We start from the raw sequence: 53,062 nt of genomic DNA on the forward strand, positions 1-53,062 counted from the left end.
CAGGAACCGATCAGGTAGGTGAGGCGGTAGTTGCTGAATTCGATGCCGCCGGGGCCGTCGCTGCCGGCCAGCATGCCGACCACCAGGAAGACGAGCAATAGCGGCGTGCCGAAGCGCGAGGCCAGAAGGCTCGAAAGGATACCGAGGAGGATCAGCGTCGCGCCCAGGGCCAAAACAAGGTTGGCGACCGCGATCTGATGCATTCGAGCCTCTGACGGTTTGGGACTCCCGTGGCGCGAACTCGACATTCGGATCCCGGCCGGCATCGGCTCCAGATCAAATGTCAAATTCAAAGTTCCACTGGGAACAATGGATTGCCAGTGATTTACGACTCCGATACTTGCTCCGGGCTGGTATCGGGCGGATGACAGATGCCGGAGTCGAACCACTGGTCCGACATGCTTCCACATTGAGGCGACTTTGGGAACCGATTCATGGAGATCTTGTAATTTTTGATGAAGCGGGCCCCGTCCGTTGGCAAGGCGCGGGATGGTTGCGCAACTGTGATGCCCAGACGTGTCTTTCCGTGATAAGAGGCGCGCGTATCTCTCGGCAGAGAGTTTCTTCGGCGCGGATTTCGGTGCATGGACGAGCAGAGCGACAAGCAGGCCCGGGCAGAGGGGGAGCCGATATCCGGCAAAGCGCCGGGCCGCCCGTGGCCGCATCTCGTCAACCTTCTCGTCCTGACCCTCGTCGCCTTCGCGCTTTTCGCGCCGGGCATCTCGTCGCTGCCGCTCACCGACCGTGACGAGGCGCTCTACGTCCAGGCCTCCCACCAGATGCTGGAAACCGGCGACTGGGTGGATATCCGCTTTCAGGACGAGCCGCGTTACAAGAAGCCGGCGGGCATCTACTGGATACAGGCCGCCGCGGCCGAATTGTCCGGTTATGGCAAGGATGCGCCCCTCTGGATCTATCGCCTGCCGTCGCTGGCGGGGGCGGTGCTGATGGTCCTGTTCACCTACGGCATCGGTGCGACGCTCGGCACGGCGCGGGCGGGGCTGATCGCCGGCCTCCTCGCCGCCTCCACCATGCTGATCGGCTTCGAGGCGCGTATCGCCAAGACCGACGCCATGCTGTGCGCCACGGTGCTGGCCGCCGAGTTTGCCCTGGCCCGGGCCTATGTCGATCCGGCAAGGGCGAGATCGCTGCCGCGCAATGCACTGTTCTGGACGGCGATGGGCGTCGGCATCCTGATCAAGGGACCGATCACGCCGCTGATCGCCGGCCTCACGCTGGTCGTCGTGTCGGCTAGGGAACGGTCGGCGGCGCTCTGGCGGTCGCTGTCGCCGCTGAAGGGCATCGCCTTCATGCTCCTTCTGGTGCTGCCCTGGCTCATCGCCATCGGCTGGATCTCGGGCGGCGCGTTCTTCAGCAAGGCGGTCGGCCAGGACATGCTCGGCAAGGTGGCCTCCGGCCAGGAGTCGCACGGGGCGCCGCCCGGCATGCATCTCCTGGTGGCGCTCGGCACCTTCTGGCCGCTGTCGGTGCTGGCGCCGTTGGCGATCGTTCAGGTCTGGAAGGCGCGACGCGAGCCGGCGATCTTCTTCCTGATCGCCTGGGTCGTGCCGGGCTGGCTGATATTCGAGGCGGTGGCCACCAAGCTGCCCAACTATGTCCTGCCCTTCATGCCGGCGCTGGCGGTGCTGGTGGCGCTGTCGCTCGACAGCGGCGCGCTCGGCGCGGCGCGGCGCGGCTGGCGGATTTCGGTCGCCTTCATCGCGGTCGGCGCGGTGCTGGTCGGCTTCGGGCTCAACATCGCTTTCCTGATCTATCAGGGCCATGCGAGCTGGCAGGGCCTCGTCGGCGCGGTCATCGTCGCCGGCCTTGGCGTCGCGGCGAGCCGCTTTCTCGCTTCCGGGCGGCTGCGCTCCGGGCTGGCCGCCACGGTGGCCGCCGCCGGCGGCCTGATGCTGCTGGGCTATGCCATCCTGCTGCCGGCGGCGAGGCAGCTCTGGCTCAGCGACGATCTCGCCGAAGCCGTCGCCTCCGTCCGCCGGTGCGACGCGCCGGCCGTCTCGGTGGTCGGCTATGGCGAGCCGAGCACCGTCTTCCGTCTCGGCACCGGCACGCTGCGGACGACCGCGCCGGCTGCCGCCGAAGCCTTCCGGATGAACGACTGCGCCATCGCCATCGTCTCGGCCAATAACCGGGAGGCGTTCGTTACGGCGCTCGGCGAGGCGGACAAGGCGCCGGAACCGGTCGCCACCGTGTCCGGCCGCAACCTCAACGGCATGAAGCTGCGCACCATGCTGCTGTTCGTAAAGCCGTGAGGGGCCGTCGATGCTGATCAACAGGCGGCCGGCTCGCTGGCGCGATCCCGACGTCATCAAGACCGTCTTGTGGCTGGCCGGCGTCCTGACGGTTCTCGCCATCGTCGTGTCGGGCCGGTTCGATGAAGAGGCGCGCGCCTGGGTGATGGCCGGCGGGCGGCCGGCGCCGATCTGGCGGTTCCTGTCGCGGCTGGGCCAATCGGACTGGATGCTGATCCCCTCCGGTGTCGTGCTGATCGTGATGTACTGTCTCAGGCGGCCGAGGTTCGGCGGTCCGGCGAGGTTCGAGACCCTCCACGACATGGTGCTGTTCTTTTTTACCGCCATCGCCGCCACCGGCATCGCGGTTCTCATCGTCAAATATTCGTTGGGCTTTTCCCGTCCGTCGGTCGAAGGCGCGCGGGTGATGCGCGTCTTCGCCTTCCATCCATCCTATGCTTCCTTCCCGTCGGGACATTCGACGACGGCGGCGGCCTTCGCGCTGTCGCTGACGCTTCTGTGGCGGCCGCTGGCCGTCGTGGTCTGGCCGCTCGCCATCGCCATCGGCGCGTCGCGGGTCATGGTCAACGCCCACCGGATTTCCGACGTGGTGGCCGGCCTTTCCTTCGGCGCCTGGGGCACGCTGTTCGTCGCGACCTGGTTCGCGCGGCGGGGCCGGCTGTTCCGCCTGTCGGAAAGCGGGCTGCCGCTGCCGCTCCGCCATCGGTTCGACACACTCTCCGGCGAGGGCAGAGCCTTGTTGACGCGGCTCCGGCTTGTCATAAGCAGGCGGATCGGCGTCCCCGATTTTCATCTCTCAGGGGTAGGGCAGCCGGACGCCGCGAAAAACGCGCATCCGGCCGGAGTGACCAGCATGATCATACCGAAACCATCCGAGACGGGCTTTGTCTCGGTCGTCATTCCCGCCCGCAACGAGGCGGACAATCTCGCGGTCATCGTGCCGGAGATTCTCGTGGCCATGGCCGGCCGCGCCTTCGAGGTGATCGTCGTCGACGATGGCTCGACCGACGGGACCGGCGCCGCCGTCGCCGCCTGGAAGGCCGAGGGCAGGCCGGTCCGCCACATCCGCCATGTCGAGGCCTGCGGCCAGTCGGCGGCCGTGCGTTCCGGCGTGCTGGCGGCGCGTGGCGAGATCGTCGCCACCATCGACGGCGACGGCCAGAATGACCCCGCCTATATCCCGAGACTGGTCGATGCGCTCATCGCCGCCGGTCCGTCGGTGGGGATCGCCGCCGGCCAGCGCCTGAAGCGGACCGACGGCCTGGCCAAGCGCTATGCCTCGCGCTTCGCCAACTGGCTGCGCAACGTCATCCTGAAGGACGCGACGCGCGACACCGGTTGCGGCCTCAAGGCGGTGCGGCGCGACATCTTCCTGCTGCTGCCGTTCTTCCACGGCTGGCACCGCTATCTGCCGGCGCTGGTGCTCAGGGAGGGCTACGGCGTCACCCATCTCGATGTCGTCGACCGCTCGCGCATGCACGGCGCTTCCAACTACGGCATCTTCGACCGCGGATTGCAGGGCATCCTCGACCTCTTCGGCGTCTGGTGGCTGAAGCGGCGCATCAAGCGTCTTCCCGTGGTCTCGGAAATTGGTGGCGACAATGGCTGATCTCTTCGCGCAGTTCGCCGGCTGGCTTCACGACGTATTCGTCAAGCAACTCGATTTCTGGGTGATCCTCGGCTTCATCGCCCAGGCCATGTTCACCATGCGCTTCGTCGTGCAGTGGCTCGCCTCCGAGAAGGCCAAGGCTTCGGTGATCCCGGTGGCCTTCTGGCTGTTCTCGCTGGGCGGCGGCTTCCTGCTGCTGGTCTATTCCATCGCCCGGCAGGATCCGGTGTTCATCGCCGGCCAGGGGCTCGGCCTGCTCATCTATATCCGCAACCTGATGCTGATCAGGAAGTCGACCAAGCGCGCCGACGGGCCTGAGTGAGATCAGAGGCGTCGCGGATCGTCGGCGCGCGCGGCGAGATGCAGGCGGTCCAGGAAGCCTTGCAGGATGAAGCTCGCCGCCAGCTTGTCGACCACCTCGTCGCGCCGCCGGCGCGAGGCGTCCGCCTCGAGGAGCGTGCGGGTGACCGCCGCCGTCGACAGCCGCTCGTCCCAGAAGAAGATCGGCCGGCCGTCGAGGGGCGTGAGGTTGCGGGCGAAGGCGCGCGTCGACTGGGCGCGCGGCCCCTCGCTGCCGTCCATGTTGATCGGCAGGCCGAGCACGTAGCCGCCGACGTTATGCCGGTCGGCGAGTTCGATCAGCGCGGCGGCGTCCTTGCCGAACTTGACGCGGGACAGGGTCACGAGCGGCGTGGCGATCAGGAAGCGTTCGTCGGACAGGGCGACGCCGATCGTCTTGGTGCCGAGGTCGAGGCCGAACAGGCGGCGTTCCGCCGGCAGGGCCGCCACGAAGGCGATGGGATCTCCGGCTTCGGTCATCGGTTCTGCCTTTTCACGCGGGAAGGGCACTCCCTAGCACGCCGTGCATTCCGGCCCAAGCCTTGGCGCGGAAGTCAGGAGACGATTTCCGGTGAGGTCGCCGATACCCGGTCGCGGCCGGTGTTCTTGGCCTGGTAGAGCGCCGAGTCGGCGCGCCGATAGAGGTCGTTGACCGTGTCTCCCGGCCTGAATTCGGCGACGCCGAAGCTGGCGGTCAGCCGGATGGTGCTGTCGCCGCGCTCGATCGCCAGCGCGTTGATCTGGCCGCGCAGGTAGTCGGCAACCGAAATGCCGCCATCGACGGGGATGCATGGCAGGATCACCGCGAACTCCTCGCCGCCGATGCGGGAGAAATGCGAGTCGGACGGCACGCGCAGTGTTCCGACGTTGCGGATCACTTCGTCGCCGGCGTCGTGGCCGTAGATGTCGTTGATATGCTTGAAGTGGTCGATGTCGAACAGGATGAGCGAGAAGGTGCCGCCAAACTCGGCGGCGGTGATTTCCGCATCGAACCGCTGGCGGAAGGCGCCGCGGTTGAAAAGGCCGGACAACGGGTCGACGGTCGCCATTTCGATCAGCCGGCGCTGCATGATCAGCGTTCGCTCGGCCACCCGCAGCCGGGCATTGAGCTCGTCCTGGCGCGGCGGCTTGGACATGAAGTCGTCGGCGCCGGCGTCGAGCACGCCGATGGAATGCTGAGCGTCGTTGGACGCCGACATGCCGATGACGTAAAGCGGCCGGCCGGCGTCGGCGAGCAGGCGCGCCTCCCAGCACAGTTCGGTGCCGGAAACGCCGCCGATCTCGAAGCTGGTGATCAGCACCTCGGCCTGCGGTGCCGTCTGGATATACTGAAGCGCCTCGCGACCGTCGGTGAAATAAGCGACGTCGTCACCACGAGGTTCAAGCATCCTCTGCAGGATCATCAGTCCGGTTCGACTGCCGTCGACGAGCACGATGTGCATGATACGCTTGGTATAGCTGAAAAGCGGCCGGGCCACCCCTGGAAAGTGCTGAACTCATAGACTGTTTCTGTCGAATTCATCAATGAAAAAACAACGGATTCCAGCCAATCGCGGTTCAGAAAGCAGAACTTTACAAAGACGATTTCCTACGAAAATACAGCCGTTATGCCGACGGATTAAAATATTCGGATAGATCAATGTGTTAAGCGATCGACGCCATATAGCCACCGTCGCACGGGGTTGCTAGGCGCTTCGGCGAAGTCCTTCGTTATGCCCCTCCCGGTTGTCACTCTTGAGGGTTGCAGGGCGTCGGCGGTCGCGACTCAGCGGCTGCCCGGCGCCAAATTCCCCGCCATGACAACGGGAGCATGAGGAAGCGGGTGGCTCCGGGCCGCGACCGGTGCTATACGCGGGACATTCCAGTCTGTTCGAGGGAATCTACATGTCCGTGGATACGGCAACTGTGCGCCGCGTTGCGCGTCTCGCCAGGATCAAGGTCACCGATGACGAGGCGGAGCGCATGACCAATGAGCTCAATTCCATCCTCGGATTCGTCGAGCAACTGAACGAGGTCGACGTGGCCGGCGTCGAGCCGATGACCTCGGTGGTGTCCGTGAAGATGCGCCGCCGGCAGGACGTCGTCACCGACGGCGAGGATGCCGTGGCGGTCACCGTCAATGCGCCGGTCTCCGAGGATCATTTCTTCCTGGTGCCCAAGGTGGTCGAGTAACTCCCGCCAGACGCCTGCTTCTCACGATTTTTCGGGATTTCCGCCGTGACCGATCTCACTGCACTCACCCTTGCCGAGGCGCGCGACGCGCTGAAGGCCAAGACCTTCACCGCCGTCGAGCTGACCGACGCCTATATCGCCGCCATGGAAAAGGCGCGCGTGCTCAACGCCTATGTCGCGGAAACGCCGGACAAGGCCTGCGACATGGCCAAGGCGTCCGACGCGCGCATCGCCGCCGGCAAGGCCGGCGCCCTCGAAGGCCTGCCGCTCGGCATCAAGGACCTCTATGCGACCAAGGGCGTCCACACCCAGGCGTGCAGCCATATTCTCGATGGCTTCAAGCCGACTTACGAGAGCACGGTGTCGGCCAACCTCTGGGCCGATGGCGCCGTGATGCTCGGCAAGCTCAACATGGACGAGTTCGCCATGGGCTCGTCCAACGAGACCAGCCACTACGGCGCGGTGATCAATCCGTGGCGGCGCAACGGCTCCGACGTCAACCTGGTGCCGGGCGGTTCGTCCGGCGGCTCGGCGGCGGCCGTCGCCGCCCGCCTCTGCCTCGGGGCGACCGCCACCGACACCGGCGGCTCGATCCGCCAGCCGGCCGCCTTCACCGGCACCACCGGCATCAAGCCGACCTATGGCCGCTGCTCGCGCTGGGGCCTCGTCGCCTTCGCCTCGTCGCTCGACCAGGCCGGCCCGATCGCCCGCGACGTGCGCGACGCGGCGATCCTGCTCAAATCGATGGCGTCGGTCGATCTCAAGGACACCACCTCGGTCGACATGCCCGTTCCCGACTACGAAGCAGCCATCGGCAAGTCGGTGAAGGGGCTCAGGATCGGCATTCCCAAGGAATACCGGCTCGACGGCATGCCGGCCGAGATCGACGCGCTCTGGCAGAAGGGCATCGACATCCTGCGCGAGGCCGGCGCCGAGATCGTCAATATCTCGCTGCCGCATACCAAATACGCCCTGCCGGCCTATTATATCGTGGCGCCGGCCGAGGCGTCGTCGAACCTCGCCCGCTACGACGGCGTCCGCTACGGGTTGCGCGTGCCGGGCTCGGACATCGTCGACATGTACGAGAACACCCGGGCGGCCGGCTTCGGCGCCGAGGTGAAGCGCCGCATCCTGATCGGCACCTACGTGCTGTCGGCGGGCTATTACGACGCCTATTACCTGCGCGCCCAGAAGGTGCGCACGCTGATCAAGCGCGACTTCGAGACGGTCTACGCCGAGGGCGTCGATGCCATCCTGACGCCGGCCACGCCGTCGGCCGCCTTCGGCATCGGCGAGAAGGCCGACGCCGATCCGGTCGAGATGTATTTGAACGACGTGTTCACGGTGACCGTCAACATGGCCGGCCTGCCGGGCCTTGCCGTGCCGGCCGGCCTCTCCGCCGAGGGCCTGCCGCTCGGCCTGCAACTGATCGGCCGGCCGTTCGACGAGGAGACGCTGTTCACCCTCGGCGCGGCGATCGAAAAGGCCGTCGGCACCTTCAGCCCGGCGAAGTGGTGGTAAGGGGAGAGAAGAACATGAACATGGCAGTCCGCACCCCCGACCCCAAGAAGATGATCAAGGGCGCCACCGGCGACTGGGAAGTGATCATCGGCCTCGAGGTGCATGCGCAGGTCACCTCCAACGCCAAGCTGTTCTCCGGCGCGTCGGCCGTGTTCGGCGCTGAGCCGAACATGCACGTCTCGCTGGTCGACGCGGCGATGCCGGGCATGCTGCCGGTGATCAACGAGGAATGCGTGGCGCAGGCCATCCGCACCGGCCTCGGCCTCAAGGCGGCGATCAACCTCTATTCGGTGTTCGACCGCAAGAACTACTTCTACCCCGACCTGCCGCAGGGCTACCAGATCAGCCAGTACAAGCAGCCGATCGTCGGCGAGGGCAAGGTGCTGCTCGACATGCCGGAGGGCGTGGTCGAGATCGGCATCGAGCGGCTGCACCTCGAGCAGGACGCCGGCAAGTCGATCCACGATCAGCACCCGACCATGTCCTTCGTCGACCTCAACCGGTCGGGCGTGGCGCTGATGGAGATCGTCTCCAAGCCGGACCTTCGTTCGTCGGAGGAGGTGAAGGCCTATCTCGCCAAGCTCAGGACCATCCTGCGCTATCTCGGCACCTGCGACGGCAACATGGAAGAAGGCTCCATGCGCGCCGACATCAACGTCTCCGTGCGCAAGCCCGGCGAGCCGCTCGGCACCCGCTGCGAGATCAAGAACGTCAACTCGATGCGCTTCGCCGCCCAGGCGGTGGAATACGAGGCACGCCGGCAGATCGGCATCATCGAGGACGGCGGCGAGATCGACCAGGAGACGCGGCTCTACGACCCCGGCAAGGGCGAGACGCGCTCGATGCGTTCCAAGGAAGAAGCGCACGACTATCGCTACTTCCCCGATCCCGACCTTCTGCCGCTGGAGCTCGATCCGGCCTGGGTCAAGAGCCTGGAAGCCGATCTCCCCGAGCTGCCGGACGAGAAGAAGGCCCGCTTCGTCGCCGACTATGGCATCACGCCCTACGACGCCATGGTGCTGACGCTCGAACGCGCCTCGGCCGACTATTACGAGCAGGTGGCCAAGAGCCGCGACGGCAAGGCCGTCGCCAACTTCATGATCAACGAACTGTTCGGCCGCCTCAACAAGGACGGCAAGGGCATCGAGACGTCGCCGGTTTCCCCCGCCCAGCTCGGCGCCATCGTCGACCTGATCGGCGACGGCACGATCTCCGGCAAGATCGCCAAGGATCTGTTCGAGATCGTCTACACCGAAGGCGGCGATCCGAAGGCGCTGGTCGAGGAACGCGGCCTCAAGCAGGTCACCGACACCGGCGCCATCGAGAAGGCCGTCGACGAGGTGATCGCCGCCAATCCCGACAAGGCCGAGCAGGCCAAGGCGAAGCCGACGCTGAGCGGCTGGTTCGTCGGACAGGTGATGAAGGCGACCGGCGGCAAGGCCAATCCGCAGGCGGTCAACGACCTCGTCAAGCGGAAGCTCGGCATCGAGTAAGGGCGGCACAAGCTGCCGTTCTGCCAAAGCAATTTGCGCGAGGGCGGCCTTTGGGTCGCCCTTTTGCTATGCTGCGGAAGGTTTGGTTAACCCTGTTCGTTAAGCCTACCTTATCCCCGTCATCCCTAATGTCGGGGGGCTGGGGTTCCGCGGTGCAGGCCGCCTTGTGTGTCTCATTCCCCCCGGCCTCAGGCGACTGATGGACATTGCAACCCTTCTAGGCGTTTTCGGCGGCTTCGCTGTGCTTTACCTGGCCGTCGTGCTGGAAGGTTCGAACATCACGATGTTCATGAACCTTCTGGCGACCAATGTCGTGGTCGTCGGCGCACTGGTCGCCATGCTTGGCCGCTACACGCTGAAAACCTTCCCGGTGGCCGTGTTCGGCGGCTTCAAGGAAGCGATCATGTACAAGACGCATGATACCTTCCACCTGCTGGACCAGTTGACCGAGATCGCCGAGGTTGCGCGCAAGCAGGGGCCGCTCGGCCTCGAGAAGCTCGAGATCGACGAGCCCTTCCTCCAGAAGGCGATCCAGATGATCGCCGACGGCTATTCGGGCGAAACCATCCAGCACGTGCTGGAGCGCGAGCGCGACCTGCAGCACGAGCGCCTGCACATGGGGCACACCGCCTGGGCCAAGATCGCCGAGGCGGCGCCCGGCATGGGCATGGTCGGCACCATCATCGGCCTGGTGTCGCTGTTCGCCCACATGTCCGACCCCAAGCAGATCGGGCCTTCGATGTCGATCGCCCTGCTGACCACGCTCTATGGAGCGATCGTTGCCAACGTCGTGGCGGCGCCGGTGGCCGACAAGCTCGCCAACCGCGCCAACCATGAAGCGGAAGTGCAGTCGATGATCATCGACGCCGTATTGCTGATCCGCGAGAACAAGAGCCCCAAGCAGGTGCACGAGGAGCTCCTCTCCTACCTGCCGCTCAAGCATCGCGCCAAGGCCGAGGCCGAGAAGGAAGCGGCCTGACGGCCGGATCGAGCAGAAAACGAAAGGGCGGCGGGATGAGCGGCAGGAAGAAGGGCGGCGGCGGTGGCGGGCATGGCGGTGCGCCGTGGGTCATCACCTTCGCCGATCTCATGGCTCTCCTGATGGCGCTCTTCGTGATGATCGTTTCCTTCTCGAACCAGGACGAGCAGAAGCTGAATGACGCCGCCGGCTCGATGCGCGACGCTTTCGGCTACCAGTCGGTGCAACGGCCGGCCGGCATGATCGAGCAGAGTGGCCTGCCGGAGCGCAAATTCCTGCGCAACGTGCAGCCGATGTCTTTGTCCGAAGCGGTCGAATTCGCCACCGATTTCAACGATCAATACGAAAAGCAGGGGCCGGAGGTGAATACCAACCGGTTCGAGAAGGCCGCCGAGAGCAAGCCGCGCGAGTATCTCACCGCTTCCGAATCGTTGCGCCAGGCGCTGCAGGATCTGCCCGACTACGCCGAACTCTCCAAGCAGATCATTCTCGACGTCGCCAACGACGGCCTGCACATCTCGATCATCGACCAGGATGGCCGGCCGATGTTCGGCTCGCAGTCGAGCGAGCCGACCGACCGCATGAAGATCCTGCTGTCGCGCATTGCGCCGGTCATTCAGCAGATGCCGGGCCGGTTGCAGATCATCGGACACACCGAATCGACCGGCGACATGGCCGTTCCCGGCGGCGCCGCCTGGGCGCTGTCGGCCAAGCGGGCGCTGACCACGGCGGAAATCCTCGGCAGCTTCGGCCTCGGCGCCGGCAGCCTGGCGCAGGTGGTCGGCGTGGCCGACAAGGACCCGATGTTCCCCGACGATCCCTTCCTGTCGGGCAACCGGCGCATCGAGCTGGTGCTGCTCAAGGAAGCACCGGCGATGCCGAGCGACAGCCCGTTCTAACGGGCACGGACACCGCCGGGCCGGAGCAAGGCCGGGGCAAGGAACCGGGCGCAGATTCTGCCGGATATCCTCCGACAAGGCCCAGCCATGACCGATCCTACCCAGCCGGACGCCGGCAATCGCCGCCGGGAAGACCGCCACAGAACGCGGCTCAGGCCCGGCATCCTGCGCAGCCGTGACGGCCGGCGGCTCGCCGAGTGCCTGATCCGCGATCGTTCGGCGGGCGGAGCGAAGCTCGTGCTCATCGAGGAACGGCTGCTGCCGCTCGAGCTGGAACTCGAGGACGAGGCCGATCATCGTTGCTACGACATCCGCATCGTCCGTCGCAACGGCCTGGAGGTCGGCGTCGTCGTGGAGCGGGAGAAGGGCGCTCTTTCGGCCTGAATCCGCGATTGCCCGCATGAACACGCCGAGTTCATCGCGCGCCCCTTTTCGCCGCCGCGGCGGACCAATATGCTGTCATGCCGTTAGCGCACGAACGCCTTCATTCGAGCCGTGTCCGGATCGGTCCGCAACGAATGAAGGCGTCAGGCGTGCGGTATTGGTTTTTAATTCCCGCGCGGCCGGCGACGCCGGCAGGTATTTGCTCATTGATCGCGAACGTGGATCGAGCGCCGGTGCCACCGCACGGGCCGCTTCCGGAGAAGGCGAGGAGAAGCCGATGACTGCGACCCAGACCAAGCCGATCGACCTCTACTACTGGCCGACGCCCAACGGCCACAAGATCACCATCATGCTCGAGGAGCTCGGCGTTCCCTACGACCTGCATTTCATCAATATCGGCAAGGGCGATCAGTTCCAGCCCGATTTCCTGGCGATTTCGCCCAACAACAAGATGCCGGCCATCGTCGACCCGGAAGGGCCGGACGGCAAGCCGATCTCGATATTCGAGTCGGGCGCCATCCTGCTCTATCTCGGCCGCAAGTTCGGCAAGTTCTACCCTGAGGACGAGCGCGGCCGCGTCGAGGTGGAGCAATGGCTGATGTGGCAGATGGCCGGCTTCGGGCCGATGCTCGGCCAGAATCACCATTTCGCGCTCTACGCGCCGGAGAAGCTTCCCTACGCCATCAAGCGCTACCAGGATGAGACGCACCGCCTCTACGGCGTGCTCGAAAAGCAGCTCGCCGGCAAGGAGTATGTCTGCGGCGACTATTCGATCGTCGACATCGCCTGCGTCGGCTGGGCGCGCGGCTGGGAGCGGCAGGCGATCGAGGCGGCCGAGTTCCCCAATGTGATGGCCTGGATCGACCGTGTGTCGAACCGGCCGGCCGTGGCGAAGGCGCTCGCCATCACCGCGCCGACGCCGCCGAGCAATCTCGCCGACGACAAGGAAGCGCAGAAGGTGCTGTTCAACCAGCGCGCCCGCTGACGGCGGCACCGCCGGGCCGGCGCGAAAGCCGGCCCTGTCGATGGCCGATACGATGGGCGTTTGCATGGCCCCGGCGTCGCCAGGACGCCGGGGCTTTTTTGTCGAAGCATGAATTCGTCATGCATTCAGCCCGATAGGCTGCGTTCGTTCCACTTTGATATATCTTTTGGTTTCTCCCTGAATAATTGATTTGTCGGTGTGTGCTTGCCTTGCGGCAGTCGTGACGGAGTTCGCGCATGGCAATGTCGCCGGCCTCGCCAGAAATGCTGGAGGTCATTAGAAATCTTCGCACGCCGAAGATTCGGGTTGGTGACGGACGAAAATATAAACGCGTGAAGTGTTTCTTGCTCGCCACTTTGCAGCATGGAAAATATACTTGTGAATGTATCGTCGAGGATATGAGTGTTGGCGGTTGCAGGGTCAACAACACCGACGGTCTGCTCGCGGTCGGCGAGATGGTGGTCATCGACATTCCCGAACAGAAGATGTCGCTGAACGGCATGGTGATGTGGGTTCGCGGCAAGGCGGCCGGGCTGCGTTTCAACCTGACGGGCCGCTGATCTTCCCTTGTGGTTTCCATTTGGTTTCGCGTCGGCGTCGGTCCGCCCCGGCGGGTGAGGGCAATTTCCCCGAAAACGGCGGATTCGATGGTTGACGGGCGTTAAACGTAACCGTCGCTTAGGAAATTGTTGGCCTCTTGTTAAGTCTGCAATTTAATCTGCTTTTTAATCAATTGGCTCAGCATGATCACATCTTCGGAAAACGGAGAGGCGAGGCAAAAGACCTCGGACAATACGTAAACAGGGAATGTCATCATGGCTCGTCTTGAACTGAATTCGTCCGATCAGATGGCCGGCGGCGCCGGCGCCACCAGCGATATCCTTTACGAACTCGGCGTGATGTACGCGGTCGGCCGCGAGGTCGAGCAGAACCTCATCGAAGCCCACAAGTGGTTCAACATCGCCGCTTTCCGCGGATCGGAGAGCGCCGCCCGCTATCGTCGCGAGCTCGCCGGCGAGATGTCGTCGGCCGAGATCGCCGCGGCCCAGCGCGAAGCCCGCGAGTGGATTTCGCTGCATTGATCGACGCGGCCGGCCCCGGAACGGGCCTTGCGGCAAGAAACGGAAAACATGTGCCCGGGCGTGCGGGCGACTGACGGCGGTTCTCCCCGAGCGAAGAGCCGCCGTTTTCTATGGAGGACCGGCGAAGGGCGGGACAGGGCCGGCAAGCTGTGCTATGGCCGGGCAAATCAGCCAGAGGACCCGTCCATGGACAAGTCGTTCATCGCCCGCGAGACCGCCCGCCTTCTGCTGGAGGTCGAGGCCATCCAGTTCAATCCGGAAAAGCCGTATATCTTCACCTCCGGCTGGGCGAGCCCGGTCTATACCGACTGCCGCAAGCTCATTTCCTTCCCGCGCCTCCGCAAGCGGCTGATGGCCTTCGCCGAGGAGATCATCCTGTCCGAGATCGGCGCCGAGTCGCTCGATGCGGTGGCCGGCGGCGAGACGGCGGGCATTCCCTTCGCCGCCTGGCTGTCCGACCGGCTGGAACTGCCGATGCTCTACGTGCGCAAGAAGCCCAAGGGCTTCGGCCGCAACGCCCAGATCGAGGGCGACGTCAAGGAAGGCGCCCGCGCCATCCTGGTCGAGGACCTCGCCTCCGACGGCCGCTCCAAGCTCATCTTCACCAAGGCGATGCGCGATGCCGGCCTCAAGGTGAGCCACGCCTTCGTCGTCTTCCACTACGGCATCTTCCCGTCGTCGACCGAGGTGCTGGCCGCCGACGGCATCACGCTGCACGCCCTCGCCACCTGGTGGGACGTGCTCGCCGAGGCCAAGGCGTCGAACCGCTTCCCGGCGGCGATGCTGTCCGAGGTGGAAAAGTTCCTGCACGCGCCGGCCGAGTGGTCGGCGGCGCACGGGGGCAGGGCGTCCTTCGAGGGGTGAAAGTTTAGATCGTCGTGCGTCCTAACGGACGCACGACGATCTAGTTTTTTGTTATCGCATCGGATTTTCCGAAAACCGGATTCCACTTTTCGGTCCGATGCTCTAGACGGCCCGCTTGCCCTCGGCGTCGATGACCAGTTCGCCGTCCTCCTTGGCGAAGGGGCCGGGCGGCCAGCGGTCGAGAAGGTCGAGCACCGTCTCGCTCGGCCGGCAGAGGGCGGTGCCCTTGGCCGTCACCACGATCGGCCGCTCGACGAGGATGGGATGGGCGATCATCGCCTCGACGATATCCTCGTCGGCCACCGAGGGATCGGTGAGGCCGAGTTCGACAGCCGGCGACTTCTTGACGCGCAGCGCATCGCGCGGGCTGAGGCCGGCGTCGGCCAGGAGCGCCAGGAGCTGCGGCTTGGTCCAGCCGGTCTTGAGATACTCGACCACCGTCGGCGCATAGCCTGCCGCCTCGACGATGCGGACGACGTTGCGCGACGTGCCGCAGTCGGGATTGTGAAAGATGACGATGTCGGTGACGGGCATGTCGGACCTCCCTGGGTGTGCCTCGTTATAGCCCGCGCTGTCGCCAACCGAAACGATTTGCCGCCCTTCGCGCGCTTTTGAACCCGGCTGTCCCTCGTCTTTTCGAGACTTTTGGCTTATGGGAGCGGGAACTCCCGCGACAAGGACCCGATGAGCCACTACGCCGCCCCCGTTTTCGCCATTGCACCGATGCTCGATTGGACGGACCGCCATTGCCGGCTGTTCCATCGGCAACTGAGTGCGCGCGCGCTGCTCTATACGGAGATGGTGACGACGGCGGCGATCCGGTTCGGCGATCGCGAGCGGCTCTTGGGTTTTTATCCCGAGGAACATCCGGTCGCCCTGCAGCTCGGCGGCTCCGATCCGGCCGAGCTGGCGTTTGCCGCCAGGGTGGGCGAGGACTGGGGCTATGACGAGATCAATCTCAACGTCGGCTGTCCGTCGGATCGCGTGCAGTCCGGCCGGTTCGGCGCCTGCCTGATGCTGGAGCCGGCGCTGGTCGCCGACTGCGTCGCGGCGATGCGGGCGGCGGTGAAGGTACCGGTCACCGTCAAGTGCCGCATCGGCATCGACGAGCAGGATCCGGAAGAGGCGCTCGACCGGCTCGCCGACGCGGTGATCGCCGCCGGCGTCTCCGCTCTCTGGGTGCACGCCCGCAAGGCGTGGCTGAAGGGGTTGAGCCCCAGGGAAAACCGCGACATTCCGCCGCTCGACTACGATCGCGTCCGCCGCCTCAAGGTGCGCCATCCGGAGGTGTTCATCGGCATCAACGGCGGCATCGCCGACCTCGATGCAGCCCTCGACCTCCTGAAGACGCTCGACGGCGTCATGCTGGGGCGCACCGCCTACCAGGAGCCGGCGCTGCTCGGTTCGGTCGACCGGCTCGTCTACGGCGCGGCCACCGAGGATGCCGACCCGTTCGCCGTGGTGGAGCGGATGCGGCCGCACATCGCCGCCCATCTTGCCGCCGGCGGCCGCCTCTCCGCCTTCACCCGCCATATGCTCGGTTTGTTCCACAAGGTCCCCGGCGCCCGCGCCTGGCGCCGCATCCTGACCGAGGGGGGTGTCAGGGAAGGCGCCGGCCTCGAGGTCATCGACGCGGCGCTCGACGTGCTCCAGCGCCGCAAGGCCGCCTGATACCCGAAAGTTCGCCCGCCGTGTCCCTCCGCCTGCCCAAATTCGATTACTTCCTGGTCGGCCTCGTCCTGATGGTGGCGCTGGCGCTCATCTGGCCGACGCCCGGCATGAGCGGCGGGCCGCTGCACTTCGAATATGTCACCACCTACGGCGTCTCGGTGGTGTTCTTCCTCTACGGGCTGATGCTGTCGCCGGAGCGGATGAAGGCGGGCGTGCTGCACTGGCGCCTGCACATCTGCGTGCAGTTCGCCACCTTCGTGCTGTTTCCGGTCCTGCTGCTCGCCGCCCGGGCACTGATGCCGGGCCTGTTCTCCGACGACCTGTGGCTCGGCTTCTTCTACGTGGCGGCGCTGCCGTCCACCGTGTCCTCGTCGGTGGCGATGACCAACATCGCCCGCGGCAACGTGCCGGCCGCCGTGTTCAACGCCTCGCTGTCGAGCCTGCTCGGCGTGTTCGTCACGCCGCTCCTGATGAGCTGGTACATGCACAGCAACGGCATCGACATGCCGCTCCTGCCGGTGATCCTCAAGGTGGTGATGCTGGTGCTGGTGCCGATCGCCCTCGGCCAGATCGCCCGCCGCTGGCTCGGCGGCTGGGCGCACCGCAACGCCTTCTGGGTGAAGCTCGCCGACCGCTCCACCATTCTCGCCATCGTCTACAATTCCTTTTGCGATTCCGTGGCGGCCGGCGTCTGGAGCGCCGGCGACCTCTCGGTGGTGCTGGAGATCGCCGTCGCCTCGGTGGTGCTGTTCCTGGTGGTCTATCTTGTCATGAACGGCGTCTGCGCCGTCATGGGCTTCAATATCCGCGACCGCATCGCCTGCCAGTTCTGCGGCTCGAAGAAGTCGCTGGCGACCGGCGTGCCGCTGGCGCCGGTGATGTTCGGCCAGAACGCCGCCATTGGCCTGATCGTGGCGCCGATCATGGTGTTCCATTTCCTGCAACTGGTCATCGTCAGCGTGCTGGCGGCGCGCTTTGCCAAACGGGCGACCGATTGATCATACCAAGAGGCATTGGAAATGCCCCTTGGTATTCCGTTTGCCGATTTCTCATGCCTCTGATGCACATGAGAAATCGGCAATGCTTTCAATGAGCGGATGCGTCGGCATCTTCGCGAATTGGGATCAAATCGCCGTCGAGCGGGCGTTGCCGCTCGGCACCACTACCGTCGGCTCCTGGTGGAACCAGCGGTAGCCGGCGGCGAGCGCCAGGAACACGGCGAGCCAGACCGCGATGTGCCACAGCCGGGCGTCGACGCGGTGGCGGCCGATGGCGAGCGAGGCGCCGATCAGCAGCGCGAAGATCGACAAATAGGCGGCGTTGGCGAACTGGGCCGGGGCGAGGCCGGCGATGCTGCCGGATCCGCCGAAGAGCAGGAGGATGCCGGTGGCGATGACGAGGATCGCCACGGCGATGTAAAGCACGGGTTGCCGCATCGGCTCAGGCCTTCGATCGGGATATGCTGTCCTGAATGTCGGCTTGCCTGAGCCGCTCCGCAAGTCCGCCCATGATCGCCCGCCGCTCTTCCGGGCTCATCGACGTCCAGCGGGCGATCTCGTCGAGCGTGCGGCCGCAACCGCGGCAGAGGTTGCCGCCTTCGAGGATCCGACAGACCTTGACGCAAGGCGTCTCCACCATCGTTGTCACCTGCCGATCAGGAGGCCGATCAGGAAGGCCGCCTCCGCCAGCACCTGCGTGGCGCCGAGGATGTCGCCGGTCTGCCCGCCGATCTTCTCGCGGGCGAAGGCGCCGAAGGCGAGGGCGGCAAAGCCGGCAAGGGCGATGCCGAGCAGCGTGGACGGCGCGCCGACGAGCGCTGGCAGCGGCGACAACAGCAGCACCGTCAATCCGGCGCCGATGGCAAGGGCGCGGCGGTCCGGCCGGCCGAGCCGCGCCGCGAGGCCGTCCGGCCGGGCATTGGGCAGCGCCGCCCAGAGGGCGGCCATGGCGAGGCGGCTCATGGCGCCGCCGCCCAGCACGGCGAAGACGCCGGCCGCCGGCTGGGCGAACAGCGCGCCATAGGCGCTCGCCCGGATCAATGTCGAAAGGATCAGCGCCAGGCCGGCGAAGGTGCCGATGCGACTGTCCTTCATGATGGCGAGCCGCTTTTCGGCCGTGGCGCCGCCGACGAGGCCGTCGGCGCTGTCGGCGAGGCCGTCCTCGTGCAGCGCGCCGGTCGGCGCCACCAGGATCGCCACGACAAGCAGGCCGACCAGGAGATCCGGCAGGCCCGCCGCGTTGGCCGCGAGCCCGACGAGCGCCGCCGGCAGGGCGATCAGGAAGCCGGCGAGCGGGATCATGGCCGCCGCCCGCGGCAGCTCCGGCAGGGCGCCGGTATCGTCCCGCCGTCCGAGCTGCGGCACCGGCAGGCGCGAGAAGAAGCGGAGCGAAGCGCCGAGATCGGCTAGACGGTGGAGGAGTTCATCGCGGAGCATTCTTCGTTTGTAGGCCGCGGAGCGAGTCATGTATAGCGTTGAGCCCGCTAAATGTTGTGTCATTTCGTGGTATTGCAGCGGTTCCGGCACAAAATCCAGAGCCGCCGTTTCCAGTTCAATCAGGAAGACGAAGCTATGATTCCCTCGATGTCCGGCCTGCCGTTCGACGATTTTCGCGAGCTGATCCGTTCGATGCCGGGACCGGACGAGGCTTCGGTCGATGCCGTCCGCGCCCGCAACGCCCAACTGACCAAGCCGCTCGGCTCGTTGGGCCGGCTCGAGGAACTCGCCGAATGGCTGGCCGCCTGGCAGCGGGTGGAACGGCCGGCGGTGCGCCATCCGATGGTGTCGATCTTCGCGGCCAGCCACGGCGTGGCGGCCAAGGGCGTGTCGGCCTTTCCGGTCGAGGTGAACTTCCAGATGGTGGCCAACTTCACGGCCGGCGGCGCCGCCATCAACCAGCTCTGCAAGAGCTACAATTACGGGCTCAAGGTGTTCGAGCTGGCGCTCGAGGTGCCGACGCCCGACATCACCGAGCAGGATGCCTTCGACGAGGCCGGTTGCGCCGCCACCATGGCCTTCGGCATGGAATCGGTGGCCGGCGGCACCGACCTGCTGATGCTCGGCGAGATGGGCATCGGCAACACCACGGTGGCCGCCGCCATCTATCACGCGCTCTATGGCGGCGCAGCGGCGGACTGGATCGGCCGCGGCACCGGCGTCGACGACGCCGGCCTGACGCGCAAGCGCGACGCGGTGGCCGCCGCCGTGGCGCGCCTCGGCAGGGGCGAGCGCGACGGCCTGGAGGTGCTGCGCCGGGTCGGCGGCCGGGAGATCGCCGCCATGGCCGGCGCCATCATCGCCGCCCGCCACCAGAATATCCCTGTGGTCGTCGACGGCTATGTCGTCACCGCCGCCGCGGCGGTGCTGCACGCCGTCGATCCGCATTCGATCGACCACGTCCAGATCGCCCATGCCTCGGTGGAGGGCGCCCATCGCGACGTCATCGCCCGACTCGGCAAGGAACCGATCGTCGACCTGCGCCTGCGCCTCGGCGAGGGCACCGGCGCCGCCATCGCCGGTTCGATCATCCGCGCGGCGGCCGACGTCCACGGCGGCATGGCGACCTTTGCCGAAGCCGGCGTTGCCAACAAGGATTGAGTCATAAAAATAGCCCGGCCAAACGGTTGGCCGGGCTATTTCATCCGATTTCCGAGGACGTCAGCTGACGCGGCTGACGCAGAAATGCACCACGTCCTCCAGCGCCGCCCGGTAGGGGCCTTCCTCCAGCACGCCGAGGGCGGCGATCGCCTTGTCGCCATAGGCGCGGGCGCGCTCGACGGTGGCGGCGATGGCCTGGTGCTTGCCGAGCAGCGCGATGGCATGGTCGAGGTCGGCGTCCTCGATCTCGCCGCGCTCGATGGTGCGCTCCCAGAACGCTCGGTCGGCGTCGCCGCCACGGGCGGCGGCGATCAGGATCGGCAGCGTCACCTTGCCCTCGCGGAAGTCGTCGCCGACCTTCTTGCCGAGCGTCATCGACGAGCCGCCGTAGTCGAGCGCGTCGTCGACCAGCTGGAAGGCGAGGCCGAGCTGGGTGCCGTATTCGGCGAGCCCGGCGCGCACGCCCGCGGAACTGCCGGCGATGATCGGGCCGACCTCGGTGGCCGCCGAGAACAGCGCCGCCGTCTTGGCGTTGATCACCTGAAGATATTGCACTTCGCTGGTCGTCAGGTGCTTGGCGGCGACGAGTTGCAGCACCTCGCCCTCGGCGATCACCGCGGCGGCGCGCGACAGCACGGCCAGCGCATCGAGCGAGCCGACCTCGACCATGGTGCGGAAGGCCTGGCCGAGCAGATAGTCGCCGACCAGCACGCTCGCCTGGTTGCCCCAGACCATGCGGGCCGACGGCTTGCCGCGCCGGAGCTCGCTCTCGTCGACCACGTCGTCGTGCAGCAGCGTCGCCGTGTGCATGAACTCGACGGTGGCGGCCAGCTTGACGTGGCCGTCGCCCCGGTAGCCGCAGGCCAGCGCGGCGGCTAGCGTCAGCATCGGCCGCAGGCGCTTGCCGCCGGAATCGATCAGGTGGCGGGCGATCTCGGGAATCATCTCGGCATTGGCGGCGGCCATGTCGAGGATCATCTGGTTGACCCGCTGCATGTCGGCGTCGACGAGCTGCATCAGGGGCGCGATCGACTTCTCGCGCGGTGCTGCCGGAGCGTTGCTGTGCTGAGGTGCGACCGAGCTCAAACCTTCCACTCCCGAAACCGTCCGTCCGGCTTGCCGCCGGTTGTATCCACAACGCTTCCCGACACGAGTCGGTGCCCGCGCCCCGGAAAGATTAAGTGGGTGACCATTAGGCCGCCAAGCGGATAATGTCGAATCTCATCGGGGATAGCCATCGGCAATTCCGGAGGTCTCATGGAAGAATTGATCCGAACCAACGATCTGGTGACCATCTCCTTCGTCGAGGCGCTGCTGAAGGACGCCGATATCGGCTACATCGTCGCCGATCAGGCGATGAGCGCCCTCGAGGGCATGGTCGGCGCCTTTCCCCGCCGTATCCTGGTCGACGCCGACGAGGCCGACTGCGCCCGCCGCCTGCTGACCGATGCCGGTCTCGGCGCCGAACTCCGTCCCAGGGCGAAGACGGAACCGGGATGGTGACGACGCCGGACGCCGTGAGCCGCGACGGCTTTCTCGGCAATCAGCTCCTGATCGACCAGCCGCGGGCCGGTGCGCACCGGGCCGGCCTCGACGCCGTGCTGCTCGCCGCCGCCTTGCCGGACGGCACCGCCGGCCACGTGGTCGACCTCGGCGCCGGCGTCGGCGTCGCCGGCCTTGCCGCGGCGCATCGGTTGGCCGAAACGCGCGTCACGCTGGTGGAGATCGATGCGGACCTGGCGCGGCTCGCCGAGGGCAACGCCGCTCTGAACGCCACCACGGCCGGCCGGGTCCGCGTCGTCGTCGCCGACCTGCTGGCGCCGGCCGCCGAGCGCCGGACCGCTGGGCTCGCGGACGACATGGCCGACCACGTCGTCATGAATCCGCCGTTCCACCCCGCCGATCGCGGCCGGTCGTCACCGGCGCCGGCACGGGCGCGGGCGCATGCGCTGGCGGCCGACGCCATCGACGGCTGGGTCCGCGCCGCCGCCGCCATACTGAAGCCATCCGGCACCCTGACGGTGATCTTCCGCGCCGACGAATTGCCGCGGCTTTTCTCGGCGATCGGCAGCCGCTTCGGTTCGCTCGCGCTGTTGCCGATCCATGCGCATGCCGGCGAACCGGCCCACCGGCTGATCCTGCGTGGCCGGCCGCAGGGGCGGGCACCGCTTCGGATATTGCCGGGCCTCGTGCTGCATGCACCGGGTGGCGGCTTCCGTCCGGATGTCGAGGCGGTGCTGCGCGGCGGCGCGCTGCCGGCCGCCTGGTGGTAGGTCAGGGCAGGCGCAGGTCGGCGATCACCGGCAAGTGGTCGGAGCCGATGTCGGGACCGACCTCGAAGCGCTTCACCTCGATATTTGGCGAGACCAGGATGTGGTCGACCGGCGAGCCGACATAGAAGCGTTTGACCAACCAGCGCTTTGAGAAACGGGTGGTGGACGGCCAGCCGGTGCCGGCGGCGTCGACCAGTCCGGATGTCTTCAGGAACGACTGAAAGAACGGCGACCAGGTCGGCGTATTGAAATCGCCCATGGCGACGATGGGCGTTCCCGGCGCCTCGGCGGCGATCGACCGGGCGATAGCGTCGAGATAGGCGTTGCGGCTTTGCCATTGGTCGAAACTGCGCGGCGTGGTGGGGTGCAGCACGTAGACAACGAGGGCCGGCGCGTCTGGAGATGCGGCGTTCGTCGTGTCGGGCGGGGCGAGCTCCAGCCTGAGCGGGCTGCCGCCCCAGCCCAGACCCGGTACGACCGGAATGTTGCGGACGTGCTCGGCCTTGAGGATTTTCCAGCCGGACCAGGCCATCACCTCCGGGTGGCGGCCCAGGAGCTCGGCCGGCGGCGTCGACGGAAAATGGCTGCGTAGCGCGTCGAAATGCCGCAGCACATAGCCGCTGACTTCCTGCTGGCCGAGCAGGTCGATGCCGGACCGGGTGCTCCAGGCAACGAGATCGTCGTAGTCGCTGCGGCCGCCCAGCACGTTGCTGGTGGCGACGCGCAGCTCGCGTCCGCCGGCCGAGGCGGCGGCGCGCTCGACCGGCGTGAAGAGCGGCAGGCCGTTGAGCACGGCGAGGACGAGGGCGATGGCTGCCAGGATCCGGTGGCCGGCGACGAGCGCCACGAGCGCGGCGGCGACGGAAACGCCGAACAGGGCGGGCAGGAAGAAGGTCAGAAGATCGCCGTAGTAGAAGCTGTCGGCGTTGAACCGGGCCAGTGTCGCCGCCGCAACCGCCGCGACGAGGGCAATCGTGACGGAGCCGGAGAATTTGCGCCGGACCGGAGCCGCACTGAATTCGAATGCCGTCATCTGACTTCCCAAAACCTCGGCGAACCGGCCCGACATCGATGGTCGGGAAATTCTGCGGCAATCTTGTGAACGCTGACGCCAGACTTGCCCACCGGGACGGGAAAAGCAAGGAGTGGGCCAGGGAGGCTAAAACAGGCTGCCCTGAAGGTCGCCGGGGCCGCCGCCCTGCTCATGCGCCAGCAGCCAGCGCTTGGTATCGATGCCGCCGCCGAAGCCGGTGAGGGCGCCGGAGGCGCCGATCACCCGGTGGCAGGGTACGATGATCGGGATGGGATTGGCGCCGTTGGCGGCGCCGACGGCGCGGCTCGCCGCCGGGCGGCCGATGCGGGCGGCGAGCTCGCCGTAGGAGATGGTCGCGCCATAGGGAATGGCGGTCAGGGCCCGCCAGACGGCGAGCTGGAAGGGCGTGCCCACCGGCATCAGCTCGAGGTCGAAGTCGCGCAGCTCGCCGGCGAAATAGGCCGACAGTTGGGCGCGCGCCTCGACGAACCGGCCGTCGTCGCGCCGCCACTCGTCATGCGGGGCGACCCGGCCCTTGCCGGTGGGAAAACCGACTTTCGACAGGCGCACGCCATCGCCGGCCAGGAGCAGCGGACCGATGGGGCTTTCGAGATAGGTGTAGACGACGTCGAACATGGGCGCCTCACGTGGCGGGGGCTCGCCGCAGCATGGCGAAGATGCGGCCGTCGATCGACAGGAGACCGAGGGCGATCAGCGCCATCCCCAGGAAATGGCTCGATGACAGCCGCTCGCCGAGCACGAGGCTGCCGAGCAGGATGGCCGAGACGGGGATCAGCAGCGTCACCAGCGACGAGTTGATGGCGCCGCCGACCGACAGGATATGGAAGAAGATGATGTAGGCGAGGGCCGTCGAGATCAGCGCCAGGGCGAGAAGCGCGCCGATGGTGACGAGATGCGGCGCGGCGAGACCCCAGGGCGCGTCGACCAGAGCGACGAGCGGCAGCATCATCACCGTGGTGGCCGCCGTCTGGCCGAAGGCGCCGACGGCCGGCGCGATGCCCATGCGGCGGAACCGGCGGCCGAAGGTGCCGGCGAAGCCGTAGGAAAGGGCGGCGCCGAGGCAGGCGACCAGCGCCCAGAGGGGCGGACCGTTGCCGGCAAAGGCGCTGCCGCTCATCAGCACGACGACGCCGACGACGCCGAGCAGCACGCCGGCGATCTTCTGCGGCGTCATTTTCTCGTCGGCCGTCAGGAGGTGGGCGACCAGGATGGAGAAGATCGGCGTCGTGGCGTTGAGGATGGAGGCAAGGCCGGAGGCGATCGCCGTCTGTCCCCAGAAGATCAGGCTGAAGGGGATGAGATTGTTGAGAAGGCCCATGCCGAAGAAGGCGCGCCAGACGTCGCCGCTCCCCGGGATCGTCCGGCCGGTCGCCCGCAGGTAGACGTAAAGCGCCGCCGCGGCGATCGCCACGCGGCCGAGCACGACGGTGAACGGCGGCAGCTCGGCGAGCGCCACCTTCGAGAAGAAGAACGATCCGCCCCAGAGGACGGAGAGGAGAAGAAGCAGGCCCCATTCGAGGAGGCCCATCTGCGGCGCTTTGGTCAAGGAAGCCTCCTGGCTGACGAGCGGATAATCGTCTGCCGAGCCGCGGATCGCTCGCCGGATTCGGACTCGGTTCGTCGACCTTGCGCAGAGCGGGTGTACAATTCCTGTCATGAGCCTCGACATCACCCTTTGCGAAGCGGCCTGGATGGCCCGCGACCCGGCCTATGACGGCGCGTTCTTCGTCTGCGTGCGGACGACCGGCATCTATTGCCGCTGCGTCTGCCCGGTGAAGCCGCCGCTCCGGCGCAACGTCGAATTCCTGCCGAGCGCCACCGCCGCCGAGCTTGCCGGCTACCGGCCGTGCCTGCGCTGCCGGCCGGAGACGGCGCCCTTCTGCCCGGCGTGGAAGGGCACGCTCGCCATCGTCGAGAAGGCGGCGCGGCTGATCAAGGACGAGGGAGCGCTCGATGGCGATGGCGGCAACGTCGAGGCGCTGGCGGCGCGCGTCGGTGTCGGCGGCCGGCACCTGACGCGCCTTTTCCGCCGCCATCTCGGCGCCAGCCCGATCGAGGTGGCGAAGACGGCGCGGGTGCAGCGGGCCAAGCGCCTGATCACCGACACCGATCTGCCGATGACCGATATTGCCCTCCAGGCCGGCTTCGGCAGCCTCCGGCGCTTCAACGCCGTGTTCCGCGAAGTCTACAAACGCCCGCCGGGCGAGATGCGGCGCGGGCGGCAGGGAAACCTAAACGCCGTCCGGCAGCTTGGAGCGCATCGCGGTCCGGCGATCGATGGTCTCGCCGTCGACGACGAAGGTGCCGTCGCCGACGGCGTGTAGCGTCCGCCGCTCCCGGCGGCCGGGATCGATCCAGGCGGCGATCCCGTCGAGCACGATGATGCCATGGGGCTCGAGGATGTCGACGACACGGCACTCGACGTTGCCAAGGCAATCGGCGAGCAGCGGGGCTCGCATGTGCCGCGCCGGTGCGCGCGCGAGATCGAAGGTCTTGAACTTGTCGGTATGCTGGCCCGAACTGGTGCCGATGCCGATCACCTTGTCGATCAGATCGACCGTGGGGATGGCGAGGACGCACTCCTTGCTGCTCGACAGCGCCGTGTAGGAGTAGTTCCAGGGGCCGGTCTTGATGGCGAAGGTCGGCGAGAAGTCCAGCACCATGGTCCAGGTGATGGTCATCACGTTGTCGCGTTGGCCGTCGCTGGTGGTCACCAGCACGACGGGACCCGGTTCCAGCAGTGTGAATGCCCGGCTGAGGGGCAGTTCCTCGAGCGCCATGGCGGCCTCCTTCTGACTAGCCCATCCCTTTCAGATGGGGTAGCCGACCGCCTTCAGGAAGGCGCGGGCGATGATCAGGTGGCCGGTCAGCGTCGGGTGGACGCGGTCGGTGGCGATGCCCATCGGGTGGATGTCGGCCATCACCTCGTCGAAGGCGGCCTGCGTGTCGACGAAGACGGCGCCGTGCTTCTCGGCGAGCCTTTTCACCACCGCGCCGTAGTCGTCGATCATCTGGCGCATCGGGTCGGCGCGGTTGAATTCGACGAAATAGGGCGCCATCAGCACCAGCCCCCTGAGGCGCGGCAGGGTGCGGACGATCAGCCGCTCCAGCGTCGCCTCGTATTCGCCGATCAGCACGTGGTTCTCGGTCTGGAGGCGGGCGTCGAACTGCCGCCAGACGTCGTTGACGCCGATCATGACGGAGAGCCAGTCCGGCTTCAGCGCCTCGACGTCGGTCGCCCAGCGGGCTTCGAGGTCGCGCACGGTGTTGGCGCTGACGCCCATGTTGACGACGCGGATGCGGTGGGCGGCGTGCGTGACGTTGAGGAAGGCGTTGACGAGGCCGACGTAGCCGGTGCCGAGGGAGTCGAACAGCGCCTCGCCGACCGGCCGGGCGCGGCTCCAGTCGGTGATCGAGTCGCCGATGAACAGCAGCTTGCTGTCCCTATCAATCTTCACGTTCCTTCCTCCCTTTCGAGCGGCGGCTCTCACCACACGCGGTTCAGCCAGCTCCTGACGCGGTTCTCGTAGGCGTAGAACGACAGGAAGCCGATCGCCACGGCCAGCACCAGGCCAAGGAGCTCATGGCTCGGCAGGCTGCCGAACAGGTGTTTCTTGTATTGGTAGAACGGCTGTTGCCACAGGTAGATCGAGAACGAGCCGATGCCGAGCAGCCGGAGCGGTTTCCAGGACAGCGCCGATCGGACCCACCGCGGCGCCTCGGCCAGGTGGTTGACGGTAAAGGCGAGAAAGAACGGCGCGACCGTCATGGTCATCATCCACGGAAACACCGAGCCGACGTAGAGCGCCGACCCCAGGGCGAAGGCGGCGACCGGCATCCAGGGGCGGACGTAGGGCGCGGTTCGGTCCCTGAGGAGAGAGTAGCCGGCCGAAAGCAAAAGATTGGTTGCCGCCACCTCGCTGCGCACCCAGTATTCCTTGGGGGGCGCGATAGACGGGAAGGCGAAATAGCTCAGATGAATGGCGATGGTGAGAAGGCCGAAGCCGATCAGCGCTCCGCCTTCCCGGCCGCGCAGGAAAGGGAGAAGGGTCAGGAGCGACAGGAAGATATAGGAGTGCTCCTCGACGTTCAGCGACCAGAGGTGGCCGATCGGGTAGGGGCTGGCGAACATGTGGGGGTAAGCCGGCAGGTAGGAGCGGAGGAACAGCGCCGTCGGCACCACTTCCCGCGCCGGAGCCACCTTGCCGATCAGCGCGGCGATGGCGAAGACGATCAGCAGATACAGCAGGAAGGCGGGAATGATGCGCGATATGCGGCGCTTGTAGAAGGTGACGAGCGGCACGCGGCGCTGGAACAGGATGCGGCTCATCAAAAGGCCGGACAGGCAGAAGAACACGTCGACGCCCATGCGTCCGCTGTGCCAGCCCTGGATCGCCAGGAAGTGCCCCTGCAGCACCAGGAGAATTGCCAGCCCGCGCCAACCGTCCAGATAGTCGATGCGTTGCAGTTCGCTGCCGCCATGGCGAACCGACGAAGACACCATTTTCTCGATCGTCATGATTTGGCTCGAAACGAACCGTCGCGCGACTGGCGGCCGGACTGCGGCAGTCATCCCGGAAAATCGTGATGAAATGGTGACCGTGGCAGACGGGAAGCGGCCCTCCAAATACGACAAAGCGCCCGGCATCCCCTTGGGGATCGAGCGCTCACGTCGTACCGGCGGCTGGTACCTGGCCCGTCAGAGGCCGAAGCCCTTCAGGAAACCGCGCTTCGGGGCGCGCGCCCGGTTGCCGGTAGTCTCTTCGTAGTGGGCGATCGCTTCGGCGATCTCGCGTTCGGCGGTGCTCTGGCTGTGGCGCTTCTTGCTGGCACCCAGCATGGCGAACATCATGGCGTCCATCGTTGTTCTCCGTTCTTTCTCTGTCTCTTTTCTTGCACTCTCAATATAAGTGTCACTCCCAATGGGAACAAATCGTATCTTCTGAAAGGCGCCTTCAGATTTCCTGCAACGGGCGGACGGCCGTCGGTGCCGTTTGAATCTTGCCGGGCTTGTTCCTACATGCGAGGGCGACGAACCCTTCCCGCAAAGGAACATGCCCTTGGTCGAAATCAGGTCCTGGCTGCCGCGACGGTTTCGCGGCGACGTGCCCGTCGTGCCGCTCGTCCGCCTTTCCGGGGCCATCGGCATGCCCGCCATGCTGGGGCGCGGATCGCTGTCGCTCTCCTCGATCGACGGCACTCTCAAGAAGGCCTTTTCGCTGAGCGGGGCGAAGGCGGTGGCGCTCGCCATCAACTCGCCCGGCGGCTCGCCCGTCCAGTCCCACCTGATCTTTCGCCGTATCCGCCAGCTTGCCGAGGAGAAGAAGCTGCCGGTGATCGCCTATGTCGAGGACATCGCGGCGTCGGGCGGCTACATGCTGGCCTGCGCGGCCGACGAGATCGTCGCCGACCGGTCGTCCATCCTGGGATCGATCGGCGTGGTCTCGGCGAGCTTCGGCCTCGACAAGGCCATTGCCCGCCTCGGCATCGACCGTCGCGTCTATACCGCCGGCACGCGCAAGGTGACGCTCGATCCCTTCCAGCCGGAAAACGGCGAGGACGTCGAGCATATCAAGACGCTGCAGCGCGACATCCACGCCTTCTTCATCGAGCTGGTGAAGGACAGGCGCGGTGCCCGGCTGATCGAAGGCGAGGAGCTGTTCTCGGGCCTTTATTGGGCGGGCGAGCGGTCGGTGGCGCTCGGCCTTGCCGACCGGATCGGCACCGCCCATGACGACCTTGCGGCCCGCTTCGGCGACAAGGTGGACATTCGCCTGTTCGAACCCGGCCGGAGCGGGTTCCTGCGCCGCCGCCTGTTCGGTGGCGTGGCGGGCGACGCCGCCGCCCTCGTCGATTTCGACGATGTTCTCGCGGCGGTCGAACGGCGCAGCCTGTTTTCGCGCTACGGCTTGTGAACCCTTCACAGGAATTTGCGCTTGCCAGAAAACCGAGACGGTGGTCTCATGGTTTTGCAGCAAAGGAGATTGGCCCATGTCCCATCTGTTTGGATATGCTCTCGTCGGTGCCGGCGTCTATGTCGTCGTCCAGGTGCTGAAGCGCGAGATGACGCGCGTGGCCGAGCTCCTCCGCGAAGCCAACGCCGAACCGGTACGCATCGAGATCCGCATGGAGCGCGATCCGGTGACCGGCGTCTACCGCGACCGCCACTGAGCGTCGCCGGTCCGTTTGGGCGGGACTTCCCGTCCGTCATCGAGCCGAAGGCCGAAGCGCATTGCTTCGGCCTTTTTCATGGATGCCTCACGACGGCGGCAGGTTGCGGAGGGCGCGGCAGTCGCGGGCGCGGATCTGCCGGGTGCCCTTCACCGGCCCCCTGTCCGAGCAGACCACCTTCCACGTCACCTGTCCGACGGCATTCCTTTCGTGCACCGTGCGGCAATAGCAAAGCTTGTCCGTCGACGCCGGGCCGGCATTCCTTTCCTGCTGCCGGCGATCCGGCTGGATGGGCTCGATGAACTGATGGCGTTTTTCGGCGGCAAGCGCCGGCGCGGCTACGATCAGCGTGGCGGCGAGCGTGAGCGTGAGGTGGAAAAGCCTGGAGGTCATGGTCCTGTCCTGTGCCGCGTCGGGGCCGAATGCGGCTTCTCTTCTTGAACGCCGCCCGTCGGTTTTTCGGGCGGCGGTGGGCGCGGCTTTTTGCGGTTGACGGGGCGAGGGGGCGCACCTAATTTCGCGCCCGATCCCGCCCGGCGCCTGCCGGGGTTCCAGCCGTTTCAGGTAGCTCCCGATGACCCAGTCCGCCGACGTCAACGATCCCCGCCGTTCCTTCCAGGGGCTGATCCTGACCCTGCAGCGCTTCTGGGCGGAGAAGGGCTGCGTCATCCTCCAGCCCTACGACATGGAAGTGGGCGCCGGCACCTTCCATCCGGCAACCACGCTGCGCTCGCTGGGGCCGAAGCCCTGGAAGGCGGCCTACGTGCAGCCGTCGCGCCGGCCCAAGGATGGCCGCTACGGCGAGAACCCCAACCGCTTCCAGCACTACTACCAGTTCCAGGTAATCCTGAAGCCGTCGCCCGAGAACTTGCAGGACCTCTATCTCGAAAGCCTTCAGGCGATCGGCATCGACCTCAAGCTGCACGACGTGCGCTTCGTCGAGGACGACTGGGAGAGCCCGACGCTCGGCGCCTGGGGGCTCGGCTGGGAGTGCTGGTGTGACGGCATGGAGGTGAGCCAGTTCACCTATTTCCAGCAGGTGGCCGGCATCGAATGCTCGCCCGTCTCAGGCGAGCTCACCTACGGCCTCGAACGCCTCGCCATGTATCTGCAGGGCGTCGACAACGGCTACGAGCTCAACTTCAACGGCCGCGACGGCGAGGACAAGGTCACCTATGGCGACGTCTTCCACCAGGCCGAGGAGGAATACTCCCGCCATAATTTCGAATATGCCGATACCGACATGCTGATGCAGCACTTCAAGGACGCCGAGGCCGAGTGCAAGGCCTTGCTCGAAAAGGGCGCGGCGGCCGGTAACGACGGCATCAACAGGTGCGTGCTGCCGGCCTACGACCAGTGCATCAAGGCCAGCCACCGCTTCAACCTCCTGGACGCGCGCGGCGTCATCTCGGTGCAGGAGCGGCAGAGCTACATCCTGCGCGTCCGCGAGCTGGCCAAGGCCTGCGGCGAGGCGTGGCTGAAGACGGCCGGCGGCGGCGCGCTGGCGTGACGGCGGCGGGAAGCGACCGATGACGGCGAAGCTCGTCCTGTTCGATTGCGACGGCACGCTGGTCGACAGCCAGCACATGATCGTCGCCACCATGACGGAAGCCTTCGTCAAGGTCGGCCATGCGCCGCCCGAGCCTGCCGGCGTGCTGTCGATCATCGGCTTGTCGCTGCCGGAGGCGATCGGCCGCCTCGACGCAAACCTCGACGCGGCGACCGTCGGCCTCGTCGCCGAGGCCTACCGCGACACCTACCAGGCGATGAAATTCCGCCTTGCCGAGACGGCGCCGCTTTATCCCGGCGCGCTCGACGCGCTGAAGGCGCTGGCGGCGCGGGACGACGTGCTGCTCGGCGTCGTCACCGGCAAGTCGCGGCGCGGCCTCGACGCCATTCTCGAAACGCACGGGCTCACCGGCCTGTTCGCCGTGCTGCGTACCGCCGACGATGGGCCGTCGAAGCCGCATCCCTTCATGGTGGTCGACGCGGTGGCGGCGCTCGGCGGCGACGCGTCCGATACGGTGGTGGTCGGCGACACCGGCTACGACATGCTGATGGCCCGGGCGGCCGGCGCCTTCGCGCTCGGCGTCACCTGGGGCTACAATGGCCGTGACGAGCTCGCGCAGGCCGGCGCGCAGGCGTTGGCGGACAGCTTTGCCGAGGTGCCGGCGCTGGCGATGGGGCTCCTCGACGGGAAGGAGTGAACCGATGGCCGATCTCTTCGAGGAACTCGCCGCCTCCTTCGATCCGGTGCTGGCGACCGAGCGGGCGCGCGCCAACGTGCAGCGCGTGCTGCCGAAGCGCTTCTACAAGGTGGTGTCGGTCGAGCCGGTCGACGGCCTGCATCGCGTGCTGCTCGACGGCAAGCCGGTGCGGACGCCGGGGCGCAACCAGCTCGCCGTCGCCTCGCTGCGGGCGGCCTGCGCCCTCGAGGCCGAGTGGGCCGGGCAGGGCGAATTCGTCGATCCCATGACCATGCCGCTGACCCGGCTGGTCAATTCGGCGATCGACGGCGTGTCCAGCGAGATCGAGGCGGTCAAGGATGCGGTCGCCGCCTATGCCGGCTCGGACCTCACCTGCTATCGCGCCGGCGAGCCGCCGCGCCTCGACGAGCGCCAGCGCGTCACCTGGGAACCGGTGCTCGACTGGGTGCGGGAGCGGTTCGGCACGCGTCCGGTGGCCACCATCGGCGTGATGGCGGTGGCCCAGCCGCCGCAGCTCCTGGCGGCGATCCGCGCCGCCCTGCCGGACGACGCCATCCGCCTTGCCGCCATCGAGCAGGTCACCTCGCTGACCGGCTCGGTGTTCCTGGCGCTGGCGCTCATGGAAAAGCGCCTGTTGCCCGACGACGTCTGGCTCGCCGCCCATGTCGACGAGGATTGGAACGCCGAGCTCTGGGGCGTCGACAGCGAGGCGCGGCTGCGCCGCGATTTCCGGCGGGCCGACTTCGACGCGGCGGCGTTGCTTCTGCTCGACTGAAGCTCAGCGCCGGAAATCCTCCCGCTTCAGCCGGTAGAGCACATGCGGCCTCAACGGATGATCCTCCGGCAGGAGCGGGTGCAGGAAATCGTCGGCCGGGTCGCGCGCCATGCCGAGGCTTGCCATCACCGCCCGCGAGGGCAGGTTGGCGACCGCCGTGAAGGCGACGATCTCGGCAAGCTCGAGCACGTCGAAGCCGTGGGCGACGGCGGCGCGTGCCGCCTCGCCGGCATAGCCCTGCCGCCAGAACGCCCTGGCGAGCCGCCAGCCGACCTCGACGGCCGGCGCGAAGGGGTAGGCGGGGTTCAGCACCTTCTGGATGCCGACCATGCCGATGAAGGCATCGTCCTCGCGCCGGCGCACCGCCGAGAAGCCGTAGCCGTGTTCGTCCCACATGCCGCGGAGCCGGCCGACCAGGGCGTCGCTTTCCTCGGCCGTCATCGTCTTGGGGAAGTAGCGCATCACCTCCGGATCGGCGTTGAGCGCGGCGAACGGGGCAAGATCGCGCTCCGTCCAGGGAGCGAGCACAAGGCGTGGTGTGGCAAGGATCACGTTCGGCTCCTTTTCTCCGGCGGACAGGCTTGTGATAGAGCGTCGGCTTCCCAAAATAAACGCCATAGAAAGGTGGAAAGGCCGCCGCCCTTCGTGTACAACGCCGCGGACTCGGACCGCACAGGCGGTCGGTGTGCCCTTTGGCGCGTTCCCGGCCGGGATGCCCTTTGACAGTTTTGGGGTTACATGCAAACCGTTCTTCTCGTCATCCACCTGATGGTGGTCGCAGCCCTGGTGGGCGTCGTGCTTCTGCAGCGTTCCGAAGGCGGCGCGCTCGGTATCGGCGGCGGCGGTGGCTTCATGACCAGCCGCGGCACCGCCAACGTGCTGACCCGCACCACCGCCATCCTGGCGGCGCTGTTCTTCCTCACCTCCATCGGATTGTCGCTCCTGCCGCGCCTCACCGGCTCGCATGATTCCATCCTCGACAGGGTGCAGACGACGCCGACGGCGCCCGCCGCCGACCAGCCGATCGGCTCCGGCAAGGGCGGTGTCCTCGACCAGCTCAACCAGATGAGCAAGCCGGCGGCCCAGCCGGGCAATACGCCGGTCGCTCCCGCCGTGGAAGTGCCGGCGGCGCCGGCGACTCAGGCGCCGGCCACGGAAACGCCGGCCGCGCCGGCAACGGAAGCGCCCGCCACGCCGACGACCGATTCGGCTCCGGCGGCACCGGCCGCTCCGGCACCGACGCCCTAAGGACGAACCCCGTCCGGCAGAAAGCGGATACAGACGGTCGCGGGCTTCCGCGACCGTTTTCTTGAGACAGGACAATAGCTTGAAGCGACGAGTCGGCTGGAGGGCCAACGCCTTCCGGAACGGCCTTTTCGTTTTGTTTTGGATAAACCAGTCGGACCACTCCCCAACGGGTTCGCGAAAAGATAGGTTGAAGGCCCATGGCGCGGTACATCTTCATTACTGGCGGCGTGGTTTCGTCCTTGGGCAAGGGGCTGGCGGCAGCGGCTCTGGCGTCTCTCCTGCAGGCGCGCGGCTACAAGGTTCGTCTCCGTAAGCTCGACCCCTATCTGAACGTCGATCCGGGGACGATGTCTCCGTATCAGCATGGCGAAGTCTTCGTGACCGACGACGGCGCGGAGACCGACCTCGACCTCGGCCACTACGAGCGCTTCACCGGGCGCCCGGCCAACAAGCAGGACAACATCACCACCGGCCGCATCTACCAGGAGATCATCGCCCGAGAACGGCACGGCGACTATCTCGGCGGCACGGTGCAGGTGATTCCGCACGTCACCGACGCGATCAAGAATTTCATTCTCGACGGCAACGAGGACTACGACTTCGTGCTGTGCGAGATCGGCGGCACGGTGGGCGACATCGAGGCGATGCCCTTCCTGGAGGCGATCCGCCAGCTCGGCAACGAGCTGCCGCGCCGGCATTGCGTCTACATCCACCTGACGCTGATGCCCTATATCCCGTCGGCGGGCGAACTCAAGACCAAGCCGACGCAGCATTCGGTGAAGGAGCTGCGCTCCATCGGCATCCAGCCGGACATCCTGCTCGTCCGCTGCGACCGGCCGATCCCCGAGGGCGAGCGCAAGAAGCTGTCGCTGTTCTGCAACGTCCGCCAGTCGGCGGTGATTCCCGGCCTCGACGTCGGCACCATCTACGAGGTGCCGCTCGCCTATCACAAGGAAGGCTTCGACGACGAGGTGCTGGCCGCCTTCGGCATCGAGGCGGCGCCGGCCCCCAAGCTCGACCGCTGGCAGGGCATCGTCAACCGCATCAAGAACCCCGAGGGCGAGGTCAACATCGCCGTGGTCGGCAAGTACACGGTGCTGAAGGACGCCTACAAGTCGCTGATCGAGGCGCTGGTGCACGGCGGCATCGCCAACAACGTCCGCGTCAGGATCGAGTGGATCGAGAGCGAGGTGTTCGAGAAGGAAGACCCCACGCCCTATCTCGACCACGTGCACGGCATCCTGGTGCCGGGCGGCTTCGGCGAGCGCGGTTCGGAAGGCAAGATCCTCGCCGCCCGTTTCGCCCGCCAGCACAAGGTGCCCTATTTCGGCATCTGCTTCGGCATGCAGATGGCGGTGATCGAGGCGGCGCGGACGCTGGCCGGCGTGAGCGAGGCGTCGTCGTCGGAGTTCGGCCCAACCAAGGAACCGGTGGTCGGCCTGATGACCGAGTGGCTGAAGGGCAACGCGCTCGAGAAGCGCCGGGCCGGCGGCGACATGGGCGGCACGCTGCGCCTCGGCTCCTACGAGGCGCATCTCGCCAAGGGATCGAAGATCGCCGAGATCTACGGCTCGGAGATCATCCACGAGCGTCATCGCCACCGCTACGAGGTGAACATCGACTACCGCGACCGGCTGGAGTCCTGCGGCCTGTCGTTCGCCGGCATGTCGCCGGACGGCGTACTGCCGGAGACGGTGGAGATCCCCGACCATCCCTGGTTCATCGGCGTCCAGTATCACCCCGAGCTGAAGAGCCGGCCGTTCGAGCCGCATCCGCTGTTCGCCAGCTTCATCGAGGCGGCCGTGGAGCAGAGCCGGCTGGTGTGAAGGCGGAATTGCTTTGAAAAGGGGAAGCCGGCGGCCGCAAGGCGCGCCGGCTTTTTCATGCGGTTTCAGAGCGCGGTGAGAGCCCTGATCTTGTCCATGCCGCCGACCGTCGGCGCCAGCGCCGTCCAGACGCCCTCGGCGCCCTTCGTCCAGGCGTCGCGGTTTTCCGGAGCGATCGTCTGGCCGCCGGCCGCCTTCGCAGCCTCCATGGAGGTCGCTTCGTCGGCCTGCATCAGCGCGTCGAAGTGATTGGCCCCCTCGGCGATCGCCGCGGCGAACACCGTCTTCTCCTCGTCGTCGAGGCCGTTCCAGAATCCGGCCGACAGGTAGACGGCGCCGGTCGCCCAGATATGGGCGGTCTCGATGAGATAGGGCACCACCTCGTAGAGACGGAAGCCGGCGTAGGCGGACTTGGTGAGGTCCATCATGTCGACGACGCCGGTCTTCAGCGCATTGTAGGTCTCGGTGATCGGAATGGGCGTCGGCAGCGCGCCATAGGCCTTCCAGAGCTCGACGTGCAGCGGGCTCTGGATGACGCGGATGCGCTTTCCGGCGACGCCTTGCGGCGTGGTCACCGCCTCTTTGGCGAGCAGGTGGCGGGCGCCGTAATTGATGAAGCCAAGGGTGACGAAGCCCTGGTCGGTCAGCTTCGCCTTGAACTCGTCGCCGATCGGGCCGCTCGTCGCGCGGCGAACGTGGTCGCGATCGCGGAACACGAAGGGCAGGTCGAACAACTGCGTTTCCGGCACCCAGGCCGACAGCGCCGACAGGGTGGAAAGGCTGGCCTGGATGGAATCGAGGCGGATGCCCTCGGCGACCTCCTTCTCGCCGCCGAGCGCCGCGTTGCCGACGATGCGGAAATCGAAGCGGCCGGGGAGCTTTGCTTCCACGAGGTCGCGCACCTTCAGCCAGATTTTCGTCTCCGGCTTGTCGTCGCCGAGCAGCGAGGCGACGGTCAGCGCCCGCGGCGCGGCGCGGGCCGGCCGGATGACGGCGGGAAGGGCGAGGGCGGAAAGGCCGGCGGCGAAGGCGCGGCGGGTCAGGACGGGCACGGGAGTTCCTCCGAAGTTCGGGTTCATGGAAGCGCCCAGAGGGCGGCGGCGAGCGCCATCAGCGAGGTGGCGGCGATGAGGACTAGGGTGAGCGGCAGCACGGCGCGGAACACGGCGCTGGCAGACAGGCCGGTGATGCCGGCGGCGACGAAGACCAGCACGCCGACCGGCGGCGTCAGGCCGCCGATCATCAGGTTGACGGTGAGGATGACGCCGAAGGCCACCGGATCGATGCCGGTGGCGACGACCGACGGCAGCAGGAGCGGCGCAAACAGCAGGATGCCGGGGCCGACGTCGAGCGGGCCGCCGACGGCGAGCAGAATCAGGTTGGCGGCGAGCATCACCGCCAGGGGATTGCCGCCGAATCCGGTCACCCAGCCGGCCAGCGCCTGCGGCAGGCCGTCGATGGCCAGCAGGAACACCAGCGGCGCCGACGAGGCGACGAGGAGGCCGATCGCCGCCGTCTCGCGTCCCGCCTGCAGGAAGGCGGCGAGGGTGGATGGGCGGCCGTCGGGCGCCATCAGCGCGGCGACGAGCGCGTAGACCGATGCGACGGCGGCCGCCTCGGTGGGCGTGGCGATGCCGAGGCGGATGCCCAAGAAGACCACCAGCGCCAGACCGAACACCGGGGCCGCCGCGACGAAGGCGGAGACGCGCTCGCGCCGGCCGGTGGCCGGCCGGCTGGATGTGCCGGCGGAAAAATGCAGCATGGCCGCCATGGCCGCCGCCAGGATGAGACCGGCGACGAGGCCGCCCTCGAACAGCGCGCCGACCGACAGATTGGTCGCCGAGGCCAGCAGCAGGAAGGCGATCGACGGCGGGACGATATTGGGCAGCACCGCCGTCGCGGCGACGATCGCCGCCGCCTTTTCCGGCTTGACGCCGTCGGCGACGAGGGCCGGCGCCAGCACCTTGGCGCCGAAGGCTGCATCGGCGATCGACGAGCCGGAGACGCCGGAGAACATCAGGTTGGTGACGAGCGTCGCCTGGGCCATGCCGCCGCGCCGGTGGCCGACCAGCGCCGAGGCGAGGCGGACGAGGCGGTGGGCAAGGCCGCCGGCATTCATCAGTATGCCGGCCAAAAGGAAGAATGGGATGGCGAGCAGCAGGAACTTGCCCATGCCCGATACCGTCTGCTGCACGATGGCCGCTTCCGGCAGGCGGGCGCCGAACGGCACCGCGACGGCGAGCCCGACGATCAGCGAATGGACGAAGGGCGCCCCGGCGGCAAGCGCAAGGCAGGCGGCGGCGCAGGCGACCAGGCTCGGCAGGTCGACCGGCAGCCACACCGGCAAATGCGGCAGGACGGCGAGGGCGACGCCGCCCAGGAGGACGGCGAGCGTGGAGAGCCGGGACCGGCCGCCGGAGAGGGAGCCGAGGACCAGGTGCACGGCTGCCAGCGCGCCGCCGATCACCACCGGCCAGAAGCGCCAGCTTTCGGGAATGCCGAGCGTCGGGGAGGTGCCACCGATCAGCGTAGCGACCTTGCCGGCGCCGACCGTCAGCACGAGTGCGGCGGCGAGTGTGACGGCGTCGGATATGATGTCGGCAACGGCGCGTCCCTTCGGGCCGAGGCGGCGGGTCGCCACGTCGATGCGCATGGCGAGCGGTCCGCCGGCGCAGAGCGGCAACCCGAGGAAGACCAGCGCGGTATGCAGGAGGATGCCGAGGTCCTCGGTGGCGACGAAGCCGGTCGAGAAGACGTAGCGCGCCAGCGTGGCGCCGAACACCAGGACGAGCAGCACGGCGAGGATGGCCGCCAGCAGGCCGGCGAGCAGGCGGTCGATCGCGATGGTCAGCCGCGCGGCCATCCGGGTCATGGACGCAGTCCCGTGCCGCCCAGAGGCGAGAACCAGGTCGGCTTCAGGATGCGGCTGCGCATCGCCTGCACCAGCGGTGCCGCCTTGGCGCGGAACGCCTGCCAGGCGGGGTCGGCCTCCATGGCGGCGCGGCGGCGCTGGCGGTCGGCGAGGTCGTCATACTGCCAGATGTGGACGACGTCGTTGACGGCGCCGATGTCCTGGGTGAACCAGCCGACCAATGTGCCGAGATGGCCCACCTGGATCGCCATGCCCTCGTCGACATAGAGATCGAGATAGGTGCCGACATGCGCCGGCTCGATGGAATAGGTGCGTTCGTCGAGAATCATGGTCGTTCGGCCGTCGTTGGGGTTGCGGGCGGCGGAACGCGTCAGGCGGATGTCTGCATGGCTCTATCCCTCCGCCGGCATGACCCGGATCAGGTTCGTCGGGTTGGAGAAGCTCCTCTCAGCCCCGGATGGGGCACCCCGTGAGATGAGCCGAGCTTAGCCGGATGAGTTCGGCCGCGCCAGAGTCAAAGTCCTCGATCCGCGATGGCGAGCCATGCGCCGAACGGGGATGCCGCAACGGCAAATCCCTTGTGGGGGCGACAATGGTCCACTAGGGTCGGCGCGTTTTTCAGCGATCGATATCGAGATGAAACCCACCAATCCCATCTTCACCGGCCTTCCCACCACCATCTTCGAGGTGATGTCGGGCCTTGCCCGCGAGACCGGCGCCATCAACCTCGGCCAGGGCTTCCCCGACGTCGACGGTCCGGAGGAGGTGCGCCGCGCCGCCGCCGAAGCCTTGCTCGCCGGTCCCAACCAGTATCCGCCGATGATGGGCCTGCCGGCCTTGCGGCAGGCGGTCGCGGCGATCAACAAGCGCTTCTACGGCCTCGAGGTCGACTGGCAAACCGAGGTGATGGTGACGTCCGGCGCCACCGAGGCGCTCGGCGACGCCATTCTCGGTCTCGTCCGCCCCGGCGACGAGGTGGTGCTGATCGAGCCGCTCTACGACAGCTACCTGCCGATCGTCCGGCAGGCCGGCGGCATCGCCAAGCCGGTGCGCATCGCGCCGCCCAACTGGGAGCTCGACCCCGACGCGCTGGCTGCCGCCTTCTCCGACCGCACCAAGGCGATCCTGATCAACACGCCGATGAACCCGGCCGGCAAGGTGTTCTCGCGGGCAGAGCTGGAACTGATCGCCGAGCTCTGCCGGAAGCACGACGCGGTGGTGATCGCCGACGAGGTCTACGAGCATCTGGTGTTCGACGGCCGGCGGCACGTCTCGCCGATGCAACTGCCGGGCATGCGCGATCGCGTCGTCCGCATCGGATCGGCCGGCAAGACCTTCTCGCTGACCGGCTGGAAGGTGGGCTACGTCACGGCGGCGCCGGCGCTGATGGAGCCGATCGCCAAGGCGCACCAGTTCGTCACCTTCACCACGCCGCCGGCCTTGCAGACGGCGGTGGCGCACGGCCTTTGCTTCGACGACGACTATTTCGACGGCTTCGTCGCCGGCCTGCAGGCCAAGCGGGACCGCCTGTCGAATGGGCTTTCGGCGCTCGGCTTTTCGGTGCTGCCGTCGGCCGGCACCTATTTCATCGTGACCGATACCGGGCCGGTCCGAATCGACGACGACGCCGAGGCCTGCCTCAGGATGACGCGCGAGGCCGGCGTCGCGGCGGTGCCGGTGTCGGCCTTCTATGTTTCCGATCCGCCGAAGCGCTTCATCCGATTCTGCTTTTCCAAGCGTGACGAGGTGCTCGACGAGGCCGTCGCCCGTCTCGCCGCCTGGATCGACAAACAGGGACGATGATGGCGATGGAAAATCCGGTTCTGGTCGAGGTGACGCGCGGCCCGATCGTCGAAAGCTTCCACCGGGGGTCGGTGGCGATCGTCGACGGCGACGGCCGCCTGGTGTTCGGTGTCGGCGACATCGAACGGCCGAGCTTCCCGCGCTCGGCGGTGAAGCCGTTCCAGGCCTTGCCCTTCGTCGAGAGCGGCGCCGCCGACCGCTTCGGCTTCGGCGACGCCGAGCTGGCGCTCGCCATGGCCTCGCACAATGCCGAGCCCCGGCATGTCGAGACGGTCCGGGCGATGCTCGCCGCCGCCGGCCTCGACGAAAGCTGCCTGGCCTGCGGCCCCCACTGGCCGGGCCGGCACGCCGATCAGGGCGAGTTGCACCGGCGGGGCGAAAAGCCCGGCCGCATCCACAACAACTGTTCGGGCAAGCATACCGGCTTCCTGTGCACCTGCGTCGTCACCGGCGCCGACCCGCGCGGCTACGAGACGGCGGAGCATCCGGTGATGCGCGAAGTGATCGCCGCCGGCGCCTCGATGACCGGCACGCCGCACGCCACCGACATCTGCGGCACCGACGGTTGCTCGATCCCGACCTTCGCCGTGGCGCCGCGGGCGCTCGCCCATGGCTTTGCCCGCTTCGTGACCGGCGTCGGCCTCACCGCCACCCGCGCCCGCGCCGCCGAGCGGCTGCGGCTTGCCGCCGCCGCCGAGCCGTTCATGGTCGCCGGTACGGGGCGCTTCTGCACGCGGGTGATGACGGCGCTCGGCGACCGCGTGCTGGTCAAGACCGGCGCCGAGGGGGTGTTCATCGGGGCGATCAAGGAGCTCGGCCTCGGCATCGCCCTCAAGATCGACGACGGCGCCGGACGGGCCTCCGAGGCGGCGATGGCTCGAATTCTGATCGATCTCATGAAACTCACCCCCGACGATCCGGGTTATGCCGAGATGCGGGACCTCGCCAATCCCCAGGTGAAAAGCTGGGCGGGCGAAAGGGTCGGCGAGATCCGCGTCACCGAAGCGCTCGACGGCGTCACCGGCTGAGCGGCGGCATCAAGGCAGGACGGAGGCGCAGCATGGGTGAGGTCGTCAAGCTCGACAAGAAGGCGCGCGAGGCGCGACGGAAGGCGCAGGCCGCCCGGGCGGCGAGCGACGCGGCCGGCAACCGGGTGTCGGCCGGCCGAACGGTCGCCGCCATCGCCGGCGGGCTGATCCTCGTCCTGATGATCGGGGTGACTTTCTTTCTTTGATCCTGTTCAGGCGGCCTGCGGCAAAGGGGCGGCCGGCTCGCGCTTGCGCTCAATGGTGAGGCAGAGCGCCGCCGCCGCCAGGCAGAAGCCGCCGGCCACCATCAGCGCCGGCACGTAGCTTTCGAGGTCGGTGCGGCTCCAGCCGGCGCCATAGGCGGCGGTTGCGGCGCCGAGCTGGTGGGCGGCGAACACCCAGCCGAAGACGAGACCGGCCTTCTCGGCGCCGAAGCGCTCGGCGGCGAGCTTGACGGTGGGCGGCACGGTGGCGATCCAGTCGAGGCCGTAGAAGACGGCGAAGCCGGCGAGCAGCAGCGGGTCGAAGCCGGTGAGCGGCAGATAGAGCAGGGAGAGGCCGCGCAGGCCGTAGTACCAGAACAGCAGCCAGCGATTGTCGTAGCGGTCGGAAAGCCAGCCGGACAGCAGCGTGCCGAAGAAGTCGAACACGCCGATGAAGGCCAGCAGGCCGGCGGCGCTGACCGGCGCCACGCCGTAGTCGCCGCAGATCGTCACCCAGTGCGTCTGGATGAGGCCATTGGTGGAGAGGCCGCAGACGAAGAAGGTGGCGGCCAATACCCAGAAGACATAGGAGCGGGCGGCGTCGCGCAGGCCCATGATGGGCGCCGACACCAGCGTCAGCAGGCCGGCCGTATGGGCCGGCGCCGGCTGGTATGTGCCGCCGAACGGCGCGAGACCGATGTCGGCCGGCCGGTCGCGCATCAGGAACAGCACGCCGAGCAGCGCGACGGCCAGCAGGGCGACCACGAGGCCGAGGGCGGCGCGCCAGCCCCATGCCTCGGTGGCGGCGGCGATCACCGGCAGGAAAATGAGCTGTCCGGTGGCATTGGAGGCGGTGAGCAGGCCGACGACGACGCCCCGCCGGCTGACGAACCAGCGGGTCGCCACCGTGGCGGCGAGCACCGTTGCCGTCATGCCGGTGCCGAAGCCGATGACGAGCCCCCAGAACAGCATCAATTGCCAGAGCTCGGTCATGGTGACGGAAAAGCCGAAGCCGGCAATGATCAAGAGGAGGGCGGTGACGACGACCCGGCGGACGCCGAAGCGGTTCATCAGCGCCGCCGAAAACGGTCCCATCAGGCCGAACAGCACCAGGCGGACGGCAAAAGCCGTCGAGATGTCGGAATTCTTCCAGCCGAACTCGACTTCGAGCGGCCGCAGCATGACGCCGGGCGCCCCGAGCGCGCCGGCCGTCGCCAGCATGGTGAGGAAGGTGACGGCGGTTACCACCCAACCGTAGTGGATATCGCGGCGGGCAAAGAAGGCCGGCAGGCCGGAAGTCGTCATCGGCTGGCTTTCGCTGAACGGAGGAAAGAAAGGAAAAAATCTAGAGGGCGCCGGAGAGGTCGGTGATCGCCGTGATCTTGTCCGGACCGAGCGTCGCCTCGATCTCGGTCTGCGCGGCCTGCCAGAGCGGCACGGCGGCGGCGAACCGCTGCCGCCCCGTTTCGGTCAGCCGCAGCATGCAGCGCCGCCCGTCACCGCAACCGGTCTCCTCGACGAGATCGTAGCGTTCAAGCACCTGCACGTTGCGGCCGACCGTTGACCGGTCGAGATCGCAGATCGCGGCGAGCTCGGAGATCGACAGTTTTCCGGCCCGCTCGATCTTCTTCAGCAATTTATATTGGGCGAGCGTCAGCCCGACCTCGGCGAGATGGCGGTCGTAAATGGCGGTGGTCTTGCGCGCCGCCGTTCTCAGGAGATCGCAATAGCAAGGTGAGTCCATGACGCGGGTATATACCCCTATTCTCTCGCCGACAAGGTCTCTTGACGAGGCCGGGCGCCGGCAATGACAAGATGGAATGAAAATGCACCGGATGGCATTCTGCGGAAATCCAATTCCTTAGAATGGCGCGTTGGCGGGGCTAGTGTGCGGACGGGGCGTCTTGCCGCGCCATTATCCGAGAGAAAGCCATCATGAAGATCGAGACCCAGTCCATCCACGCCGGCCTGCCGGCCGCCCGTTCGGGCGAACCCGTCCTGAGCCCGCTGGTGCCGGCCTCGAGCTTCTACGCCCATCCCGACGATATCGGCTTTTCCGCCAACGACCTCGACGACAAGGCGCCGCATTTCTACACGCGCTGGAGCAACCCGACGGCGGCGGCGCTGGAAGCGCGGCTAGCGGCGCTCGACGGCGGCGAGGCGGCGCTGACCTTCGCCAGCGGCATGTCGGCGGTGACCGGCCTGTTTCTCAACCGGCTGAAGGCGGGCGACCATCTCGTCGTTTCCAACGTCTGCTATGCCGGCGTCGCCGAGTTCGCCCACGACAGCCTGCCGGGGCTCGGCATCGGCGTGACGGCGGTCGACACGTCCGACGTCGCGAAGGTGGCGGCGGCGATCCGGCCGGAAACCAAGCTCGTCCACATCGAGACGCCGGCCAACCCGATTCTGCGCCTCGCCGACATTTCGGCCATCGCCGGCGTCGTCCACGCGGCCGGTGCCGAGCTGTCCGTCGATTCGACCATGGCGACGCCGGTGGCGACCAAGCCCTTGCAACTCGGCGCCGATTTCGTCGTCCATTCGCTGACCAAATACGCCTGCGGCCATGGCGATGCGCTGGGCGGGGCGGTGATCGGCGCGGCGGCGGCCATCGCCGATCTCCGGAAAACGTCGCTGATCCACCTCGGCGCGGCGCTCAATCCCTTCGCGGCCTGGCTGATTTTGCGCGGCCTCGAGACGCTGCCGATCCGCATGAAGGCGCATGAGGAGAACGCCCGCGCCGTCTCGGCGTTCCTCGAAAACCATCGACGCGTCAAGCGCGTCTACTGGCCCGGCTTGGCCAGCCATCCGCAGCACGATCTCGCCGTGCGCCAGATGCGCAACTTCTCGGGCATGGTGTCCTTCGTGGCGGACGACGGCCCGGCGCTGGCCCGGCAGTTCGCCGACCGGCTCAGGACGGTCGCCTATGCCGTGTCGCTCGGCAAGACCCGCAGCCTGCTGTTCTACATCCCGGCCGACGACTTGATCGCCTCGTCCTTCCGCCTCGAAGGCGAGGATGCGGCCGCCTATCGCGACTGGACGGGCGAGGGCACTTTCCGCCTGTCGGTCGGCCTCGAGAACGCCGACGACATCATTGCCGACCTCGACGCGGCGCTCGGCTGAGCGGCGCCGGCCGAGAGGATACCTCCTGGGGTTGCCGATTCATGGGCCGGCTATAGGCGAAAGGGCTTATTGACGGGTAATGTAACCGGTTACATCATGCGTTTCGGGCGTTCTTGGCCCATGGGATCGTTCCGCCCGAGGGCTGGTGCCGCGGCGTGGGGATCCCCCGAGGAAACGACACCAAGCGACAGGCCGGCGGGCCGGAGGACCGGTTCGCGGCGCGTCAGGGAGGCGACAATGAAATCAGTTCTGTTGGCGGCCGGCATCGCCGTGGCCGCGGTCAGCGCGGCATCGGCGGCCGACACCTTCACCATCGGCCTGTCGAACGGCTGGGTCGGCAGCGAGTGGCGCACCCAGATGATCGAGGAGGCGCAGGCGGCCGCCAAGGCGTGGGCCGACAAGGGCGTCACGGTCAATGTCGTGGTGCAGTCGTCCAACGTCGACGTGCAGGGCCAGATCGGCAACGTCCGCAACTTCATCAACCAGGGCGTCAACGCCATCATCATCGATCCGAACAGCCCGACGGCCTTCGATCCGATCTTCGCGCAGGCCAAGGCCAAGGGCATCCTGGTGATCAGCACCGATGCCGAGGTGTCGTCCAAGGACGCCATCTACGTCGGCATCGACCAGAAGGACTGGGCGGTGAAGTCGGCCGAGTGGCTGGCCAACACGCTGGGCGGCAAGGGCAATGTCGTCACCATCAACGGCGTCGCCGGCCATCCGGCCAACCAGATGCGCGTCGAAGGCTACACCGAGGTGTTCAAGAAGTTCCCGGACATCAAGGTTCTCAACGAGGCCAACGCCAACTGGGACCAGGCGCAGGGCCAGCAGACGGCGCAGACGCTGCTCGCCACCTATCCCGACATCAACGGCATCTGGGTGCAGGACGGCATGGCCGCCGGCACGTGGCGCGCCATCATGGCCGCCGGCAAGCAGTCGTCGATCGTCGCCACCGGCGAGATCCGCAAGGACTTCATGGACCTGTGGAAGAAGGAAGGCCTGACGTCGGGCGCTTCCGTCAATCCGCCGGGCGTGATGGCCTCCGCGCTCAACGTCGCGGTGCTGAAGCTGCAGGGCAAGGAGTTCAAGGACGACGTGTTCGGCGGCGTCTACGGCAACGCCATCTACATCCCGATCCCGTTCGTCTCCAACGACAACCTCGACGAGAAGCTGAAGGAAGCCGAAGGCAAGCCGGGCTACTGGTCGGTGACCGACGTCGTGTCGATCGACGACGCGGCCAAGTTCTTCAAGTAAGCTCCCGAACGGGCCGGACTGCGGTTCTGCCGGGACCGGCCCATCCCTTTGCCGCTATCCGGCGCGCGCGGTTCACGTGTGCGACGGATGCGCGTTGCCGATCCGAACCCGGATACGCCCGATGCAGCCAGTCCTTCGCGCCAGCGACATATCCAAGAGCTTCGGCGCCGTGCGTGCGCTCGACAAGGCCCGCCTGACGGTGGAGCGCGGCGAGATCCACGCGCTGCTCGGCGCCAATGGCTGCGGCAAGTCGACGCTGTGCAAGATCATCGCCGGCACCGTCGGCCGCGATACGGGCGAAGTGCTGATCGACGGCAAGGCGGCGGCGCTCGGCTCGCCGCGTCTCGCCGAGGCTGAGGGCGTGGCGCTGTTCTACCAGGAGCTGTCGCTGGTGCCGCAGCTTTCGGTCGGCGAAAACATCTTTCTCGGTCGCGAGCCGCGTGAGCGCCTCGGCTTCACCGACCGCGCCGCCATCGCCCGCGAGACCGAGGCGCTGATCGCCCGCGTCGCCGCGGTGGCCGGCAAGGGCTTCACGCCGGATGCCCGGGTCGCCGACCTCACGCCCGACCAGCGCCAGCTCGCCGAAATCCTCAAGGTGCTGGCCCGCCAGCCGAAGATCATCATCTTCGACGAGGCGACGGCGACGCTCGACCGCCGGCAGGTGGAGGTGTTCTTCGACATCCTGCGCGAGCTCAAGGCCGAAGGCGTCTCGTCTATCTTCATCTCGCACCGCATGGACGAGGTGTTCGCCATCGCCGACCGCATCACCGTGATGCGCAACGGCCAGACGGTGGCCGAGTTCGCCGCCACCGAGACCGACCGCTACGCCGTCGTCTATGCCATGGTCGGCGAGACGGGCGCCATCGCCGCCTCGGTGCGCGACCACCGGCCGCTCGAGGGCGACGCCCGCCTGGTGGTCGAGGGCGCTCGGGCGGCCCGCCTCGGGCCGGTGTCGTTCACGGCGCGGTGCGGCGAGATCCTCGGCCTCGGCGGCCTGCAGGGGCAGGGGCAGAAGGCCCTGCTGGCCGGCCTGTTCGGTGCCGAGCCGTTCCAGTCCGGGCACGTGAGCCTCGACGGCGTCGACGTCACCGCCGGCCGGCCGGCCGACGCCATGGCCCACCGCATCGCCTACGTCTCGGGCGATCGCGGCCGCGACAGCGCGCTGCCCGGCCGCTCGATCTTCGAGAACACCGCCATCGCCAGCCTGGTGCGCGAGCGGCGGCACGTCATTCCCGGCGCGCTGTTCCGCGAGCGCTTCGCCGACGTGCTGGCCGGCCTCAACACTCGCTACGCCGGCCTCGACGCGCCGATCGGCTCGCTCAGCGGCGGCAACCAGCAGAAGGTGTTCATCTCGCGTTGGCTGTCGCCGGCGCCGGGCCTTTTGCTGCTCGACGACCCGACCAAGGGCATCGACCTCGGCGCCAAGGGTGACTTCTATCTCCTGGCGCGCAAGCTCGCCGACGAAGGGGCGACCGTGATCATCTATTCCTCCGAGGACAGCGAACTCCTGTCGCTCTGCGACCGCGTGCTGGTGCTGAACGGCGGCGCCATCACCGCCGACCTCACCGGCGACCGGCTGACGCCCTTCGAACTGACGCGCGCTTCCTACGGAGACGCGGCATGACCGGGCTCGGCAAACTCGGCGGCCGCACCTGGGTCGTGACGGCGGCGGCGCTGATCGTCCTGATCGTCGTCAATGCCGTGCTCCAGCACAATTTCCTGGAGCCGTCGGTCGTCCAGTCCAACCTCACCACCTTCCTGCCGCTGGTATTGGTGGCGATCGGCCAGACCTACGTCATCCTGGGCGGCGACATCGACCTGTCGGTCGGCGCCATCGTGGCGCTGGTCAACGTCGTCACCGTGACGGTGATCGCCGCCTTCGGCGGCGACGGCACGGCGGTGGTGCTCGGCCTCATGATCGGCATGGGCGTCGGCGCCGGCTGCGGGTTGCTCAACGGCCTGATCATCGCCGGCCTGCGCTTCCAGCCGATCGTCACCACCTTCGCCACCTCGATCGTCTTCTCCGGCCTCGCCCTCTGGGTGCTGCCGCAGGCCGGCCTGCCGGTGCCGGAGCCCTACTGGCGCACCTACGCCGGCACGATCCTCGGCGTGCCCACCGTCTACGTCATCTATCTCCTCGCCTTCCTGCTCGCCGCCTTCCTCGCCGCCCGGCCGTTCATGACGCGCCTCAAGGCGGTCGGCGGCCTCAGGGCCGCCGCCTTCCAGACCGGCCTCGACCTCGGCAGGCTGCGTGTCTCCGCCTTCGTGCTGTCCGGCCTCTACGGCGCCTTCGCCAGCCTCTGCCTCACCGGCGAGACGGCGAGCGGCGATCCGCTGATGGGCCAGAGCCTCGCCATGTCGGCCATCTCGGCGGTGGTGCTCGGCGGCACGGCGCTGGCCGGCGGCGTCGGCGGCACGCTCGGCTCGGTGCTGGGCGCCCTGGTGGTCGGCATGATCGGCTCGGTCATCTTCTTCGCCGGCCTGCCGTTCGAGTACCAGACGCTGGTGCAGGGCCTGATCATTCTCGCCGCGCTGGCCGGCGGCGTCCTCGTCACGCGGCGCTGAGGAGGAGAACGCCATGAACCGCTTCGTGGATCTTGCGAAGAACCCGCTCCTGATCTCCTCCGTCGCCATCCTGGCGCTGCTCGTCATCGGCGAACTGGTGTCGCCGGGCTTTGCCCGCGGCGACCAGATCGTCCGCCTTTTGACGGTGTCGGCCATCCTCGGCATCGCCGCCGCCGGGCAGAACCTCGTCATCCTCGGCGGCCGCGAGGGCATCGACCTCTCGATCGGCGCCGTCATCTCGCTCGGCGCCGTCATCGCCGGCAACGTGATGAACGGCTCCGACGCGGCGATACCCCTGGCCTTCGCCGCCGCCTGCTGCGCCGGCTTCCTGATCGGCCTCGTCAACGGCCTCGGCGTCACCTACCTGCGCATTCCGCCGCTGGTCATGACGCTCGGCATGATGGGGGTGATCCAGGGCGGCCTCGTGGTGCTGTCGCGCGGCGTGCCGTCGGGCAACGCGGCGCCGGCGCTGATGGCCTTCGTCAACCGCTCGGCCTTTCTCGGCATTCCCGGCATCCTGTTCGTCTGGGCGGCCATCGTCGTGCTGATGGCGCTGATGCTGAAGCGGACGCGCTTCGGCTGGTCGATCTACGCCATCGGCTCCAACGAGAACGCCGCCGTGCTGACCGGCCTGCCGGCCCGCCGCATCCGCGTGCTGCTCTACGGCCTCGCCGGCCTGTTCGGCGGCTTCACCGGCGTCTGCGTCATCGGCTACACCGGCAACTCGTTCATCAGCGTCGGCGACCAGTATGTGCTGCCGTCGGTGATCGCCGTGGTGATCGGCGGCACGTCGCTGTCGGGCGGCGCCGGCTCCTACACCGGCACGGCGCTCGGCGCCATCGCCCTGATCCTGCTGCAGAGCGTGCTGACCACGCTCAACCTGGAGTTCTGGGGACGGCAGGTGATCTTCGGCGTGACGCTGCTGCTGCTGATGCTGCTCTACGGCCGGCAGGCGCGGCTGAGGGTGTGATCGCCATGGCCGGCTCCGTCAACATCCGCGACGTCGCCGCCATGGCCGGCGTGTCGGTCGCCACCGTGTCGCGCACCCTCAAGAACCCCGATCTGGTGCGGCCGGAGACGCGCGAGGCGGTGCTGCGCTGCGTCGCCGCGCTCGGCTTCGTGCCGAACGCCCAGGCGCGCCACTTCCGGCGGCAGGCCACCGACACGGTGATCCTCCTGGTGCGCGACATCTCCAATCCCTTCTATCTCGACGTGTTCAAGGGCGTCGAGGACGTGGCCTCGTCGGCCGGCTACAAGGTGCTGATGGGCGACGCCCGTTCCGATCCGGCCCGCGTCCACCATTATATCGACATGGTGCGCGAGCGGCATGCCGACGGCCTGATCCTGATGACCGGATCGATGCCGGTGGAGCTCGAGGATGCCGGCCTGCCGCCGATGGTGGTGGCGCTCGAATATCTGCCGACCCGCAAGCTGCCGACCGTATTGATCGACAACGAGGGCGCCGCCGCCATGGCGACGCGCCACCTTCTCGGCCTCGGCCACACGGCGATCGCCCACCTCAGCGGTCCGGTGCCGGAAGTGATGAGCGTCGCCCGCGTCGCCGGCTGGCGCCGGGCGCTCACCGAGGCCGGCGCGCCGCCCGACGAGCGGCTCGAGGTGCGCGGCGACTACAGCCTCGCCTCGGGCGAGGCGGCGGTCGATGAGCTCCATGCGCGGGGCGTTCCCTTTACGGCCATCTTCGCGTCCAACGACGAGATGGCGGTCGGCGCCATCAATCGCCTCAGGGCGCGCGGCGCGAAGGTGCCGGACGACGTTTCGATCGTCGGCTTCGACGACACCATCTTCGCCGTCGCCTGCAATCCGCCGCTGACCACCGTCCGCCAGCCGCAGCGCGAGATCGGCGTCGAGGTGATGCGGCTGATGATCGAGCGGCTGGCAGGCCGTCTGGCGCCCGACGCCACGCTCGTCATGCCGACTGAACTGGTGGTTCGCTCGTCGACCGCGCCCGCCAAGCCGGACGGCCGGGTGGCCGCCGGACAACGATAACAGACCTGGGAGGACCAGACATGACGACCGATTTTCCGCGCCGGACCCTTCGCATCGGCTTCGTGGGCAGCGGCTTCATCGCCCATTTCCACCTGAAGTCGCTCGTCGGCGTCCGCAACGTCGAGGTGACCGGCGTCTATTCGCCGACCGAAGGCAAGCGCCGGGCTTTCGCCGATGCCGTGCGCGATCTCGACCTAGGCACCTGCACCGCCCATCCGACGCTGGAGGCGCTGCTGACGGCGCCGGACGTCGACGCCATCTGGGTGCTGTCGCCCAACTACACCCGCCTCGACGTGATGCGGACGCTGCACGATCTCAGGAAGGCCGGCCGCTCGGCCATCTATGCCGTCGCCTGCGAGAAGCCGCTCGCCCGCACGCTCGGCGAGGCGCGCGAGATGCTGCGGCTCGTCGAGGAGGCCGGGCTCATCCACGGCTATCTGGAGAACCAGGTGTTCTCGACGGCGGTCATCCGCGGCAAGGACATCATCTGGCGCCGGGCGGTGCCGGCGGCCGGCCGCCCCTATCTCGCCCGCGCCGCCGAGGAACACGCCGGTCCGCACGAGCCCTGGTTCTGGAAGGGCGACCAGCAGGGCGGCGGCGTGCTGCTCGACATGATGTGCCACTCCGTCGAGGTGGCGCGCTTCCTGCTGACGCACCCCGATGCGCCGCGCTCGTCGCTGAAGCTGAAGTCGGCCACCGGCGCCGTGGCCAATTTGAAGTGGACGCGGCCGAACTATGCCGCCGAGCTCAAGGCGCGCATGGGGCCGACGGTCGACTACAGCCGGCGGGCCAGCGAGGATTTCGCGCGCGGCATGATCACGCTCGAGGACGATCTCGGGCAGGAGGTGGTCATCGAGGCCACCACCTCCTGGGCCTATGTCGGCGCCGGACTGCGCATCCAGCTCGAACTCTTGGGACCGGAATACGCGCTGGAGTTCTCCTCGCTCAACACCGGCCTCAAGGTGTTCATGTCGCGCCGGGTCAGCGGCAGCGAGGGCGAGGACCTCGTCGAAAAGCAGAATGCCGAGCAGGGCCTGATGCCGGTGCTCGAAGACGAGGCCGGCGTCTATGGCTACACCGACGAGAACCGCCACATGGTCGAGCGCTTCCGCAAGGGGCAGGCGCCGGACGAGACGTTCGCCGACGGCGTGGCAGTGATCGAGATGCTGATGGCGCTCTACAAGTCGGCCGAGGAAGGGCGCACGGTCTATTTCGAGCGCGAGGATCTTTCCGACTTCGTGCCGGCGGTCGGCCGGCCCGCCTGAACCGCAACCAGTGTCTCCTCAGCCAGGAACTCCTCGCGCAGGAGGCCGTAGCAGAGAGAGCCGGTGATCGTGCCGTCGGCATGGCGCTTGTCGGCGCGCAGGTGACCTTCCCGGCGCATGCCGAGCCGCCCGGCGATGCGCTGGCTGGCGAGGTTGGTGTCGTCGCACCACAGGCCGACGCGCCGGGCATTGCAGTCGGCGAACAGCGCGGCGACCACGGCCGCCGCCGCCTCGACGGTGTAGCCCTGCCTCAGATGCGCCTCGTCGCAGAAATAACCGACGAGGTAGCCGGGCAGGTCGGGATGGCCGACGCCGACGTAGACCTGCCCGACGAAGGCCCCGTCCTGCCGGCGGAAGGCGCCGAGGAACGCCGCCTTGCCGGCGTCCGCCATCTCGCCGAAGGTCCGGATGGCGGCGCGCGCGTCGGCTTCGCTGGCAATGCTCATCGCCGCGTTGCCGCTCTCGAAGCGGGCGAGATGCGCCCGGTTGCGCAAGGCCATCGCCGCATACCAGGCGGCATCCGCCGCCGCATAGCGGCGCAGGTCGAGGCGTTGCGTGGAAAGGCTTGAGGGAAGGGCGGGCATCGGGCAAACTCTCGCGCGTCCGGCGGCATGTCGCCAAGGACTGGACGGCGGTCGGGGCGGCGTCAACCGTCGTGGTTTTCCCGACAGCTTGTTGATATATGTTTCTGACTGTTTCTGGAAACGATCGTCATCAACAATCCGGTTGGTTGTCGGCGGCGGTTACACTTTTCGACCTCTTTTGACTTGCCGATCGATGCCGAAGCGGTCCAAATCCGAGCAGTTTCAAAAGGGATAACCGGGCAGTGATGGCTTTGCGCGCGGATACGATGGTCAACAGTTCCACCTCCCTCCGCCGCGCTGCCGGGATTTTTATCCCGCTTCTCGGCCTGCTTCTGTCGGGTTGCGCCGTCGGTCCCGACTACTTGGTGCCGCGCCTTGCGCTGCCGGCGAGCTGGAGTTCGTCAGGCGCCGAGACGCCGGTGCGTCCGGCCGAGCTCGCGCGCTGGTGGGAGCGGCTCGGCGACCAGGAGCTCAACGCGCTGGTCGAGGAAGCCGTCGCCGGCAATCTCGACGTCGCCAGCGCCAAGGCCGCGGTGCGCGAGGCGCGCGCCAGCGAGCGGCAGACGCGCGCCTCGCTGCTGCCGTCGGTGGACGGCTCGTCGTCGGCCAGCCGGCAGAAGTCGCAGGGCGAGGTCGGCAACCAGTTCAAGGGCGGCTTCGACGCCTCGTGGGAGCTCGACCTGTTCGGCGGCAACGCCCGTTCGGCCGAGGCGGCGCGCTACGCCACCCAGGCGGCCGACGAGGAGCTCAGGGCGACGCTGCTGACGCTGGTCGGCGACGTCGCCTCCAACTACGTGGCGGCGCGCGGCTATCAGGCGCGCATGGCGCTGGCCCGGCAGACGGCCACCTCGCAGCGCGAGACGGCGGAGCTGACTCGCAAGAAATTCGAGGCCGGCTCGGCGTCGGCGGTCGACGTTTCCAACGCGGAAGGACAAGCCGC

The 53,062-nt window shown here is 67.5% G+C and carries 60 protein-coding genes, 1 pseudogene and 1 riboswitch (2 of these 62 only partly in view); of the genes and pseudogenes, 38 read left to right on the forward strand and 23 right to left on the reverse strand.

Going from position 1 to position 53,062, the window contains the following annotated elements; translation table 11 throughout:
* Positions 1–203, reverse strand: partial view of a potassium/proton antiporter gene (locus tag CJ014_RS02855; RefSeq protein WP_165790723.1) — the 5' end (the start) only. 1,657 nt of this gene lie to the left of the window's left edge; 203 of the gene's 1,860 nt are visible here — the first part of the coding sequence; the start codon lies at positions 201–203; the stop codon falls past the left edge of the window.
* 381 nt (positions 204–584) lie between these two features.
* Between CJ014_RS02855 and CJ014_RS02860 the strand changes: the two genes are divergently transcribed.
* The 4 genes and pseudogenes from CJ014_RS02860 (at position 585) to CJ014_RS02870 (ending at position 4,204) form a co-directional block, all read left to right on the forward strand.
* Positions 585–2,273 (forward strand): ArnT family glycosyltransferase, encoded by a 1,689-nt coding sequence (locus tag CJ014_RS02860; protein ID WP_100078984.1) that lies wholly within the window; start codon positions 585–587, stop codon positions 2,271–2,273.
* Between the two features lie 301 nt (positions 2,274–2,574).
* Positions 2,575–2,916, forward strand: a pseudogene (locus CJ014_RS28100) (phosphatase PAP2 family protein); the annotation flags it as partial.
* A gap of 210 nt (positions 2,917–3,126) precedes the next feature.
* On the forward strand, positions 3,127–3,882 hold the full coding sequence (locus CJ014_RS28105; protein ID WP_245427089.1) for a glycosyltransferase family 2 protein: 756 nt from the start codon (positions 3,127–3,129) through the stop codon (positions 3,880–3,882).
* Complete coding sequence (locus CJ014_RS02870) at positions 3,875–4,204, forward strand: lipid-A-disaccharide synthase N-terminal domain-containing protein (RefSeq protein WP_100078986.1); 330 nt, start codon at positions 3,875–3,877, stop codon at positions 4,202–4,204. The genes CJ014_RS28105 and CJ014_RS02870 overlap by 8 nt, the downstream gene beginning before the upstream one ends.
* Before the next feature lie 2 nt (positions 4,205–4,206).
* Here CJ014_RS02870 and ruvX read toward each other — a convergent pair whose 3' ends face one another.
* On the reverse strand, positions 4,207–4,701 hold the full coding sequence (gene ruvX, locus CJ014_RS02875) for a Holliday junction resolvase RuvX (RefSeq protein ID WP_100078987.1): 495 nt from the start codon (positions 4,699–4,701) through the stop codon (positions 4,207–4,209).
* A gap of 74 nt (positions 4,702–4,775) precedes the next feature.
* Entirely contained in the window at positions 4,776–5,663 is an 888-nt protein-coding gene (locus CJ014_RS02880; protein WP_133121797.1) for a GGDEF domain-containing response regulator, read from the reverse strand.
* A 442-nt stretch (positions 5,664–6,105) separates the two neighbouring features.
* On the opposite strand from CJ014_RS02880, the gene gatC reads away from it, so the two are divergent.
* The 10 genes from gatC (at position 6,106) to CJ014_RS02930 (ending at position 14,600) form a co-directional block, all read left to right on the forward strand.
* On the forward strand, positions 6,106–6,393 hold the full coding sequence (gatC, locus tag CJ014_RS02885) for an Asp-tRNA(Asn)/Glu-tRNA(Gln) amidotransferase subunit GatC (RefSeq protein WP_100078989.1): 288 nt from the start codon (positions 6,106–6,108) through the stop codon (positions 6,391–6,393).
* Positions 6,394–6,438: 45 nt separating this feature from the next.
* A complete protein-coding gene (gene gatA / locus CJ014_RS02890; RefSeq protein ID WP_100078990.1) occupies positions 6,439–7,914 on the forward strand; it encodes an Asp-tRNA(Asn)/Glu-tRNA(Gln) amidotransferase subunit GatA in 1,476 nt (491 codons plus the stop codon).
* Between the two features lie 14 nt (positions 7,915–7,928).
* A complete protein-coding gene (gene gatB, locus CJ014_RS02895; RefSeq protein ID WP_100078991.1) occupies positions 7,929–9,407 on the forward strand; it encodes an Asp-tRNA(Asn)/Glu-tRNA(Gln) amidotransferase subunit GatB in 1,479 nt (492 codons plus the stop codon).
* 199 nt (positions 9,408–9,606) lie between these two features.
* Entirely contained in the window at positions 9,607–10,386 is a 780-nt protein-coding gene (locus CJ014_RS02900; protein WP_100078992.1) for a motility protein A, read from the forward strand.
* Between the two features lie 35 nt (positions 10,387–10,421).
* The gene (locus CJ014_RS02905; protein WP_100078993.1) at positions 10,422–11,285 is read left to right on the forward strand and encodes an OmpA/MotB family protein; all 864 of its coding nucleotides are present in this window, start codon (positions 10,422–10,424) and stop codon (positions 11,283–11,285) included.
* 87 nt (positions 11,286–11,372) lie between these two features.
* Positions 11,373–11,669, forward strand: coding sequence for a PilZ domain-containing protein (locus CJ014_RS02910; protein ID WP_100078994.1), 297 nt, complete (start codon positions 11,373–11,375; stop codon positions 11,667–11,669).
* Positions 11,670–11,946: 277 nt separating this feature from the next.
* Positions 11,947–12,654, forward strand: coding sequence for a glutathione S-transferase N-terminal domain-containing protein (locus CJ014_RS02915; RefSeq protein ID WP_100078995.1), 708 nt, complete (start codon positions 11,947–11,949; stop codon positions 12,652–12,654).
* A 236-nt stretch (positions 12,655–12,890) separates the two neighbouring features.
* On the forward strand, positions 12,891–13,214 hold the full coding sequence (locus CJ014_RS02920; RefSeq protein WP_100078996.1) for a PilZ domain-containing protein: 324 nt from the start codon (positions 12,891–12,893) through the stop codon (positions 13,212–13,214).
* Positions 13,215–13,469: 255 nt separating this feature from the next.
* Positions 13,470–13,736: an SEL1-like repeat protein gene (locus CJ014_RS02925; protein WP_100078997.1), complete on the forward strand. Its 267-nt coding sequence runs from the start codon at positions 13,470–13,472 to the stop codon at positions 13,734–13,736.
* A gap of 186 nt (positions 13,737–13,922) precedes the next feature.
* On the forward strand, positions 13,923–14,600 hold the full coding sequence (locus CJ014_RS02930) for an orotate phosphoribosyltransferase (protein WP_100078998.1): 678 nt from the start codon (positions 13,923–13,925) through the stop codon (positions 14,598–14,600).
* A gap of 102 nt (positions 14,601–14,702) precedes the next feature.
* Here the strand turns inward: CJ014_RS02930 and arsC are convergent, their stop codons facing one another.
* Positions 14,703–15,134, reverse strand: coding sequence for an arsenate reductase (glutaredoxin) (arsC, locus tag CJ014_RS02935; protein ID WP_100078999.1), 432 nt, complete (start codon positions 15,132–15,134; stop codon positions 14,703–14,705).
* A gap of 150 nt (positions 15,135–15,284) precedes the next feature.
* Between arsC and dusA the strand changes: the two genes are divergently transcribed.
* Positions 15,285–16,271 carry a tRNA dihydrouridine(20/20a) synthase DusA gene (dusA, locus tag CJ014_RS02940; protein ID WP_100079000.1) on the forward strand — a complete coding sequence of 329 codons (987 nt, stop codon included), beginning with the start codon at positions 15,285–15,287 and terminating at the stop codon, positions 16,269–16,271.
* A 20-nt stretch (positions 16,272–16,291) separates the two neighbouring features.
* Positions 16,292–17,269: a bile acid:sodium symporter family protein gene (locus CJ014_RS02945; RefSeq protein WP_100079001.1), complete on the forward strand. Its 978-nt coding sequence runs from the start codon at positions 16,292–16,294 to the stop codon at positions 17,267–17,269.
* Between the two features lie 126 nt (positions 17,270–17,395).
* Here the strand turns inward: CJ014_RS02945 and CJ014_RS02950 are convergent, their stop codons facing one another.
* From CJ014_RS02950 to CJ014_RS02960, 3 genes are read right to left on the reverse strand one after another with little or no spacing between them, the layout of a single operon-like run.
* Positions 17,396–17,707, reverse strand: a complete 312-nt coding sequence (locus tag CJ014_RS02950; protein WP_100079002.1) for a hypothetical protein — start codon at positions 17,705–17,707, stop codon at positions 17,396–17,398.
* Between the two features lie 4 nt (positions 17,708–17,711).
* Positions 17,712–17,909 (reverse strand): DUF1289 domain-containing protein, encoded by a 198-nt coding sequence (locus CJ014_RS02955; RefSeq protein WP_100079329.1) that lies wholly within the window; start codon positions 17,907–17,909, stop codon positions 17,712–17,714.
* Positions 17,910–17,914: 5 nt separating this feature from the next.
* On the reverse strand, positions 17,915–18,706 hold the full coding sequence (locus tag CJ014_RS02960; protein WP_100079003.1) for an adenosylcobinamide-GDP ribazoletransferase: 792 nt from the start codon (positions 18,704–18,706) through the stop codon (positions 17,915–17,917).
* Positions 18,707–18,841: 135 nt separating this feature from the next.
* Between CJ014_RS02960 and cobT the strand changes: the two genes are divergently transcribed.
* A complete protein-coding gene (gene cobT / locus CJ014_RS02965; RefSeq protein WP_100079004.1) occupies positions 18,842–19,867 on the forward strand; it encodes a nicotinate-nucleotide--dimethylbenzimidazole phosphoribosyltransferase in 1,026 nt (341 codons plus the stop codon).
* Positions 19,868–19,927: 60 nt separating this feature from the next.
* Here cobT and CJ014_RS02970 read toward each other — a convergent pair whose 3' ends face one another.
* Entirely contained in the window at positions 19,928–20,884 is a 957-nt protein-coding gene (locus CJ014_RS02970) for a polyprenyl synthetase family protein (RefSeq protein WP_100079005.1), read from the reverse strand.
* A 240-nt stretch (positions 20,885–21,124) separates the two neighbouring features.
* Here CJ014_RS02970 and CJ014_RS02975 point away from each other — a divergent pair, with 240 nt between their 5' ends.
* Together CJ014_RS02975 and CJ014_RS02980 are read left to right on the forward strand one after the other, a co-directional pair.
* Positions 21,125–21,370: a putative signal transducing protein gene (locus CJ014_RS02975; protein WP_100079006.1), complete on the forward strand. Its 246-nt coding sequence runs from the start codon at positions 21,125–21,127 to the stop codon at positions 21,368–21,370.
* The gene (locus tag CJ014_RS02980; protein ID WP_100079007.1) at positions 21,364–22,140 is read left to right on the forward strand and encodes a tRNA1(Val) (adenine(37)-N6)-methyltransferase; all 777 of its coding nucleotides are present in this window, start codon (positions 21,364–21,366) and stop codon (positions 22,138–22,140) included. The genes CJ014_RS02975 and CJ014_RS02980 overlap by 7 nt, the downstream gene beginning before the upstream one ends.
* 1 nt (position 22,141) lies before the next feature.
* Here CJ014_RS02980 and CJ014_RS02985 read toward each other — a convergent pair whose 3' ends face one another.
* The 3 genes from CJ014_RS02985 to CJ014_RS02995 all read right to left on the reverse strand — a co-directional run bounded on the left by CJ014_RS02985 (position 22,142) and on the right by CJ014_RS02995 (position 24,722).
* The gene (locus CJ014_RS02985; RefSeq protein WP_165790724.1) at positions 22,142–23,173 is read right to left on the reverse strand and encodes an endonuclease/exonuclease/phosphatase family protein; all 1,032 of its coding nucleotides are present in this window, start codon (positions 23,171–23,173) and stop codon (positions 22,142–22,144) included.
* 126 nt (positions 23,174–23,299) lie between these two features.
* On the reverse strand, positions 23,300–23,809 hold the full coding sequence (locus CJ014_RS02990) for a methylated-DNA--[protein]-cysteine S-methyltransferase (RefSeq protein WP_100079009.1): 510 nt from the start codon (positions 23,807–23,809) through the stop codon (positions 23,300–23,302).
* Positions 23,810–23,816: 7 nt separating this feature from the next.
* Positions 23,817–24,722, reverse strand: coding sequence for a DMT family transporter (locus CJ014_RS02995; protein WP_100079330.1), 906 nt, complete (start codon positions 24,720–24,722; stop codon positions 23,817–23,819).
* Positions 24,723–24,849: 127 nt separating this feature from the next.
* Here CJ014_RS02995 and CJ014_RS03000 point away from each other — a divergent pair, with 127 nt between their 5' ends.
* Positions 24,850–25,518: a bifunctional transcriptional activator/DNA repair enzyme AdaA gene (locus CJ014_RS03000; RefSeq protein ID WP_100079010.1), complete on the forward strand. Its 669-nt coding sequence runs from the start codon at positions 24,850–24,852 to the stop codon at positions 25,516–25,518.
* Here CJ014_RS03000 and CJ014_RS03005 read toward each other — a convergent pair.
* The 4 genes from CJ014_RS03005 to CJ014_RS27745 form a co-directional block, all read right to left on the reverse strand.
* On the reverse strand, positions 25,426–25,974 hold the full coding sequence (locus CJ014_RS03005; RefSeq protein ID WP_100079011.1) for a flavin reductase family protein: 549 nt from the start codon (positions 25,972–25,974) through the stop codon (positions 25,426–25,428). The two genes, CJ014_RS03000 and CJ014_RS03005, sit on opposite strands and share 93 nt — an antisense overlap.
* Before the next feature lie 30 nt (positions 25,975–26,004).
* Positions 26,005–26,652 (reverse strand): SGNH/GDSL hydrolase family protein, encoded by a 648-nt coding sequence (locus CJ014_RS03010; RefSeq protein ID WP_100079012.1) that lies wholly within the window; start codon positions 26,650–26,652, stop codon positions 26,005–26,007.
* Between the two features lie 29 nt (positions 26,653–26,681).
* Positions 26,682–27,713, reverse strand: coding sequence for an acyltransferase family protein (locus CJ014_RS03015; RefSeq protein ID WP_165790725.1), 1,032 nt, complete (start codon positions 27,711–27,713; stop codon positions 26,682–26,684).
* Positions 27,714–27,893: 180 nt separating this feature from the next.
* The gene (locus CJ014_RS27745) at positions 27,894–28,055 is read right to left on the reverse strand and encodes a hypothetical protein (RefSeq protein ID WP_165790726.1); all 162 of its coding nucleotides are present in this window, start codon (positions 28,053–28,055) and stop codon (positions 27,894–27,896) included.
* Positions 28,056–28,248: 193 nt separating this feature from the next.
* On the opposite strand from CJ014_RS27745, the gene CJ014_RS03020 reads away from it, so the two are divergent.
* On the forward strand, positions 28,249–29,109 hold the full coding sequence (locus CJ014_RS03020; protein WP_100079014.1) for a S49 family peptidase: 861 nt from the start codon (positions 28,249–28,251) through the stop codon (positions 29,107–29,109).
* 76 nt (positions 29,110–29,185) lie between these two features.
* Positions 29,186–29,365 carry a hypothetical protein gene (locus tag CJ014_RS03025; protein ID WP_100079015.1) on the forward strand — a complete coding sequence of 60 codons (180 nt, stop codon included), beginning with the start codon at positions 29,186–29,188 and terminating at the stop codon, positions 29,363–29,365.
* Between the two features lie 87 nt (positions 29,366–29,452).
* Here CJ014_RS03025 and CJ014_RS03030 read toward each other — a convergent pair whose 3' ends face one another.
* Positions 29,453–29,758: a hypothetical protein gene (locus CJ014_RS03030; RefSeq protein ID WP_100079016.1), complete on the reverse strand. Its 306-nt coding sequence runs from the start codon at positions 29,756–29,758 to the stop codon at positions 29,453–29,455.
* 181 nt (positions 29,759–29,939) lie between these two features.
* On the opposite strand from CJ014_RS03030, the gene CJ014_RS03035 reads away from it, so the two are divergent.
* Genes CJ014_RS03035 through CJ014_RS03045 form a run of 3 tightly spaced genes read left to right on the forward strand, consistent with a single transcriptional unit; the run spans position 29,940 to position 32,347 of the window.
* Positions 29,940–30,875, forward strand: a complete 936-nt coding sequence (locus CJ014_RS03035) for a glycine--tRNA ligase subunit alpha (RefSeq protein ID WP_100079017.1) — start codon at positions 29,940–29,942, stop codon at positions 30,873–30,875.
* A gap of 19 nt (positions 30,876–30,894) precedes the next feature.
* Positions 30,895–31,572, forward strand: coding sequence for an HAD-IA family hydrolase (locus CJ014_RS03040; protein WP_100079018.1), 678 nt, complete (start codon positions 30,895–30,897; stop codon positions 31,570–31,572).
* Between the two features lie 4 nt (positions 31,573–31,576).
* Positions 31,577–32,347, forward strand: a complete 771-nt coding sequence (locus CJ014_RS03045) for an ATP12 family chaperone protein (protein WP_100079019.1) — start codon at positions 31,577–31,579, stop codon at positions 32,345–32,347.
* Positions 32,348–32,350: 3 nt separating this feature from the next.
* On the opposite strand, the gene CJ014_RS03050 is transcribed toward CJ014_RS03045, so the two are convergent.
* Positions 32,351–32,899: a GNAT family N-acetyltransferase gene (locus CJ014_RS03050; RefSeq protein WP_245427025.1), complete on the reverse strand. Its 549-nt coding sequence runs from the start codon at positions 32,897–32,899 to the stop codon at positions 32,351–32,353.
* Between the two features lie 186 nt (positions 32,900–33,085).
* Between CJ014_RS03050 and secG the strand changes: the two genes are divergently transcribed.
* Together secG and CJ014_RS03060 are read left to right on the forward strand one after the other, a co-directional pair.
* Entirely contained in the window at positions 33,086–33,595 is a 510-nt protein-coding gene (secG, locus tag CJ014_RS03055; RefSeq protein WP_100079021.1) for a preprotein translocase subunit SecG, read from the forward strand.
* Between the two features lie 197 nt (positions 33,596–33,792).
* Positions 33,793–35,421, forward strand: coding sequence for a CTP synthase (locus tag CJ014_RS03060; protein WP_100079022.1), 1,629 nt, complete (start codon positions 33,793–33,795; stop codon positions 35,419–35,421).
* 65 nt (positions 35,422–35,486) lie between these two features.
* Here the strand turns inward: CJ014_RS03060 and CJ014_RS03065 are convergent, their stop codons facing one another.
* From CJ014_RS03065 to CJ014_RS03075, 3 genes are read right to left on the reverse strand one after another with little or no spacing between them, the layout of a single operon-like run.
* Positions 35,487–36,473, reverse strand: a complete 987-nt coding sequence (locus tag CJ014_RS03065) for a TRAP transporter substrate-binding protein (RefSeq protein ID WP_245427028.1) — start codon at positions 36,471–36,473, stop codon at positions 35,487–35,489.
* 23 nt (positions 36,474–36,496) lie between these two features.
* A complete protein-coding gene (locus CJ014_RS03070) occupies positions 36,497–38,293 on the reverse strand; it encodes a TRAP transporter large permease (RefSeq protein WP_100079024.1) in 1,797 nt (598 codons plus the stop codon).
* Complete coding sequence (locus CJ014_RS03075) at positions 38,290–38,622, reverse strand: NIPSNAP family protein (protein ID WP_100079331.1); 333 nt, start codon at positions 38,620–38,622, stop codon at positions 38,290–38,292. The genes CJ014_RS03070 and CJ014_RS03075 overlap by 4 nt, the downstream gene beginning before the upstream one ends.
* Before the next feature lie 48 nt (positions 38,623–38,670).
* Positions 38,671–38,773, reverse strand: a riboswitch (TPP riboswitch).
* 156 nt (positions 38,774–38,929) lie between these two features.
* Here CJ014_RS03075 and CJ014_RS03080 point away from each other — a divergent pair.
* From CJ014_RS03080 to CJ014_RS27750, 3 genes are read left to right on the forward strand one after another with little or no spacing between them, the layout of a single operon-like run.
* On the forward strand, positions 38,930–40,096 hold the full coding sequence (locus CJ014_RS03080; RefSeq protein ID WP_100079025.1) for an aminotransferase: 1,167 nt from the start codon (positions 38,930–38,932) through the stop codon (positions 40,094–40,096).
* 5 nt (positions 40,097–40,101) lie between these two features.
* Entirely contained in the window at positions 40,102–41,124 is a 1,023-nt protein-coding gene (locus CJ014_RS03085) for an asparaginase (RefSeq protein ID WP_100079332.1), read from the forward strand.
* Positions 41,125–41,156: 32 nt separating this feature from the next.
* Positions 41,157–41,330, forward strand: coding sequence for a hypothetical protein (locus CJ014_RS27750; protein WP_165790727.1), 174 nt, complete (start codon positions 41,157–41,159; stop codon positions 41,328–41,330).
* A gap of 6 nt (positions 41,331–41,336) precedes the next feature.
* Here the strand turns inward: CJ014_RS27750 and CJ014_RS03090 are convergent, their stop codons facing one another.
* Positions 41,337–42,632 (reverse strand): MFS transporter, encoded by a 1,296-nt coding sequence (locus CJ014_RS03090; protein ID WP_100079026.1) that lies wholly within the window; start codon positions 42,630–42,632, stop codon positions 41,337–41,339.
* A gap of 40 nt (positions 42,633–42,672) precedes the next feature.
* Positions 42,673–43,071 (reverse strand): MarR family winged helix-turn-helix transcriptional regulator, encoded by a 399-nt coding sequence (locus CJ014_RS03095; RefSeq protein WP_100079027.1) that lies wholly within the window; start codon positions 43,069–43,071, stop codon positions 42,673–42,675.
* Between the two features lie 191 nt (positions 43,072–43,262).
* Here CJ014_RS03095 and CJ014_RS03100 point away from each other — a divergent pair, with 191 nt between their 5' ends.
* From CJ014_RS03100 to CJ014_RS03130, 7 genes are all read left to right on the forward strand, one after another.
* Positions 43,263–44,447 (forward strand): trans-sulfuration enzyme family protein, encoded by a 1,185-nt coding sequence (locus CJ014_RS03100; protein ID WP_100079028.1) that lies wholly within the window; start codon positions 43,263–43,265, stop codon positions 44,445–44,447.
* 237 nt (positions 44,448–44,684) lie between these two features.
* On the forward strand, positions 44,685–45,701 hold the full coding sequence (locus tag CJ014_RS03105) for a substrate-binding domain-containing protein (RefSeq protein ID WP_100079029.1): 1,017 nt from the start codon (positions 44,685–44,687) through the stop codon (positions 45,699–45,701).
* Between the two features lie 121 nt (positions 45,702–45,822).
* Positions 45,823–47,325, forward strand: coding sequence for a sugar ABC transporter ATP-binding protein (locus tag CJ014_RS03110; protein ID WP_100079030.1), 1,503 nt, complete (start codon positions 45,823–45,825; stop codon positions 47,323–47,325).
* Entirely contained in the window at positions 47,322–48,266 is a 945-nt protein-coding gene (locus CJ014_RS03115; protein WP_100079031.1) for an ABC transporter permease, read from the forward strand. The genes CJ014_RS03110 and CJ014_RS03115 overlap by 4 nt, the downstream gene beginning before the upstream one ends.
* Positions 48,267–48,279: 13 nt before the next feature.
* The gene (locus tag CJ014_RS03120) at positions 48,280–49,236 is read left to right on the forward strand and encodes an ABC transporter permease (protein ID WP_100079032.1); all 957 of its coding nucleotides are present in this window, start codon (positions 48,280–48,282) and stop codon (positions 49,234–49,236) included.
* 5 nt (positions 49,237–49,241) lie between these two features.
* Positions 49,242–50,273: a LacI family DNA-binding transcriptional regulator gene (locus CJ014_RS03125; RefSeq protein ID WP_100079333.1), complete on the forward strand. Its 1,032-nt coding sequence runs from the start codon at positions 49,242–49,244 to the stop codon at positions 50,271–50,273.
* Between the two features lie 20 nt (positions 50,274–50,293).
* Positions 50,294–51,538 carry a Gfo/Idh/MocA family protein gene (locus CJ014_RS03130; protein WP_100079033.1) on the forward strand — a complete coding sequence of 415 codons (1,245 nt, stop codon included), beginning with the start codon at positions 50,294–50,296 and terminating at the stop codon, positions 51,536–51,538.
* Here the strand turns inward: CJ014_RS03130 and CJ014_RS03135 are convergent.
* Positions 51,481–52,122, reverse strand: coding sequence for a GNAT family N-acetyltransferase (locus tag CJ014_RS03135; protein ID WP_100079034.1), 642 nt, complete (start codon positions 52,120–52,122; stop codon positions 51,481–51,483). The two genes, CJ014_RS03130 and CJ014_RS03135, sit on opposite strands and share 58 nt — an antisense overlap.
* A gap of 266 nt (positions 52,123–52,388) precedes the next feature.
* On the opposite strand from CJ014_RS03135, the gene CJ014_RS03140 reads away from it, so the two are divergent.
* Positions 52,389–53,062 carry the start of an efflux transporter outer membrane subunit gene (locus CJ014_RS03140; protein ID WP_100079334.1) on the forward strand. 796 nt of this gene lie beyond the right edge of the window, so only the first 674 of its 1,470 coding nucleotides appear in the window; it begins with the start codon at positions 52,389–52,391; its stop codon lies off the right edge, out of view.

The sequence above is a fragment of the Pleomorphomonas carboxyditropha genome, assembly GCF_002770725.1.
Taxonomy (GTDB): Bacteria; Pseudomonadota; Alphaproteobacteria; order Rhizobiales; family Pleomorphomonadaceae; genus Pleomorphomonas; species Pleomorphomonas carboxyditropha.

Bases quoted from the DNA above. Each gene is read 5' to 3' on its own strand.
- CJ014_RS02985 (WP_165790724.1), bottom strand. From the start codon at position 23,173: ATGACGGCATTCGAATTCAGTGCGGCTCCGGTCCGGCGCAAATTCTCC.
- CJ014_RS02995 (WP_100079330.1), bottom strand. From the start codon at position 24,722: ATGGGCCTCCTCGAATGGGGCCTGCTTCTTCTCCTCTCCGTCCTCTGG.
- CJ014_RS02975 (WP_100079006.1), top strand. From the start codon at position 21,125: ATGGAAGAATTGATCCGAACCAACGATCTGGTGACCATCTCCTTCGTC.
- CJ014_RS03070 (WP_100079024.1), bottom strand. From the start codon at position 38,293: ATGACCCGGATGGCCGCGCGGCTGACCATCGCGATCGACCGCCTGCTC.
- CJ014_RS02970 (WP_100079005.1), bottom strand. From the start codon at position 20,884: ATGCAGCTCGTCGACGCCGACATGCAGCGGGTCAACCAGATGATCCTC.
- CJ014_RS03110 (WP_100079030.1), top strand. From the start codon at position 45,823: ATGCAGCCAGTCCTTCGCGCCAGCGACATATCCAAGAGCTTCGGCGCC.
- CJ014_RS03105 (WP_100079029.1), top strand. From the start codon at position 44,685: ATGAAATCAGTTCTGTTGGCGGCCGGCATCGCCGTGGCCGCGGTCAGC.
- CJ014_RS28105 (WP_245427089.1), top strand. From the start codon at position 3,127: ATGATCATACCGAAACCATCCGAGACGGGCTTTGTCTCGGTCGTCATT.
- CJ014_RS02980 (WP_100079007.1), top strand. From the start codon at position 21,364: ATGGTGACGACGCCGGACGCCGTGAGCCGCGACGGCTTTCTCGGCAAT.
- CJ014_RS03125 (WP_100079333.1), top strand. From the start codon at position 49,242: ATGGCCGGCTCCGTCAACATCCGCGACGTCGCCGCCATGGCCGGCGTG.
- ruvX (WP_100078987.1), bottom strand. From the start codon at position 4,701: ATGACCGAAGCCGGAGATCCCATCGCCTTCGTGGCGGCCCTGCCGGCG.
- CJ014_RS03020 (WP_100079014.1), top strand. From the start codon at position 28,249: ATGCCCTTGGTCGAAATCAGGTCCTGGCTGCCGCGACGGTTTCGCGGC.
- gatB (WP_100078991.1), top strand. From the start codon at position 7,929: ATGAACATGGCAGTCCGCACCCCCGACCCCAAGAAGATGATCAAGGGC.
- gatC (WP_100078989.1), top strand. From the start codon at position 6,106: ATGTCCGTGGATACGGCAACTGTGCGCCGCGTTGCGCGTCTCGCCAGG.
- CJ014_RS27745 (WP_165790726.1), bottom strand. From the start codon at position 28,055: ATGGACGCCATGATGTTCGCCATGCTGGGTGCCAGCAAGAAGCGCCAC.
- CJ014_RS03100 (WP_100079028.1), top strand. From the start codon at position 43,263: ATGAAGATCGAGACCCAGTCCATCCACGCCGGCCTGCCGGCCGCCCGT.
- secG (WP_100079021.1), top strand. From the start codon at position 33,086: ATGCAAACCGTTCTTCTCGTCATCCACCTGATGGTGGTCGCAGCCCTG.
- CJ014_RS02910 (WP_100078994.1), top strand. From the start codon at position 11,373: ATGACCGATCCTACCCAGCCGGACGCCGGCAATCGCCGCCGGGAAGAC.
- arsC (WP_100078999.1), bottom strand. From the start codon at position 15,134: ATGCCCGTCACCGACATCGTCATCTTTCACAATCCCGACTGCGGCACG.
- CJ014_RS03035 (WP_100079017.1), top strand. From the start codon at position 29,940: ATGACCCAGTCCGCCGACGTCAACGATCCCCGCCGTTCCTTCCAGGGG.
- dusA (WP_100079000.1), top strand. From the start codon at position 15,285: ATGAGCCACTACGCCGCCCCCGTTTTCGCCATTGCACCGATGCTCGAT.
- CJ014_RS02880 (WP_133121797.1), bottom strand. From the start codon at position 5,663: ATGCACATCGTGCTCGTCGACGGCAGTCGAACCGGACTGATGATCCTG.
- CJ014_RS03025 (WP_100079015.1), top strand. From the start codon at position 29,186: ATGTCCCATCTGTTTGGATATGCTCTCGTCGGTGCCGGCGTCTATGTC.
- CJ014_RS03095 (WP_100079027.1), bottom strand. From the start codon at position 43,071: ATGGACTCACCTTGCTATTGCGATCTCCTGAGAACGGCGGCGCGCAAG.
- CJ014_RS03080 (WP_100079025.1), top strand. From the start codon at position 38,930: ATGAAACCCACCAATCCCATCTTCACCGGCCTTCCCACCACCATCTTC.
- CJ014_RS03090 (WP_100079026.1), bottom strand. From the start codon at position 42,632: ATGACGACTTCCGGCCTGCCGGCCTTCTTTGCCCGCCGCGATATCCAC.
- CJ014_RS02955 (WP_100079329.1), bottom strand. From the start codon at position 17,909: ATGGTGGAGACGCCTTGCGTCAAGGTCTGTCGGATCCTCGAAGGCGGC.
- CJ014_RS03030 (WP_100079016.1), bottom strand. From the start codon at position 29,758: ATGACCTCCAGGCTTTTCCACCTCACGCTCACGCTCGCCGCCACGCTG.
- CJ014_RS02925 (WP_100078997.1), top strand. From the start codon at position 13,470: ATGGCTCGTCTTGAACTGAATTCGTCCGATCAGATGGCCGGCGGCGCC.
- CJ014_RS03040 (WP_100079018.1), top strand. From the start codon at position 30,895: ATGACGGCGAAGCTCGTCCTGTTCGATTGCGACGGCACGCTGGTCGAC.
- CJ014_RS27750 (WP_165790727.1), top strand. From the start codon at position 41,157: ATGGGTGAGGTCGTCAAGCTCGACAAGAAGGCGCGCGAGGCGCGACGG.
- CJ014_RS02990 (WP_100079009.1), bottom strand. From the start codon at position 23,809: ATGTTCGACGTCGTCTACACCTATCTCGAAAGCCCCATCGGTCCGCTG.
- CJ014_RS03120 (WP_100079032.1), top strand. From the start codon at position 48,280: ATGAACCGCTTCGTGGATCTTGCGAAGAACCCGCTCCTGATCTCCTCC.
- CJ014_RS03000 (WP_100079010.1), top strand. From the start codon at position 24,850: ATGAGCCTCGACATCACCCTTTGCGAAGCGGCCTGGATGGCCCGCGAC.
- CJ014_RS03045 (WP_100079019.1), top strand. From the start codon at position 31,577: ATGGCCGATCTCTTCGAGGAACTCGCCGCCTCCTTCGATCCGGTGCTG.
- CJ014_RS03130 (WP_100079033.1), top strand. From the start codon at position 50,294: ATGACGACCGATTTTCCGCGCCGGACCCTTCGCATCGGCTTCGTGGGC.
- CJ014_RS03135 (WP_100079034.1), bottom strand. From the start codon at position 52,122: ATGCCCGCCCTTCCCTCAAGCCTTTCCACGCAACGCCTCGACCTGCGC.
- CJ014_RS03115 (WP_100079031.1), top strand. From the start codon at position 47,322: ATGACCGGGCTCGGCAAACTCGGCGGCCGCACCTGGGTCGTGACGGCG.
- CJ014_RS02900 (WP_100078992.1), top strand. From the start codon at position 9,607: ATGGACATTGCAACCCTTCTAGGCGTTTTCGGCGGCTTCGCTGTGCTT.
- CJ014_RS02905 (WP_100078993.1), top strand. From the start codon at position 10,422: ATGAGCGGCAGGAAGAAGGGCGGCGGCGGTGGCGGGCATGGCGGTGCG.
- CJ014_RS02930 (WP_100078998.1), top strand. From the start codon at position 13,923: ATGGACAAGTCGTTCATCGCCCGCGAGACCGCCCGCCTTCTGCTGGAG.
- CJ014_RS03060 (WP_100079022.1), top strand. From the start codon at position 33,793: ATGGCGCGGTACATCTTCATTACTGGCGGCGTGGTTTCGTCCTTGGGC.
- CJ014_RS02960 (WP_100079003.1), bottom strand. From the start codon at position 18,706: ATGCTCCGCGATGAACTCCTCCACCGTCTAGCCGATCTCGGCGCTTCG.
- CJ014_RS02860 (WP_100078984.1), top strand. From the start codon at position 585: ATGGACGAGCAGAGCGACAAGCAGGCCCGGGCAGAGGGGGAGCCGATA.
- CJ014_RS03015 (WP_165790725.1), bottom strand. From the start codon at position 27,713: ATGACGATCGAGAAAATGGTGTCTTCGTCGGTTCGCCATGGCGGCAGC.
- CJ014_RS02870 (WP_100078986.1), top strand. From the start codon at position 3,875: ATGGCTGATCTCTTCGCGCAGTTCGCCGGCTGGCTTCACGACGTATTC.
- CJ014_RS03085 (WP_100079332.1), top strand. From the start codon at position 40,102: ATGGAAAATCCGGTTCTGGTCGAGGTGACGCGCGGCCCGATCGTCGAA.
- CJ014_RS02950 (WP_100079002.1), bottom strand. From the start codon at position 17,707: ATGCGGCAACCCGTGCTTTACATCGCCGTGGCGATCCTCGTCATCGCC.
- CJ014_RS02920 (WP_100078996.1), top strand. From the start codon at position 12,891: ATGGCAATGTCGCCGGCCTCGCCAGAAATGCTGGAGGTCATTAGAAAT.
- CJ014_RS03075 (WP_100079331.1), bottom strand. From the start codon at position 38,622: ATGATTCTCGACGAACGCACCTATTCCATCGAGCCGGCGCATGTCGGC.
- CJ014_RS03005 (WP_100079011.1), bottom strand. From the start codon at position 25,974: ATGGCGCTCGAGGAACTGCCCCTCAGCCGGGCATTCACACTGCTGGAA.
- cobT (WP_100079004.1), top strand. From the start codon at position 18,842: ATGATTCCCTCGATGTCCGGCCTGCCGTTCGACGATTTTCGCGAGCTG.
- CJ014_RS02915 (WP_100078995.1), top strand. From the start codon at position 11,947: ATGACTGCGACCCAGACCAAGCCGATCGACCTCTACTACTGGCCGACG.